This is a genomic window from Methylobacterium terricola (assembly GCF_006151805.1).
Taxonomy (GTDB): domain Bacteria; phylum Pseudomonadota; class Alphaproteobacteria; order Rhizobiales; family Beijerinckiaceae; genus Methylobacterium; species Methylobacterium terricola.
Window position 1 is genome coordinate 162,328 of the sequence record NZ_VDDA01000002.1, and the last position, 55,736, is coordinate 218,063.

The following is a 55,736-nucleotide window of genomic DNA, read 5'->3' on the forward strand; positions in this document are numbered from 1 at the left end:
CATCTCAATGCCCAGGCTGGCGCGGATGGCGTCCGCCGCCTCTTGCTTGGTATGGACACGTCCCTGCATGGGGATCCTGCTCCGGGGCCTGTAGGCGAGGGACCAGACCCACTCGCGGTGCGCGATGGCGTCAGGATGGGTCTTGTGGATCCTGCCGATCCGGCCGCCTGCGATCGAGGCGACGAAATCCGGGCCGCGCTCGGGCCAGGTGTGGCGCCAGACAATCGGGCTGGGCTGGGGATCGGTGGGAGGATGGGTCATTCGGTCGGAGTTGGCGGGAGTGGCATCCAGTGGCTCGGATGCAGGGCTTCATGCTCGAAGTAGGCTCCTGTGCTCTCATAGCCCTGATCTATGTCGCCGATGACGAACCGCGGCTTTTTGTGCAGGTAAATCTCGTCCATGCCGAGCACCCGCGGCAGCATCGGCTTGTACTTACCGAGGACACGCTTGGCATGCTCGTCGAAGACGCGCCGTACAAGCGTCTCATGAACGCCATTGATCTCGGCGGCCATCGTGAACGGATACTTGATCGCATCCTTCTGAAGGTGCTCACGGAAGCGCTTCGTGATCCGGCGCTCGGTGTCAATGTCCGGCAGAACTTCGTATCCGACCTTGCCGCACGAGTTGCACCGGAAGCGCTGCCGCTTGATCTCCAGCCAGACGGGCTGCCCTTGGATGGCGTGGTCGCAATAGCGAACCGCCTTCGTTCCCATCTTACTGAAGCTGAAGAGCAGGCAGCATCCGTAGGGCTCGTGATGGCGGACGCTCTTCGCCCGGACGATGAGCGTCCCGCCCTCCTCGTAACTATCCACGAATGCCAGACGACTGAGACGCAACAGGTCTGTCATTCGCCATCCTCAGCAGCCCTGCCTGCTTTCTGCCGCTCGGAGCGCTTCAGTTCTCGCTCAACTAGCTCGCGGATCCACTTAGCGCGGCGGTTCTTGCCCGCCACCGCATCTATGCGGTCGAGTGTCCCCGCGGTGAAGCGGACCAAGGTCTTGTCGTCGAGTTTGTCTTTCGGCACGGCCAGGGTTGTGACCGATATCGGTTTCGCCGTCAACGCAGCCTCCAATGCGATATCGCTTCTTGACCCCTATCCGATATCGGATTAGGCTGCAATCCGATATCTCATTGGAGGCTTTTGATGAATATTGGCGAAGCGGTTGCTGCCCTGAAGGCAGGCGATTGGGTCAGGCGCGCAGGCTGGAACGGCAAGCGCATGCACATCTACATGGAGGATGCAGAAGATGTTGGCATGCCCCGCCACAACACCAAGACGGACAAGGTGACGATGTCTCCGGGACGGCGACACGAACCCTACCTCGTGCTCTTCACGGCGGCAGGAACGCATCAGCCTGGATGGAATGCGTCTACCCCTGATCTGCTCGCAGAGGACTGGGAAGTCGTGCCGCTGAACGAGCGGCATTGATCAACCCCAAACGACGAGGCGGGCTTCAAGCCCGCCTCTCGTCGATCAACCTCGAATGACGAATGACCCATATAAGATGCACGGCGTCCCATCGGTTGGCGCAGTCTCAATCGGCTGCCATTCGCTCATCATCGTCTCCGCTCATCCAGCCGCTTCGCCGCCCGTCTCGACCAGACCACCGCACCCCAGGTGCAGGATAGGACCAGGGTGGAGGTGAGAGCGAGGTAGGGACCGAGGGTCATGGCAGCAGGCTATCATCTGGGCGTCGCCACGCTAGGGCGTGAAGATCACCACTGAGATGGCGGCAAATAGCTACGCAGGCGCGCCATCGCGACTTGTATGCCTGCTTCGCCATCGGGGTACGGCAATGTCGTAGGGCCTCCGTAAACAAGCGCCTCCGCATCCGAGACATCATCCCATGCGGCGTGGGTAGGGCCGCCGTTGGATGCGAGCGCCCGCACGCGAGCAATCAGACCCTGCATCTCTTCCAGGGATGTCATCCTCTCCTCCCCTCACTCCGCTGTCGCGTCCTGCCAGCCGGTGGCCGCTTCGACCCCTGACGCTAGAAAAACTCAGACGTGTTGCTGAACCTGTATCCTTCCGCGTCGGACCATTCGCAATCGCGCGGGCTCGGGCCCCAGGAAGACGCTGGCGCAGTTCGGGATGTCCAACCACCCTTTTTTGCCTCAACTATGTTGATTAGATCGGCCAGGGTGATCGTGTCGCCGTATTCATTAAGGATCGTGCGATCCTTGAGGTAGTCCTTCCAAGCTGCAAAGCTGGTAAGCCCGTGCTCGGGATACGGCGCGAAGAGAAATTCCCAGCCGCCCGACGACTTGCCGATGTGGAGCTTTTCGCCACCCTCTCCGCAGCACGGGCAAGGCGGCTTAAAATCAACGTAGTAATTTGTGCCCATTATTTACTCCATTGCGCAATGCGGGACCTGCCCGCTAGGGCGAAGACGACTTGTCGGCTTCGGGCGGGCCCAGGTGACGCGGTCCGGCGAAGCCGGATGCGCCCTTAGCCTTCCCCTTCTGAGGATTGAGAGAGGAGGGTGCGGGCGCGACGAAGATCACCAATGCGGACGCTTTGGTATGGCTCGTCATCATGAAACCCCTCAGGTATTTCAGCCGCCTCTTCCGCAAACGGTCTCAGCGCCTCCCTTAGCTCCTTGTTCACCCTCTTCAGATTGTCGATAGTGTCGGGCGCCTCACCTTCGGTGATCGCGCTGGCGGGGCTATCGCCCCCGAGCCCTTGCAGGTCTCGGCCCAGAGGGCGCTCATCGCTGGCGCGCAGGGCTGCGGCGTGAGCTGCCATCGCCTCTTGGAGCGTCAGCCCGGTCCGCTCTCGCCAATCCCGCAGCCACTGGACATCGTAGGCCATCCGGTAGCCCTGTTCTGACACCCCCGGTACGGGGCGGCGAGGCCAGCCCTGCAAGTTTTGCGATGGGTGCTTCCTCATGCGGAGCAAGATCGTATCGCAAGCGTGCCGCCAGATCTGTGCGAGGCTATCACCTTCATCGGGGACGTCGTCTGCCAAGCAGCGAACTCGGCGAACGATCTCATCGGGCTCAAACTCAGCCCACGCTTCGCGCGAGGGATCGAAATCGCTGTGCGATGAAGACGCGCGAGCGGCTTCACCTGAAAGGTGAGAGCCCGTCCCGAAGGGCGCGCCATGTAGTCTATCCTCAATCATAATCCTCTATCCTCTTTCACAGGGAGCAGGAGGGGTGGTTAGGCCCCGAACTTGGCCCTTAGTCGCTCATACTCGGCACGCTGGCGATCCTCGTCTTGCTTGGCGAGTATGTTTGCCGCGGCCTGACGCGCCGATAGCTCGGCATCGGTTTCAGGTCTATAATATGAAATAGATATTTCCGTTACCGCATCGCCGTATTCAAGATGACTGCTAATATCCAGGGTGGCGCTTGCCTGGTACGACTCTGGGATGCTCAGAAGTTCATCTCTAAGCAAATCAATGGCATCGCTCAGCTTGCCATCCAAGCTCCATCTATCTACATCCTTCGTGATGCACTTGTTCTGCCTAACGACTTTCATGCTTCCATCTCCAGTATAATAGCTAAGCATCAGCCATTGCCAAGACCGAGAACCGAGGCACAAAGCCAGTCATCAGCTTCCCGGTCCGGCGATCCACGTTGGTCAAAATACCCATGACATCAGCCGAGAAGGCCTCATCATCAGCCTCAAGCAGATCAGCGAGGCGAAGAGAGCAGCCGTTCTGATGGACGGCGACTAGATCAATCTCCGTCAGCAAGCGATGCACCTCGCCAGAGATCAGCCCATCCGCCTCAGCACGATCTGCGATCCGGGAGATGATAGCGCGATCCTTGGCAGTGGCTTTGAAGTTGACCATTGTCGGATCCGTGTGTGGGTGGAGCGTCACTTGGTAGGGCCGATCGGCCGCTCCCAGCCCATGGCTTCGGCAACCTTGCTTGCGGCTTGGTTCCAGCCATAAACGATGCCGGAGGACCGACTATGCTGTTGCAGATCTTCCCAGCAGACATCGTCATCCGCGAACGAGCCGCCAGCATAGATCAAGCGCAGAATTCCTGTCAGCCGCTTCACCTCGGCGCTCGGCTCTTCCGCCCGCGTTGTGAACTTGGCGTCCGCTGAAGAGCCTAAGCGGTCGGCTACCTCGGCGAGCATATCGCGCGTAACGAACGCACTAGCAAAGCCGCATTCATCGCAAAAGACCACGATTTTTCTAATCTTCTCCACCAAATCATCGCTCATCTTCTAGTCTCCATATCTACCGATAGGTGGAGAGGCCGAAGCCTCGGGTTATGCGAAGCTACGGATGGCTTCCAGGGGCAGGAAACGAGTATCCCACCTTCGTCATCTGCTGCCGATCGTTGTCGAACATGATCCACCGCTCGCCGCCCCACCAGATTGTATCGCCCAACACTGGGAGGCTTTGCTGCGGCTCAGCGTAGACGCACGTCTCATCATGGACACCTGGGCCGCCCGCATTAGTCGATACGACCCAGAGGCGAAGCACTTCCCGCCCGCTCTCTAGGCGCATCGGCAAGATCTCAATCAGCTTACCGCCGCCACTCATGACTTTGGCTCCTCAAGCGCCCACAGCATCGGCCATAGAGCAGCCCAAGCGGCAGCCCAGCGCAGGCCATCATCCGGCCTCGGGTATCGCCATGACCTGTTCAGGCCGACAACGACTCCGACCGCGCTCCAGGCAAGGACGCCAATAGCGATGCGCTCAGTCATCATTGCGTCTCCCCACGGACGATCTGCCCAACTCGCTGTGCGAGCCAGAATTCAGAGCACCTGCCCTCGCCGATCTCGCGCGCTCGGCGCACGAGAGGCAGATAGTTGCCGGTCTCAAGGGCGTGCTGTGCGAGGTCAGGATTGGCAGCGACAGCCTCGCGGGCGACACGCTCGTGCGTGGCTTGGTCGGACAGGTCGCTAGGCTCTCGCCTCGCGCGCATTAAGGCGGCCATGAACCGTTCCCGGTCAACCTTCCTGCGATCCTCGCTCATCACCCCTGCCCTCCCTGGCTGGAGGAGGCGGGAGAACGCCTCCCTTTGCAGCTGAACGAATTTGCAGCCCGCTCCATGGCGGCCCAATGGTGGCCCCACATCTCGCGGCAGAGATCGGCGTCGCATGAGATGTCGACCGCTAGGACGCCCCGGGGCGAGCCGTCAGCCCAGCGGACAGGCTGAAACGGCAGGAGCGTGAAGCGGTGCATGGGCTCGGCGTAGCAGCCGGCGAACTCCATGGCCTTGAGCAGGCGCCCGATCTCAGTGCTGCCGACCTCAAGCACCCACTGCCGCTCTTGGCTATAGGCGTCAGCTCGGCCCGTTAGGCACTCGACCTCGTTCTCGGCGTCGTAGGCGCCTTCGGCCCACATCCAATCTCGGCCGATCCGCTTCAAGGTCTGATGCGCCGCGCTCTCGCGTCCGGTGCCGCGAAGATCGTCCAGCAGCGCGCTCATCACGATCCCCTCCGGGATGCGATGCAGGCGGTAGCGCAGGCGCCCATCAACGATCGGTTGGTGAAGCTGCCGGATGCCCCATATGCTGTCCCGGCAGTACGGGTAGGGCGAGCGCCGGTTGAACAGGCGCTCGAACCGCAAAGGCGGGTACGAACGCAGCCATTGGGGTGAATGGTGGGGTAGAGGCAAGGGCACGCGAAATTTCCCTTATTTTCCCGTGCCGTTAGTATCCCTCCCTCTCCGCCAGGCATCCTGAAAGCTCATTCACTCCGGTAAGTTGCTGTTCCGCAACGGTATCGTACAGCCCGCCTGGTACAAACGGGTGGCGCGGATGCCCCTGCCGATCGCCCCGTCCCTGGAAACATCACAACGGCGTCTACGACGCTTGCAAGGGCGTGCCGGCTCACCTGCGCCCGCTGGTCGGCAAGTGGACCGTGATGGTCAGCCTCGAAACGAGGGACCCCGACGAAGCCCGCCGGCTGCACCCCGAGGCGATCCGCGAAATCGAGGAATGGCTGGCCACGCTCGAGGCTGGCCCGAAGGCGCCGAGCGAGCGGGAGGCCCACGACTTCGCCTCTCCTGTCCGCGACGACGGGGTGGCCCTCCACCGCGACAATCCGAGCCGCACCCCGTGGCGGACCGATCTGTTCGTGCGCCTGTGGCGGAACATCAGGGCTGGCCTCCGGGGCCGGCCGGACCTGATTCATCAGGTGCTCCACGGCGAGTCCGCCGACCGCGGCGAGGACGGGATGGAGGTGCTCTGCTTCGAGCAGGCCGGCCAGCTCATCGAAGCGAAGGGGCTCGTCGTCGGCAAGGAGGGTCACCGCCCCCTCGCCAAGGCGGTCGGGGCGTCACTCCAGCGCGCCAGCCTGACCCTGGAGCGATTCGCGCTCGGCGATGTCGCGGACAAAGCGCCGCCAACAACACGACCCCGCCCTGTCGCTTCAGCGACCGCCCCGAAGGCCTCGCCGTCGAAGGTCGCGTTCGACGAACTCGTGAAAGGCTGGGCCACGTGCACCACGTGGCCGGCCGATACCGTCGCCTCCACGGCGTTGAGGAAGCAAAGGGACGCCTCGTGGTCTGAGCCATGCCTCGGACTCGCACGGCCCACGCCCTACGTGAACCGTCCGAATGCGTCAGGGCACTAGCGGATCACTCGGACACCAGACGAGCACGTCGCCGTTTCTCTCGATGCCGTGCGGCGGCAAGCGGGCCGATCGTCGGACGATCAAATGTCCAGGAACGGTGATCGCCTCGCGCGTCGCAGTCTCGCCGCCGATCAGTCCGAGCAGGATCCGGACTGTCTCTGCCACCATCACGTCGACGGGCTGGGAGAAGCTCGTCAGCGAGAAGCTCGGCCATCGAGCCGCGCCGACGTCGTCAAAGCCCACGATCGACAGGTCGCCCGGAACGTCCAGGCCAAACTCGCTGCGCGCGACCTCAAGCGCCGCGATCGCCATGTGGTCGTTGGCGCAGAAGACCGCGTCAGGCCGCTCGGGCTGGCTGCAAATCTCCCGCATCGCGTCCCAGGCGCCTTGGAACGTGTAGTTGCCGACCGCGCGCGATGAGACCGACAGCCGATTCTGCTGCAGCCACGTCGTGTAACCCGCCTCCCGCTCCTGGTTGGTCGACGAGTTCTCCAAACCCGCAATGTAACCGAAGCGGCGATGGCCGCCGGCGGCGAGGAACTGCGCGATCCGGCGCGACCCGGCGACGTTGTCGCCCGCGACGCTCGACACCGAGTTGACGGCGCTGGTGCGGTTGAAGAGGACGACCGGAATGCCCGCGATGGCGCATTCATCGGCCACCGCCGAGGACAGGCTGGTCGAGCCCAGGACAAGGGCCTCGACCTGAAGCTGGAGCACCTCTTCGAGGACGGGGTCCGCCGAATGGGGGTCAACGGTGAATAACAGGATATTGTAACCCGCGGCCTTCAGGGCACGGGACAGGCTCTCGAGTACTTCTGGGTTAAATTGATTCTGAAGATAGCTGATGACGACGCCGATCGTCCCCGATCTCTGCTTGATGAGTGAGCGCGCGATCAGGTTGGGACGATAGCTCAGTTCCTTGGCAGCCGTGATGATGCGCTTGCGGGTTTCCGGCGCCACGCTCGCGCCCGGTGTAAACGCTCGGGACACGGCAGATTGCGAGACGCCGGCGAGCTTCGCGACGTCGTAGGCCGTCGCCGCCCGGCGAACAGGTAGCGGGTCTGCCCTCGCGCCGGTGTCTGTTTTCTTGACCATGATCGTTTCCGACAACCCACGCCGAGACCGAGACGACACCGGGCGACGATGCCGGGCTCCTTAGCCCATCCGTTGTCGAAATCCCATTTCGGAGCGCGAACCCCGGCACAAAGCATCCCCCACGAAAGTTCCGGCTCCGGTGCGGGCTGGGCGTCGGGGCCGCCTTCCCCGAGACCGAAATCCCGTGCCGGACCCCGACCGCCACCGGATCCGAGCGGGGGGCCAACACGCCTCCGTGACCGATTGCAAACGAATGCATTGACACCCTCGCCGAACCATGTCCTTATCATCGCAACGGTCGAACCGGTAACAATCCGGAAAAAGAGCGATGTGGGGGAAGTGTCTTGCAGTCGAGCAACCTCTCAGGCTTGTCGATCGAAGGCATCGCAAAGTCGTATGGCGCGACTGTCGCCCTCGAGAGGGTTTCGATCCATCTCGCTGCCGGGCAAGTCCACGCTCTGCTCGGTGAGAACGGCGCCGGAAAGTCCACGCTGGTCAAGATACTGAGTGGCGTGGTGCGGCCCGATACAGGGCAAATGTTGTTGGACGGGCAAACCTACATGCCCGGCACGATCCTCGACGCGAGGGCGCGCGGCGTCGCGACCGCGTTCCAGGAACTCAGCCTTCCTTCGAACCTGACCGTCGCGGAATGCCTCCTGATGCCGACCCTCAGGAAGGGGCGCGGCGGTCTCGTCTCCGCCCGGCGGACGGTCGCCGCCGCAGCGGAGATCCTCGCCCGGTACGACCTTCGATCGGTCGCCCCCTCTGCCCTCATCAGTGACCTGTCGCTCGCGGAGCGGCAGCGCGTGGAGATCGTCCGGGCGTTCCATCACGCCGACCGCGTGCTCGTTCTCGACGAGCCGACGGCCGCTCTCTCGGACGTGACCTGGCTCTTCGACCAGATCCGCAGAGCGACCGCGCGGGGCATTGCGATCCTCTACATCTCGCACCGGCTGGCCGAGGTCCGCTCGCTGTGCCCGGTCGCGACGGTCCTGCGCAACGGCCGGTCGGTCGCGACGGTCGACCTGAGGCAGGCCGACGACGACGAGATCTTCGAGCTGATGGTCGGCCATTCCAAGGCCTCGGAGTCGGTGCGCCGTAGCCGGGTGACGGTCGGGGCGCCGGTGCTGGAGGTGCGCGGGCTCACCACGCCGAAGCTTGCCGACGTCTCGTTCACGATCGGCGCCGGCGAGATCCTCGGGGTGTCTGCCCTCGACGGGCAGGGGCAGAGGAGCCTGTTCTACGCGCTGGCCGGCCTCGAGAAGCGGCTCGCTGGCGAGGTTCTGGTCGAGGGGCGACCGAGCCGCCCTGGCAAGCCCGGCGACGCGCTGCGCGACGGTATCGGCCTGTTGCCCGAGGAACGCAAAACCGAGGGTATCCTGGCGAATCTGTCATCCGCCAGCAACATCGTGCTGCCGATCCTCGATCGCATCGGGCGTCGCGGCTTCGTCTGGCCGGCCCTCGAGCGGGCCGCCGCCCTGGAATCGGCGCGCGCCGTGGAGCTCAGCCCGCGCTACGTGAGCTTCCGCATCGGCGACCTGTCCGGTGGCAACCAGCAGAAGGCGCTGCTCGCGCGCACGATGGCGAGCGGCGCCAGAACGCTGCTCCTGTTTGACCCGACCCGCGGCGTCGATGTCGGCACCAAGGAGGCGATCTATGCGGCGATCCAGGCTTTCGCCGATCGTGGCGGCAGCGTGCTGATGTATTCGTCGGAACTGCCCGAGATCGTTCGCCTCGCCGATCGGTGCCTCGTGCTCTATGGCGGGCGTGTTTTCACCGAATTGGCTGGACCCGAGTTGGAGGAGCGGACGATGGTCGCGGCTCTCACCGGATACACGTCCGCTCCCCTGGCGAGGGGAGCGGCGCGATGACCACGCAGGTTGCGTCCCTTCCCCCGAGTGCCGCATCGCCCGATCGGCTCGTGCGCCTGGTCGCGAGCGGCGCCGTGATCGTCACGATCCTCTACCTGATCCTCTACGGGCTCTACGCTCTGTGGGAGCCGAGCGCGCTCACCGCCTATACGTTCGGCAGCCTCGTCAACAATACCGCGCCGCTGGCGATCGCGGCAGCCGGCGAGACCCTGGTCATCCTCGCCCGGGGCTTCGATCTGTCGGTCGCCGGGGTGATCTCGCTGACCAACGTCGTCATGGCGAGCTATCCGGTGGATGGGCCTGGTGGGGCGCTGCTGAGCCTGATGCTGTGCATGGCCGTCGGCGGGATCGTGGGCGCCGTGAACGGCTACCTCGTCGCGGTCCTGCGCCTGCAGACCATCGCGGCGACGCTCGGGACGATGATCATCTGCCAGGGCCTGTCGCTCGTCATCCTGGATGCGCCGGGCGGCGTCGTCAGCGACTTCGTGGCCGACACCCTCACCGACACCCTGTTCGGGTTCGTTCCGGTCTCCGGGCTGATCGTGGCCGCGGTCGTCGGAGCCTGGCTGATGCTGCGCCGAACCGACCTCGGTGTGGCGCTCTACACGATCGGGACCGACGAGGCTGCCGCGGCCCTGTCCGGCGTGCGGGTGGCGCGGACGCGGTTCCTCGCCTTCGTGGCCGCCGGCATGGTCTACGGCATCGCCGGCTTCATGCTGACCGCCCAGACGGTGACCGGCAATCCCAACAGCGGGTCGCCCTTCCTGATGCTCACCTTCGCGGCGGTCGCGCTCGGCGGCACCTCGCTGTCGGGCGGCCGCGGCGGTCTTGTCGGCAGCATCATGGGCGCGGCGCTCCTGATGCTGCTCCAGAAGGTCCTGTTCTCCGGCGGCGTCTCCTCCTTCTACACCGGGATCTTCCAGGGGGCCGTTCTGGTCCTGGCGATCGTCTTCAGTCGGGCGCTGACCCACCTCCTCGAAAGGTCCCGCGCATGACGCCCGCGACGCTCGATCCCGCACTGAGCGCATCCAAGGACGAACGCCGAGTCACGCGGGTCCGCCCGGAACTCGTCACCGTCCTGTCCACCTTCGCCCTCTCCGCCCTGCTGATCGTCGCGTCGCGCTTCGTCAGCCCGGCCCTCGGCTCCTGGGGGCAGGCCGCGACGGTCGTCTCCTTGTCCTCGTTCCTGATCGTGGCGGCGTTCGGCCAGGGCCTCGTCATCCTCGTCGGCGGGCTGGACCTGTCGGTGGCGAGCCTGATCACGCTCAGCGCGGTGCTCTGCACCACCTGGGTCGGTCCCGAGGCGGGCGCGGCCGGCATCCTGCTGATCCCGGCGATCCTCGTCGTCTGCGCGCTGATCGGGGCCGTGAGCGGCCTCGGCATCACGGTGCTCGGCATCCCGCCCTTCATCATGACGATGGCGACCGGCATCATCGTGGCGGCCGGCGCCCTCGGCTACACCAGCGGGACGCCCCGCGGCAGCGCGCCGGCGCCGCTGCTCGCCCTGATGAAGGGCGAGGTCGCAGGCATCCCGCTCCTGCTGATCTTCACCGCCGCGTTCGTGATCGCCGCCGCCGTGCTGCAGCAGGCGACGGGCTTCGGCCGGAGGCTCTACGCCGTCGGCGCCAGTGCCCGGGCCGCCTTCGTGGCGGGCGTCCCTGTCACCCGGACCGTCGTCGCCGCCTACATGCTGAGCGCGACCGCCTCCGGCGTCGCGGGGCTGATGCTGGTCGGCTATTCCGACGGTGCGACCCTGCGCATGGGCGACAGCTACCTCCTGCCGACGATCGCGGCGGTCGTCGTCGGCGGCTCCTCCATCCTCGGCGGGAGCGGAAGCTTCGTCGCGACGGTCGGTGGAGCGGTCCTGCTGACGACGCTCGGCACAGTCATCGCGGCGCTCGGCATCGGGCAGGGCTGGCGGACGGTGATCGAAGGATCGATCATCCTGATCGCCCTGCTCCTCCTGCGCGAGAATACCTTCGCCCGCATCAGGAGCTGGTTCCCTCGCTAGACTGTGTTGCGCTGCCGGAGACAACTCTCCGACTGACATTCTGACGACGGATACGGCGATCATTTCACGAAATTCGGCATCGTCGGATGCGCGAACGGTTCCGCTTGGGCGGCTCAAAAGACAGCATGGAGGAGGAAACGATGGGAACCTGGAAGACGGGCCGCGCGGGCGCGCTCACGACCACGCTCACGACCGCGCTCATGGCCGCCCTGGTCGGAACGGCGGCGCTCGGCGGCCCGGCCGCGGCCGACGAGAAGAAGATCAAGGTCTATCTCTCGCTGAGCTACAGCGGCAACGCCTGGCAGTCGGAGGCCGCCAATGTCGTCAAGGCGCTGGCCGCCACGCCGCCCTACGACAAGCTGGTCGAGCTCAAGGAGGTCATTTCGGGCACCGACCCGCAGGCGCAGATCAGCGCCTACGAGAGCATGATCGATGCCGGCGCGCAGGGCATCATCAGCTTCCCGGTCTCGGCGACCGCGCTGAACCGCGTGGTGAAGCGTGGCTGCAGCAAGGGCGTGAAGTTCTTCATGTACGACGCCACGGTCACCGAGCCGTGCGCCTACAACGTGAGCTACGTCACCGCGGGCTTCGGCGAGAACTCGGCCCAGGCCCTGGTCAACGCGCTCGGCGGCAAGGGCAAGATCTTCCTGAGCCGCGGCGTGCCCGGCAACTCGGTCGACAAGCGCCACACCGACGGCGCCATGTCGGTGTTCAAGAAGTATCCGGGCATCCAGGTCGTCTCGGAATACTACTCGTTCTGGGACGATCGGACGACCCAGCAGGAGACCGGCAAGGCGCTTGCCGCGCATCCCGACGTCGACGGGATCTGGGCGCAGGCCGGCGAGTACGGGGCGATCCAGGCCCTCAAGGACAAGGGCAGCAAGCTCGTCCCGGTGACGGGCGAGAACTCCAACGGCTTCCGGCTGGCGCTGATGGACCCGGCCGCGAAGCAGGCGGGACTGACGGGCGTATCGGCCGGATCGCCCCCGGCGACCGCCGGCTACGCCTTCAAGCTGATGATGGAAGTGCTAACGGCCAAGCGCAAGCTCGAGCCGCAGAACATCGAGTATCCGCTCCCCTGGGTGCCGGCTGATCAGGTCAAGGTCTGCAAGGGCCAGAAATTCGAGGACGGCTGCAACGCCTTCCCGCCGAACGTCGTCCCGAACTCGTTCGTCACCGAGGTGTTCAACCCCGAGCTTCTGCCGGAGCTGTCGCTGCAATCGGCACTCGAGGGCAAGCCGACCCCGGGCGCAACGATCCAGCCGCTCCCCGCCGAGGTCAAGCGGGCGCCCGACTCCCCCGGCATCAACTGCCAGCCGTGCAAGGCGCCGGCGGACGAGTACAAGGTGACGAAGGTTGAGGTGAAGCCCGCGCGGTGAGCGGCCGGCCGGGCGGCGCATCCCGCCCCCGGCCCCCCGCTCCGGCGCGGGGAGGCGAGCCGGCGCCTCACGGAGGACGAGCGCCCTCCCCCGCTGCCGGGCGTGCAGCCACCCCTCGAACAGCGGACGACGAGGTTCGATCGATGAGCAGTGTGAGCACGAGATGGTCGATCATCGACAGCGCGACGGCCGTCCACCGCGTCGAGTGCCAGTCCCTCGCGCAGGACGCCGATGACGGCCCGGCCGACGCGGCCCTGAACGGCCTGGACGACCAAGTCGTCGGCTACGGGCTCGAAGCCCGGCGCGCCTACGACGAGCTGAAGCGCACCATCGGGCAGGTCGCCGGCCTCCTCATCCTCGCCCAGGCCGGCGGTCGGCGAGACGCGTTCGACCTGCCGGCCCTGCGCCGGGCGGAGGCCGTCCAGGAGGAGGCGCTCGACCGGGTCCGCCGGCTGGCGGCGCCCGCGCGCCTCGCCGCGCACCGCCAGCGGATGCTGCGGGCCGCGGAGCTGGCCGGACGGGCGCTGCGGGCGCTCGGCGACGTCGCCATCGTCGCGGGGGAGATCGACCTCACACAGGCCTCGAACGACCTGACCCGCGCCTACGCGGTCCTGCAATCCACCTCCGAAAGCGTGTTCGGCATGACGATGGTGGATTTCCGCCACGCCTGCTGCACCTGCGGCGCCATGAAGCGATAAGAAGGAAAAGACGATGAGCCAATATTCGATCTGGGTTCTCGAATATTCCTACGTGACGAAGTACCATAAGAGCGGCGTGATCTACGGGGCCCACAACCAGGGCTTCGTGAAGCTGCCCTACTGCTACGTGCTCATCAAGGGCAACGGGCATGTCGCAATGGTCGACATCGGCTACAACAACACGGATTACGGCAAGCACCTCGCCGACAAGTTCGGCGTCGAGAACTGGCATTCGCCGCGCGAGGTTCTGGCGGGAGTCGGCGTAAAGCCGGAGGAGATCGATACGGTCTTCATCACTCACGCTCATTTCGACCATTTCGGCAACGTCGAGGACTTCCCGAATGCGAAGTTCTTCATCCAGGAACGCGAGATTGCGAAGTGGACCTGGGCGATGTCGCTGCCGGACCGCCTGCGCTGGATGATGACCGCCGTCGATCCGGGCGACATCATCCGGGGCCTGGACCTGGCGCGGCAGAAGCGTCTCACCTGCGTGAGCGGCGACCTCGCCGACGCGCTTCCGGGGATCGACCTCCACGTCGCGCAGGACAGCCACACCTTCGGCTCGATGTGGGTCACCGTGCGCAACGATGCCGCGTCGCGCACCGCCGACAACTGGGTGCTGGCCGGCGACCTCGTCTACGTCTTCGACAACATCGAGGGATCGGGCGCCAACGTCGACGTCGACACCCTGTACGTGCCGGTCGGCCTCGCCGTCGGCAGCCAGGAGAATCTCGTCATGGCGACCGAGGCGATGATGAAGGAGGTCGATTACGAGGCCCGCCGCGTCATCCCGATCCATGAGGAGCGGCTGAGCCAGCGGTTCCCCTCGCGCCTGATGGAGAACGGGCTTCTCGTCACCGAAATCTGCCTGGCCGACGGCGAGACGTCGAAGGTCGCGTCATAGTCTGCGCCTCGCGCATGCAGGTCGTCGGACGCAGCCCTCTCGCCGCCTGATCCGATTTCCTGGCCGGACGGCCTCCGGAGCGTCAGCCATCGCCGAGGTCTCGCGGCCTCGGCGGATCTGCAGCACACCCAATTCGACGCAGCGAAACGCACGCCTCTGCGATTGCATTCGAATGCAATATCGGTAGGGTGGTCGTGCGGAAAGTGGAGACCCTGATGGAACACTGGATCAAGCGCGGGCAGGACGAGACCGAAGTCGTCGCCGCCGACAAGAAGGTCCGCGACATCGTCGAGGGCATCCTGGCCGACATCGCCGAGCGTGGCGACGCCGCCGTTCGCGATCTCTCGATCAGGTTCGACAAGTGGGAGCGCGACGATTACCGCCTCAGCGACGCCGAGATCGAGGGCTGCCTGTCGCAGCTGAGCAAGCGCGACATCGAGGATATCGAATTCGCGCAGACGCAGGTCCGCAACTTCGCGCAGAAGCAGCGCGAATCGATCCTCGACATCGAGGTCGAGACCCTGCCCGGCGTCGTGCTCGGCCACAAGAACATCCCGCTCGGCTCCGCCGGCTGCTACGTGCCGGGCGGCAAGTACCCGCTGCTGGCCTCGGCCCACATGTCGGTCATCACCGCCAAGGTCGCGGGCGTGCCTCGCGTCATCACGGCGGCGCCGCCGTTCCACGGCAAGCCGGCCCCGGCCATCGTCGCCGCGCAGCACCTCGCGGGCGCCGACGAGATCTACTGCTTCGGCGGCGTGCAGGCGGTCGCCGCGATGGCGCTCGGAACCCAGTCCATCGCCCCGGTCGACATCCTGGTCGGTCCCGGCAATGCCTACGTGGCGGAGGCCAAGCGCCAGCTCTTCGGCCGGGTCGGCATCGACCTGTTCGCCGGCCCGACCGAGACCCTCGTCATCGCCGACGAGAGCGTCGACGGCGAGCTCTGCGCGACCGACTTGCTCGGCCAGGCGGAGCACGGCCCCGATTCGCCGGCAATCCTCCTGACCACCTCCGAGGCGCTCGCCCGCGACACGATGCGGGAAATCGAGCGGCTGCTCGAGATCCTGCCGACCGCCGCGATCGCCCGCCAGGCCTGGGAGACGCACGGCGCGGTCTGCGTCGTCGAGAGCGACGAGGAGATGGTGCGGGTCGCCGACCGGATCGCCTCCGAGCACGTCCAGGTCATGACCCGCGACCCGGACTACTTCCTGGCCAACATGCGCAACTACGGCGCCCTGTTCCTCGGCCCGCGCACCAACGTCGCCTACGGCGACAAGGCGATCGGCACGAACCACACGCTGCCGACCAAGAAGGCGGCGCGCTACACCGGTGGTCTCTGGGTCGGCAAATTCCTGAAGAACTGCACCTACCAGCGCGTGACGACCGACGAGGCCTCGGCGCTGGTGGGCAGCTACTGCTCGCGCCTGTGCGCGCTCGAGGGCTTCGTCGGCCACGGCGAGCAGGCCAACATCCGCGTCCGGCGCTATGGCGGCCGCAACGTGCCCTACGGCGGCGTCGCGGAGTAAGTCGCGCCATGGCCAACATCACCTCGGCCACGGCCAACGCGGACGGCCGGATCGCCGTCGTCGGAACCGGGCTGGTGGGCAGCGGCTGGGCGATCGTGTTCGCCCGCGCCGGCCTCGCCGTCAGCCTCTACGATGCGGTGCCGGGCGCGGCCGAGCGGGCCCGGGCCCTCATCGGCGAGCGCCTGGGCGACCTCGAGGCGGTGGGCCTGGTCGAGGATCCGGCGGCCATCCACGCCCGCGTCGTCGTGGCCGACAGCCTCGCCGACGCGCTCTCCGGCGCGCTCTACGTCCAGGAGAGCGTCCTCGAGCGCGTCGACGTGAAGACCGCGCTGATGAGCGAGATCGACGCCGTCATCGGGCCCGAGACCTGGGTCGGCAGCTCGTCCTCGGGCATCGGCGCCTCGCTGTTCACCGCGCACGTCGCCTGCCGGGCACGCTGCCTCGTCGCCCATCCGCTCAACCCGCCTTATCTGGCGCCGATCGTCGAGCTCGTCCCTGCCCCGTGGACGGCGCCGGAGACGGTGCGGGGCGTGCGCGGCCTGATGGAGCGGGTGGGGCAGTCGCCCGTCGAGATGACCCGCGAAGCGGAGGGCTTCATCCTCAACCGCCTGCAGGGCGTGCTGCTGATGGAGGCCTGGCGGCTCGTCGAGCAGGGTCTCGCGACGGCCGAGGACGTCGACAAGACGGTCTCGCAGGGGCTCGGGCTGCGCTGGGCCTTCATGGGTCCGTTCGAGACCATCGACCTCAACGCGCCGGGCGGCGTCGCCGATTACGCCCGGCGCCTCGGCGGCCTCTACCAGAGCATCGCCGCCTCGACGGATCAGCACCGGACCTGGGACGAGCCGCTGATCGCCACGGTGGAGGCGCAGCGCCGGGCAGTCCTGCCGGCGGCGGAGCTGAGTGCGCGCAGCGCGTGGCGCGACCGCCGCCTGATGGCGCTCGCCCTGCACAAGCGTGAGATGGAAGCGGCTGACATGAAGGAGGAGAGCCGATGAGCACCGTCGCGCTGCCCCGCACGCCTTCGCTCCGCCTCGACGGGCGGCGGGCGCTCGTCACCGGGGCGGGCCGCGGCATCGGCCTCGCGGCCGCCGCCGCGCTGGCTCAGGCCGGCGCCCACGTCACGCTCATGGCCCGGACGGCCAGCGAGATCGAGGCGGCGGCGGCCGCGATTGTCGCCGAGGGTGGGTCTGCCGACGCCCTCGCGCTCGACGTCGCCGATCCGGCGACCATGCGCGATGCGCTCGCCGCCCGGGAGGTCTTCGACATCCTCGTGAACAATGCCGGCACCAATCGGCCAGCCTCGTTCGTCGACGTCACGGTCGAGGATTTCGATGCGGTGCTGGGCCTCAACGTCCGCTCGGCCTTCTTCGTCGCGCAGGCGGTGGCGCGGCGTCTGATCGAGGCCGGCCGGCCGGGCTCGATCATCAACATGTCGTCGCAAATGGGGCATGTCGGCGGGGCGCGCCGGACCGTCTACTGCGCGTCCAAGCACGCGATCGAAGGGCTGACCAAAGCGATGGCGATCGACCTCGCCCCGCATCGCATCCGCGTCAACTCGCTCTGCCCGACCTTCATCGAGACACCGATGACGAAGCCGTTCTTCGAGTCTCCGACGTTCCGCAACGACGTTCTGGCCAAGATCAAGCTCGGGCGTGTCGGTCAGGTCGAGGATCTGATGGGCATGATCGTCCTGCTCGCCGGGGATGCGGCCGCATTGATGACCGGCTCCTCGACGGTCATCGACGGGGGGTGGACCGCCGAGTGAACCGCGCGGGCTGCCGAAACCCGATATGTCTCTTCGGCAGTCTGCCTTTGCTCTCTTCGATTGAATCGATATAGGGCAGCCTGCCGAGAGAGTAGCGGTCGAGTTTCAGATCGCCGGTTGGTCGGTTGGTCTTGATATTCTGGATTTGTCGGGTTTCCCGTTGTCGAGGTGGAGAACGCAGCCCGCGGCACGGCCATTGCGGTACGCCGCGGTCCTGGCGGCGATCCTGCGCAACGCCGCGGGCGAGCGAATGGCGCACCACGTTTCGCTCCTGTCGAAGGGCATCGCCGACTCCCTGCACTGCGTCAGGTCGTCGGGCCATACCGCCCTGTTCAAGGACGAGACCTGACACGCATCTCGGCTTCATGCCTACCGGCCTTTCGGTCCGCTCGAGCCGCGCTCGATGAGCCGGCCGCGCAGGGAGATCGTCTCGTCGGGCAAACCCTTGTCCCGCATGCGCGCCTGCAGGAGATCGAGGCCGCGCCCGATCATCGCGACGACCGGCTGCTCCACCGTGGTCAGGTCGTAGATCGGCCGCGCCGATTGCGGCAGGCCGTCGAACCCCACGACGGCGATGTCCTGCCCGATCCGAACGCCGGCGAGGCGCAGGGCGTCGAGCACGCCCCAGGCCATGATGTCGCTGACGGCGTAGACCGAGTCCGGCCGCTCCGCCGCCGGTAGGGCCGCGATGTGCCGCCCCGCCTCGAAGCCGCCCTCGTAGGTCGACCGGCCGTCGAGGCGCAAGCTCGGCGGATAACCGGCGGATTGCATGAAGGTGGTGAAGCCGGCGTCGCGTTCGCGCGCCGTCGACGAGGCGGCGGAGGTGCGCACCAGCGCAGTCCGGCGCCGGCCGGAGCGCAGCAGCAATTCTCCAAGCTGCACCGAGCCGAAGGCGTTGTCGCAGACGACCGCGCAGGTATCGGCTTGCGCGACGCGGTTGACCATGACCACCGGCACGCCGTTCGCCGTGCACACCGCGCCGACATGCGAGGGCAGGTCGACGGAGCTGATGAGGCAGCCATCGACCTGATACTGCAGCAGGGCATCCGCCATGCTGTTCTCGACCGGCCCCGGTCCGGCATGGATGATCAGGAGCCGCATGCCCCGCTCGCCGATCTGGCGCACCGCCTCGTAGAGCAGCTCGGCATAGAACGGATTGGTGCCCGGCCCGAGGACGACCCCGACGAGGCCGCTCTGGCCCGAGGACAGCGCGCGCGCGGAGGCGTAGGGCGTGTAGCCGAGCTCCTGCGCCACCCGGGCGATCCGTGCCCGCGTCTCCGGCGAGATGCGCTTGTCCCCCTTGAGTGCGCGCGAGATCGTCGACGCCGCCACCCCGGCCGCCTCCGCCACGGTGACGATCGTGGGTCTCTTCTCGCTCATCGACGGCCTCGTTTCATCAGTCAGATATGCGCAAAAATTTGCGCATTGCGTTGCGCTGCAAAACAACAAATCGAGCAGAATTGCGAGAGAAATCGCGCATCCAGCGTTGACGCTCTCCCAGCCTAAGACTAAATCTGGCGAAGAGCTGAGCAAACGTTTGCGCAAAAGTGGGCACTACGACCCGCGGCGGAACGGGCCGGCGACGTCGCAACGAACAGGGAGTCCGCCGGGTGAGCGACAAGCGCCAGATCAAGATGGTCGGATTCATGCAAGCGCAGAACTGCTCGATCGCGCCGGGTTCCTGGCGGCATCCGGGCAGCGCCGCGGACTTCACGACCCCGGAGTATTTCCAGCGCCTGGCCCGGGTCATGGAGGAGGGCAAGTTCCACCTCACCTTCTTCGACGACCGGCTGGCCATGCCGGATATCTACGCCGACGACTACCGGGACGCTGTCGCGAACGGGGTGCGCGTCGTCAAGATGGACCCGTTCTGCATCCTCACGATGATGGCGGCGGTGACCACCCGGCTCGGGGTCGGGGTCACGTATTCCACGACCTACTACGAGCCGTTCCATGTCGCGCGTCTGTTCGGGACCCTCGACCTGATGAGCAAGGGCCGGGCGGCCTGGAACGTCGTGACCTCGCTCAACAATTCCGAAGCGGCGAATTTCGGCCGCACCGAGCACCTGCCGCACGACCTGCGCTACGACCGTGCCGACGAGTTCATGGAGGTCGTGCTCGGCCTCTGGGACAGCTGGGAGGACGGCGCCCTCCTCGTCGACAAGGAGACGGGCCGCTTCGCCGATCCGGCCAAGGTCCATGCCCTGCGCCACGAGGGGCGGTACTTCTCGGCCAAGGGCCCCCTGCCGGTGCCGCGCTCGCCGCAGGGGCATCCGGTCCTGATCCAGGCCGGGCAGAGCGGGCGCGGCCGCTCCTTCGCGGGCCGCTGGGGCGAGCTGATCTTCGTCGTCTACCCGAACCTCGCCGCCGGCCAGAAGCAGTACCGCGACCTCAAGGACGCGGTCGCGGCGGCGGGACGCGATCCCAACAGCGTCAGCGTGTGCCCGGCCTGCTACGTCGTCGTCGGCGACAGCCAGGCCGCCGCGGAGGAGCAGCGCGAGTACCTGCGCGCGCTGGCCAAGCCCGTCGATGCCGTGGTGCTGCTCTCCGAGGCGCTGAACTTCGACTTCGCCTCCAAGGACCCGGATTCCGAGTTCACCGACGAGGACCTGAAGCGGCTGTCCTGGAGCGGCTTTCGCGACCGCGTCGTGGCGCTCAGCGGCAAGCCGAACCCGACCGTGCGCGACTTCGTCCACTTCTCGGGCCGCGGCACGATCGGCGAGTTCCCGATCTTCTGCGGCACGGCGAAGACCGTCGCCGACCAGATGGAGGAGTGGTTCGAAGGCGGCGCCTGCGACGGCTTCGTCCTCGCCGCCACCCACACGCCGGGCGCCTTCGAGGACTTCACCCGCTACGTCGTGCCCGAACTCCAGCGGCGCGGCCTCTACCACAAGGACTATGCCGGCACGACGCTCAGGGAGAATCTCGGGCTCGAGCGTCCCCTTGCCGGCGACTGGCGCAAGGAGGGCCGTCCGTCGTGAATGCACTGCTCAAGCCGAACCGGTTCGAGGGCACGCCCCTCGTCGACCCCGCGGAGTTCCGCCGCTGCATGCGCACCGTGCCCGGCGCCGTCGCGGTCATCACCTGCGGCGAGCCCGGGTCCCGCACCGGGCTCACCGCGACGGCGGTCTGCTCGCTCACCGACGCGCCGCCGACGCTGCTCGCCTGCGTGAACGGCACGGCCAGCGCGCATCCGGTGATCTGCCGGACCGGGCGCTTCGCCGTCAACATCCTGTCCGAGGCGGATCTCGAACTCGCCGGGCGGTTCGCGGGTCGGGCCGGCATCAAGGGCGAGGACCGCTTCGAGGGGCTCGCCTGCACCCAGGCGCCGGGCGGCTCGCCGATCCTCGCCGGCGCCCTGGCGAGCTTCGACTGCGCGCTCGAGGCCGAGCACCGCTACGGCACCCACTCGGTGTTCATCGGCCGCGTCCTCTCGGCCGCGACCGACCCGACGCGGCCTCCCCTCCTCTACCTCGACGGCCGCTTCGGCACCTTCGCCGAGGATGCCGTGCAGGGTGCATCACGATGAGTCCGCCAAGACGGTTTCGGCCTGATCCCGCATCGTTGAAGTCCAGGAGCGCCTCGTGAACGAATTCCGGATGCTCTCGACCAGCGGCATCCTCGGCTACGGCTTCGCCGAGGAATCGCTGAAGATCGGCATGACCTGGGAGCCGCACGTCATCGGCTGCGATGGCGGCAGCACCGATCCCGGTCCGTACTATCTCGGCTCGGGCAAGTCCTTCACGTCGCGCCTGTCGGTGAAGCGCGACCTGCGCCTGATGCTGCTCGCGGCGGTCGCGGCGCGCATCCCCTGCATCATCGGCACCTCGGGGGGCGCCGGCGGCGAGCCCCACCTCCAGGATACGGCCGCCCTGGTGCGCGAGATCGCCCGGGAAGAGGGCCTGTCGTTCAAGATGGCCCTCATCCATTCCGAGCAGCCGAAGGACTGGCTGTTCGACCGCATCGCCGAAGAGAAGGTCCGGCCCCTTGGCAAGATGAAGCCCCTCGACCAGGCCACCGTCGAGCGGGCCGAGCGCATCGTCGGCATGATGGGGCCGGAGCCCTTCGCCCGCGCCCTCGACGAGGGCGCCCAGGTCATCCTCGCCGGCCGCTCGAGCGATCCGGCGCAATGGGCCGCCCCGGCGATGCGGGCCGGCATCCCGCCGGCCCCGGCCTGGTACGCCGGCAAGATGCTGGAATGCGGCGCGGAGCCGACCGTGCCGAAGGAGCCGGACAACATCTTCCTGCGCGTGCGCGACGATCACCTCATCTGTGAGCCGCCGAACCCGATCCGCCGCTCGACCCCGCTCGCCGTGGCGAACTTCGCCCTGCACGAGAATGCGAGCCCGATCCACCACACCGAGCCCGGCGGCCTCCTCGACACCAGCGCCTGCACCTTCGAGGCGGTGAGCGACCGCGCGGTCCGGGTCGGCGGCATGACCTGGACGCCGGCCCCGACCTACACGGTGAAGCTCGAGGGCGTGGAGCGCGTCGGCTACCGGGCGATCACGATCTGCGGCACCCGCGACCCGGTGCTCATCGGGCAGATCGACAGCTACCTGGCGACCCACCGCGACAAGGTCGCCGCCAAGGCCGCCGCCTTCGGCGTGCCGCCGTCGGACTACACGATGGTGGTGCGAACCTACGGCAAGGACGGCGTCATGGCCGCCTGGGAGCCGCAGACGGCGATCACCTCGCACGAGCTCGGCTTCGTGGTCGAGATCGTGGGCAAGACGCAGGACATCGCCAACGCCGTCGTGGCGATGGCCCGCACCTCGATGCTGCACGCCGACTTCCCCGGGCGCCTCTGCAAGGAGGGCAACATGGCCTTCCCGTTCAGCCCGTCCGACATCGAGCTCGGCCCGATGTACCGCTTCAGCGTCTTCCATGTCGTCGCGCCGAACGATCCCTACGAGATGTTCCCGATCGAGTACGAGACGGTGAGAGGATAGCCATGCCGCGCATCCGCGATATCGCCCAGATCTGCAAGAGCAAGAACGCCGGGCCGTTCCTCGTCACGATCGACGTCCTGTTCGAGGACCATGCCGTCTACCGGGAGGTCAAGGCGACGGGGGTGCTCAACGCGGCCCTCTTTGCCCGGCTCTACGGCGTGCCCGAGGAGGACGTGCTGTTCACGCCCTACGACACCGCCGCCGCCTTCAAGGCCACCCTGCCGCGCCTCGTGCCCGCCGGCGACATCGGCGACACCGATGTGTACGGCGCCCAGCAGCACGCGCCCCTGCTCGACGTCGAGATCCCGATCAACCGCCCGGCTCCCTGACGCCGCCCGCCCGGAGGAACGGCGTCCGGGCGGGCGCTCCGCGACGGGCCGGACGTCCCACGCGCCAGCCCGGCTTGCGGCGACACGATCGAACAAAACTCGGGAGGACGATTCATGCAGGCCGGCACCCCGCAGGTCGGGACGGCGGATACCCGCAAGGTCGCGCTGGCGAGCTTCATCGGGTCGACGCTCGAATGGTACGACTTCTTCATCTTCGGAACGGCGGCCGCGCTCGTCTTCAACACGCTGTTCTTCCCGGCCGCCGACCCGACGACCGGGGTGATCGCCTCCTTTGCGACCTTCGCGGTCGGGTTCGTGGCGCGCCCCATCGGCGGCATCGTGTTCGGGCATTACGGCGACCGCCTCGGCCGCAAGGCGATGCTCGTGCTGAGCCTCGGCATGATGGGCGGGGTGACCTTCCTGATCGGTCTCCTGCCGACCTACGCCACGCTGGGGGTGTGGGCGCCGGTCCTGCTCACGGCCCTGCGCTTCCTCCAGGGCTTCGCCGTCGGCGGCGAGTGGGGCGGCGCGACGCTGATGGTGGTCGAGCATGCCAGCCCGAGGAGCCGCGGCTTCTACGGCAGCTGGCCGCAGATGGGGATCCCGGCCGCCCTCCTCCTGTCCTCCGGCGTCATGGCGGCCGTCACCGGGCTCACCAGCACCGAGGATTTCGCCGCCTGGGGCTGGCGGGTGCCGTTCCTGCTCAGCGGCGTCCTGCTCCTCGTCGGCATCGTCATCCGGCACCGCCTCGCCGAGTCGCCGAGCTTCCAGCGCCTGAAGCAGACGGGCGGGCGCGAATCCCTGCCGATCGGCACCGTCCTGTCCCGCAGGAAGCGCCTGACCGCCCTCCTGATCGGCTCGCAGGCGGCGGAGAACACCTCCTTCTACGTCTTCGCGGTCTACTCTCTCGCCTATCTCACTACGGCGCTGGGCGTGCCGCGCCCGGTCGTGCTCAACGCGCTCATGGTCGCGGCGGCCGCCTGCCTCGTCGCGCAGCCGCTCTTCGGCGCCCTGTCCGACCGCATCGGGCGCAAGCGGGTCTTTGCCGGCGGCATGGTGTTCATCGGCCTCTTCATCGTCCCGTTCTTCCTGCTGATCGCATCCCGCGACCCGGTCCTGATCACCGTCGCGATGGTGCTCGGCCTCGTCTTCGGGCAGGCGACGACCCAGGCGGTCCAGCCGAGCCTCTTCGCCGAGCAGTACGAGGCGGCGATCCGCTACAGCGGCGTGTCGGTCGCCTACCAGTTCGCCACCGTGCTCTGGAGCGGCCCGACGCCGATCCTCGCCGCCGCGCTCTGGGCCTGGTCGGGGAGCTGGTGGCCGCTCGCCGGCTACATCGCCGCCGCCGCCCTGGTCTCCGTCCTGTGCATCCGGCCGCTGCGCGAGGCCGCCGGCGCCGAGCTCGGCGCGGCCGCCGCCGAGGCCGGGGAGCGCGACCCCGCCGCGCTCCGGGAGGCGGTGGCGTGAGGTTCCGGGTCGGGGCGGCCACCGTCACGCCGATCGTCGAGATGGTCGACCGCAGCTTCGACATGCTGCGCTTCTTCCCCCTCGCGACCGAGGCCGACATCGCCGCCAACCTCGCCTGGATGGCGCCGCACCACTTCGACCCGCACACCCGGCGCCTCCTCCTCTCGATGCATTCCTGGCTGGTCGAGGTCGGCGGCCGGCGCATCCTCGTCGACGGCTGCGTCGGTAACGACAAGCGGCGCGATGCGCGGCCCGACTGGTGCACCCTGTCGACCGCGTTCCTCGACCGGCTGGCAGAAGCGGGAGCCGCCCCGGAGGCGATCGACTACGTCCTGTGCACCCATCTCCACGCCGACCATGTCGGCTGGAACACGCGGCTCGTCGACGGGCGCTGGGTGCCGACCTTCCCCAATGCGACCTACGTCTTCGGCCGCCGCGAGCATGCCTATTGGCACGCGGAGCACGCGCGGGGTGCGGGCGGCCCGCATCTCCAGGCCTATCGCGACAGCGTGTTGCCGATCCTCGAGGCCGGCCGCGCCCTGATCGTCGACGAGACCCACGTGCTCGAGGGCGTGCTGCACCTGGAGCCCGCACCCGGGCACACGCCGGGCCACGTCGCGGTCTGGCTCCGTTGCGGGCCGGAGACGGCGGCCTTCACCGGCGACGTCGTCCACCACCCCGTCCAGGTGCTCAATCCGGACTGGAACTGCATGGGCTGCCTCGATCCCCCTGCTGCGGCGCGGACGCGGCGGCGCCTCCTCGCCGAGGTGGCGCGGACGAACGGCGTCCTGTTCCCGGGCCATTTCATGGCGCCCCACGCGGTCCGCATCGCGGAGAACGGGGACGGCTTCGCCTTCCGCTTCCTGTGCGAGGACGCAGGCCCCGCCTGAGAGCCCGCCTGCGAGGAACCGCGCCCGACGGGCGCGGGAGACACCAACGACCCTGCGCCGATGCGGCGCTGCGGCGAGGAGGAGACGCCCATGACGAGGTCATCCATCGGATACCGGCTCGACCGGTTGCCGCGCGGCAAGTTCCACACCCGCATGCTGTTCCTCGTCGGAGCCGGCATGTTCTTCGACGGCTTCGACATCTACCTCGCTGCCGGCGTTCTCGGCGCCCTGGTGCGCGAAGGCTTGTCGGACGTCGACCGCAACGCCTGGTTCCTCTCGGCGACCTTCGCCGGCATGACCGTCGGCGCCTGGCTCGCGGGCGTGCTCGGGGACCGCTACGGGCGGCGCTTCACCTACCAGTTCAACCTCGCGGTGTTCGGGATCGCGTCGCTGGCGGCCGCCTTCGCCCCGGACATCGTCTGGCTCACCGCCTTCCGGTTCGTCATGGGGCTCGGCCTCGGGGCCGAGATCGTCGTCGGGTACGGCACCCTGTCGGAGTTCATGCCCCCGGCGATCCGCGGCCGCTACGCGGCCCTGCTTGCGGTCTTCACCAACTCGGCCCTGTTCGTCGCGACCTTCGGCGGTTTCCTGATCATCCCGTATCTCGGCTGGCGCTGGATGTTCGCCATCGCGGGCATCGGCGCCGGCATCGTCTGGCTGATGCGCAAGAACATGCCGGAATCGCCCCGCTGGCTCGAGGCGAAGGGCCGTCACGCCGAGGCCGAGGCGATCACCCGCCGGATCGAGGAGGAGGCCTACGGGCCCGGTGCCGTGCCCGCCGCCCCCGTCCAGCGCATCGCCCCCGCGGCGGCGGTGGACACCCCCCTCTCGACCCTGTTCCGGGGCCAGCTCCTCGTCCGCACGATCACCGGCATCGTCATCAACGTCGTCAACAACCTCATCACCCACGGCTTCATCACCTGGATGCCGACCTTCTTCCTGGCGCAGGGTCTGACGGTGACGCGCTCGCTGGGCTTCACCGCCGTGATGACGCTGGGGGCACCGCTCGGCGCCTTCCTCGGCTGCCTCATGGCCGAGAGCATCGGGCGCAAGCGCGGGATCGTCCTGTTCTCCTTCGTGGCGCTCGTCATCGGCCTTGCCTACCCGCAGGCGTCGGATCCGGTGCTGGTGATGGCCCTCGGCTTCTGCCTCGTCGCCTGCGTGTTCATCCTCGGCGCGCTGAGCATCGCCGCCTACGTGCCCGAGCTGTTCCCGACCGAGATCCGGCTGCGCGGCGTCGGGCTGTGCAGCACGACCGGGCGGCTTGCCAATATCGGCATCCCGTTCCTGATCGCGTTCCTCTACACCAAGGGCGGGATCGGAGCCGTGCTCGGGCTGATCTCCGCCGGGTTGTTCGTGCAGGGCGTCGTCGTCGCCGTCCTCGGGGTCGAGACGAAGGGCATGGCGCTCGAGGCGGTCAGCGCCGAGCCCGACGAGGCTCCGCCCGTCGCCACCGCCGCCCGCAGGCCGGCCTGAGGGCCGACGGGCCGGGCCCGCGCGCGGGCCCGGCTGCCGGATATCGAGGAAGAGACGATCACGATGAACCCGTTCACCTTCCAGACCACCCCGAACGTCCTGTTCGAGCCCGGCGCCGTCCGCAAGCTCGCCCCGGTCGTGTCCGGCCTCGGCGCCTCCCGGGCGATGCTCGTGACCGACCGGGGCGTGCGGGAGGCCGGGCTCACCCGCGACGCGGAGGCCGGCCTCGCCCAGGCCGGCATCGCCCTGACCGTGTTCGAGGACGTCGCCGCCGATCCGCCGTCCCACGTCGTCGAGGCGGCGGTCGCCCGGGCGCGGGAGGCCGGGGTGGAGCTGGTCCTCGCGATCGGCGGCGGCTCGGCGCTGGATACCGCCAAGCTCGTGGCGTACCTCGCCCGGAACGACGAGAGCCTCGATGCCATCTACGGGGTCGGGCTCGCGACGGGCGCGCGGCTGCCGCTCGTCCTCGTCCCGACGACGGCAGGGACCGGATCGGAGGTGACGCCGATCGCCATCGTCACCACCCCCTCGACCGAGAAGAAGGGCGTCGTCTCGCCCCGCCTCCTGCCCGACTGGGCCGTCCTCGACCCCGAGCTGACGCTGGGCCTGCCGCCGGCCGTGACCGCCGCGACCGGCATCGACGCCATGGTGCACGCCATCGAGGCCTATACCAGCCGTCACCGCAAGAACCCCCTGTCCGACCAGCTCGCCCGGCAGGCCCTCGCATTGCTGGCCGGGAGCCTCCGGACGGCATGCCGCAACGGTCGCGATCTGGACGCCCGCGCGAACATGCTCCTTGGCTCGATGCTCGCCGGCATGGCGTTCGCGAACGCGCCGGTCGCGGCGGTCCACGCGCTCGCCTACCCCATCGGCGCGCTCTTCCACGTGCCGCACGGGCTGTCGAACGCCCTCGTGCTCACCGGCGTCGTCCGGTTCAACCTTCCACAGGCCCAGGGCCTCTACGCCGAGCTGGCCCCGATCCTCGACCCGGCCGCAGCCGGTCTTGCCCCGGACGAGGCGGCGACGCGATTTCTCGAGGCGCTCGAGAGCCTGTGCCGGGATTGCGAGCTGCCGGCATCCCTCGCCGAGGTCGGGATCACGGCCGGCGACCTCGATCGATTGGCGGAGGACGCCATGAAGCAGACACGGCTTCTGGTCAATAATCCTCGGGAAGTGACTTATGACGATGCCCGATCGATCTATGAGGGCGCTTTATCATAAAGACAGGGATGGTTTCGTGTGAATGGTGCTGGCTGAATTTCATTGGCGCGCGCGGATTTTCGCTATCCGGCGCAAGCTGCAGTGTCGACAGCTCCTGCTGCGACGCTGACGCGGCTTCGAGCCGCGCAAGGTCGACCCCGCAATGCAGGGTGCCGATCCGAGCTGGCCCATGCGGGCTGTCGCGGCAAGGATGATGCACGGCCTTCCGCCAAGACCTGCCATCGGCGCGAGCGAGGCCGCAACCTCGGCCCATCTGAGGGAAAGGCAGACCGACGACGCCTTCCGCGGGATTATGTGTGTTCGGAAGGCCGTGCTCCGATCTCAGCTTTCTTGTGTCCGTCGAGAAACCTGAAGGGAACACGGCGCCACGTGACCACCGCTAGGATGAAGACAGAAATTGCAGTCCCAGAGGCCGTGGACCATCCCGTGCATGGTATGTGTTCGCCCATGAGTACGAAGCGGGTTGAGGCCCCGAAGCGCAGTGCCGGCTGTCACGGAAGTCTGGACACGCGGTCCAGCGGTCTGACGTAAAGTAGGCGGAAAGCCTTGCATGAAACTCTTGAGTTGATTGAGTTTTTTGGCCTGCTTGGACGGTCCATCCCTCTCCGCCAGGCTTCCTAGAAGCTCGATCATTCCGGTGAGTTGCTGCCCTGAAACGGTGTCGTACGGCCTGGCTGGTGCAAACGGGTGATAGGGATGCCCCTTTCCGATGGCCTGTCCCTGAAACACCACAACGGCGTCTACTCCGCGCGCAAGGACGTGCCGGCCCACCTGCGCCCGCTGGTCGGCAAGTGGACCGTGTTGGTCAGACTCGGGACGAAGGACCCCGCCGAAGCCGCCGGCTGCACTCTGAGGCGACCCGCGAGATCGTGGAATGGCTGGCCGTACTCGAGGCCGCCCCGAGGGCGTTGAGCGAGCGGGAGGCGCACGAACTCGCCCACCGGCCGGGACGACTGGGTTGCCTTCCACCGCGACAATCCAGGCCGCAACCCGTGGCGGACTGAACCGCCCCTCTCCGTCATCCGCATCGCGACTTGCGCGTTCGCCATGTGACCTCGCAAATCGCAGCTCGCCCGATCCCGTCGACGTACCCCCGGTCATCGAGAACGATCCCCGGTTTGCGTGCCCGGAGCCGCACCGGCTCCGGGGCATCCCGTCCGCGGATATGGCTCAGGGGATCGTCCGGACGCAGCCGCCCCGGCGATCGGGGTCCGGGATGACGCCGCGATGCGCCGGGGCGCCGCGGCCCCGTCACGCGAGTGTCACCGAGCGTAGCGGGTGAAGACGAAGTCGCGCTCCTTCACCCGCGCCTCGTGGCAGGCAAAGCAGGTCTGGTGCTGCGCCTCGTCGACGGGCTTGCCGTCGATGAAGCGGCCGAAGCCCCAGCCGCCCGATTGCGGATAGCGCGCCGCGTCCTTGACCATGACCTGCACGGTCGTGGCAGGGCCCGGCACCGTCGCCGACTCGAACTCGGCGGAGGGCGTGCGCGTCCAGGCGAGCTTCACCAGGACGCTGCCGTCCGGGAACGGCAGCGTGCCGGTCCGGTAGGCCTGCACGGCGATGTCGTTGCCGAGCACCGCCCGCAGCTCGTTCAGCGGTGCATCCTCGAGGGCCGGGGCGATCAGGCGCCAGTCCCGGTAGCCGTCCGGGACGGTGACGCCGTAGATCGGCGAGGCCGGCTTCGCGTCGTCGCCGGACGCCCGTGCCGCGGCCAGGGCGAGACCGGCGGCGGCACACAGGAGCAGGACGCTCCGCACGCTGGCACGACGCTCAGAAGCCATCGACATCCACCACCGCCTGCGCGAAGGCCCGCGGCGCCTCCTGGGGAAGGTTGTGCCCGATGCCGCCGGTGATCGTGCGGTGCTCGTAGCGCCCGGAGAACCTCCTGGCATAGGCCGCGGGCTCGGGATGGGGCGCGCCGTTCGCGTCGCCCTCGAGCGTGATCGTCGGGATCGCGATGGTCGGGAAAGCCGCGAGCTTGCGCTCGATCGCGTCGAACCGCGTCTCGCCCTGCGCCAGCCCGAGCCGCCAGCGGTAATTGTGGATCGAGACGGCGACGTGGTCCGGATTGTCGAAGGCCGGGGCCGAGCGGGCGAAGGTGGCGTCGTCGAACCGCCATTGCGGCGAGGCGAGCTCCCAGATCAGCCGGGCGAAGTCGCGGGTGTAGCGGGCGTATCCCTCGCGCCCGCGCTCGGTGGCGAAGTAGAACTGGTACCACCATTGCAGCTCCGCCTTCGGCGGCAGCGGCATCGCGTTGGCCTGCTGGCTGCCGATGAGGTAGCCGCTCACCGAGACGAGGGCCCGGCATCGCGCCGGCCACAGGGCGGCGAGGATGCAGGCGGTGCGGGCGCCCCAATCGTAGCCCGCCACGAGCGTCCGCTCGACGCCGAGCGCGTCGAGGAACGCGACCGCGTCGTGGGCGAGGGCGGCCTGCTGGCCGTTGCGCGGCGTCGCCTCCGAGAGGAAGCGGGTCGCGCCGTATCCTCGGAGATAGGGGATCAGCACCCGGTAGCCCGCTGCCGCGAGCACCGGCGCCACCTCGGCGTAGCTGTGGATGTCGTAGGGCCAGCCGTGGAGGAGCAGGACCGGCTTGCCGTCCGCCGGGCCGGCCTCGACGTAGGCGACCTCGAGGTCGCCGGCCCGGACCCGCTTCAGCGGGCCGAACGCGCCTTGGGCTCCCGATCCCGCCGGGGACGCACCCTGCGCCGCGGCGGCCGGAACGATCCCGGCGACCGTGCCGGCGGCCAGGACGGCACCGAGCCGTCCGAGCAGCTGCCGGCGTTCCAGCGTGACGATCTCGTTCATGGCGATAACCCTCGTGATGATGCAAGCGGTCCGGCCTCAGCACGCCGGACGGGTCGAGGCTCAGGCGACGGTCAGCACGACGTCGATGTTGCCGCGCGTCGCCTTCGAGTACGGGCAGATCTGGTGGGCGGCGGCGACGACCTGCTCGGCCAGGGTGCGATCGAGGTCCGGGACGTCGATCGTCAGCCGGGCGCTGAGGAAGAAGCCGCTGTCGTCCTGGTTCAGCCCGATCTCGGCATCGATGCTCGGCGGCCGGCGCAACGCGATCCCGAGCGTCCGGGCCGCGCGCTCCATCGCCCCCTCGAAGCAGGCCGACCAGCCGGCTGCGAAGAGCTGCTCCGGGTTGGTTCCGTCCCCGGCGCTGCCGGGCCGGGACAGCCGCAGGTCGAGCCTGCCGTCGGGGCTGCGGGCCGTGCCCTCGCGCCCTCCGACCGTGTGGACGTGAGCCGTGTACAGGCGATGTGGCGTGTCGGTCATGGATCGATGCTCCTGGCGGTCCGCAGCGGCCCGTGAGCCGGCAGGCGGTGCGACGCCCGGCTCCTGGCCTTCCCGTCGATCGTTGCCGGCATCGTCGTGTCCCCCGCGGTCCCACCCCCAGTAAGCCGCCGGTTTTTGTACCGAGTATGTGCTAACAGGCCGGTTTTGTAAGCGCATGTACGCTCTTGGAGCCGGGGGCTGGACGGGCTACGAGGCCGGTGATCCGGCGCCTTCGCGCGATCCCGGCACCGAGCGTACCCACCACCTCGATTCGGAGGCGGTCGAGGCGCTGGAGGCGGGGCTGTCCGGCTACGACGGCGCGCTCCTGGTCGTCCGCCACGACGCGGCGTTTCTCAGGGCCTTGCGGATCATGCGGCGCGTCGGCCTCGGCGATCCCGCCGGATGACCTGCGCAAGGGCGCGTTCAGGTGAGCGTGATGACGGCCTCGAGACCGCCGCCCGTGCGGTTGCACAAGGTGAGCTTGCCGCCGAGCGCGGCGGCGAGTTGGTCGGCGATGGCGAGGCCGAGGCCGGTGCCGCCGGTGGCGCGGCTGCGCGACTCCTCCAGCCGCACGAAGGGCAGCAGCACCGCCTCGAGCTTGTCGGCCGGGATGCCGGGCCCCCGGTCCAGGACCGCGATGGCGAGCCGGCCCTCCCTCGCCCGCACGTCGATCTCCGCCCGGCCGGCGTAGCGCAGGGCGTTGTCGATCAGGTTGGCGAGGATGCGCCGCAGCGCCTGCGGGCGCGTCGCCACCGTGACGTCGGCCAGGGCGTTGAGGGTCACCTCCCGGCCGCCATCCTGGTAATCGAAGACGAGGCTCTCGATGAAGGCCCGCAGGTCGAGGCGGACCGTCGGCTCAACGTCGCCATGCACGCTGCGGGCATAGGCGATCCCTTCGCGCACCAGCGCCTCGACCTCGTCGAGATCGGCCAGCAGCCGGTCCTGGTCCGGTCCCTCGGCGCCCGTCTCGACCCGCAGCCGCATCCGGGTGATCGGGGTCTGGAGGTCGTGGGAGATCGCCGCCAGGATGCGCACGCGCTCGTCGAGGTGGCGAGCGATGCGGGCCTGCAGCGCGTTGAAGGCTCGCCCTGCGCGCGCGACCTCGTCCGGCCCGGCTTCCGCGAAGCGGGTCGCCGGCCGGCCGGGCTCCAGCCGGTCGGCGGCCTCGGCGAACCGGGTCAGCGGGCGCACCGCCAGCCGGACGGCGAGCCCGACGCAGGCCGCCAGCGCGAGGAGCTGCACGCCCAGGGCCACCGGCAGCCACGACGCGACCGGTCGCATCGCCGGCCGCACGTCGATGGTCAGCGCCTCGCCGTCGGCGAGCACGACGTGGCCCTGCAGTCGCTCCGTCGGCGCCGGCACCGTGTCGAACCGCACGGGGAAGCGCGGCGCGAGGGCGGTGCGGATCTCGTCCGCGATCATCCGCGCCCGGGGCGGGAGGCCGGGCGTTCCGGCCGCGCCGGGACCGAGCTCGTAGCGATAGGTCGGCCGGTCGAGCAGCGGCAGCCACCCGGCCCTCTCCTCGGCCGGCAGCCGGTCCAGCAGGGCGACCGCGACGGTCACATCGCGCTGGAGCGTCGTCAGCATGACCGCCCGCGCCGACCGATCCCGTTCCAGGAGCATGATCGCGAAGGCGAGCCCCTGCCCGCACAGGAGCCCGGCGAGCAGGATCAGGAAGAGCCGGCTGCCCAGGCTGCCCGGCAGGCGCGGCCTCATTCGTCGCGCGCCTGCGCGGTGACGGTCGGCCATTCCTCGCGCGCCTGCGCGGTGACGGTCGGCCATTCCTCGCGCGCCTGCACGATGACGACCGGCATCGCCAGGACGTAGCCCTCGCTGCGCACCGTCTTGATGTAGGCCGGCTCGCGGGCGTCGTCCCGCAGGCGCTGGCGCAGGCGGCTGACCAGGAGGTCGATCGAGCGGTCGAACAGCTCGGCCTCGCGGCCCTGCGTGAGGTTGAGGAGCTGGTCGCGCGAGAGGACCCGCTGGGGGTGGTCGAGCAGGACGCGCAGCAGCCGGTACTCCGCGCCGCTGAGCGGCACGACCGTCCCGGCCTCGTCGAGCAGGTGGCGGGCGGTGGTGTCGAGCCGCCAGGCCCCGAAGGCGACGAGGCGGCCGGCCTCGGTCACCTGGAGGTTCGGCGGCAGCATCCGGGTCCGCCGCAGGACCGCCTTGATCCGGGCGAGCAGCTCGCGGGCCGAGAACGGCTTCACCAGGTAGTCGTCCGCGCCCATCTCCAGGCCGACGATCCGGTCGGTCTCGTCGCTGCGTGCCGTCAGCATCAGCACCGGCGTCGTCCTGTGCCGGCCCACCCGCAGCTCCCGGCACAGGACGAGGCCGTCATCGCCCGGCATCATGATGTCGAGCACCACGAGGTCGACCCGGTCCGTCTCGAGGAAGGACCGCATCTGACGGCCGTCGGCGGCCAGGCTCACCCGCAGGCCGTTCTTCCTGAGGTAGCCCGAGACCATCTCGCGGATCTCGCGATCGTCGTCGACGACCAGCACGTGATCGATGTGCGCCACGGTGCTTTCCCCCGCTTCCCGTTCGCAATAGCGGGGTCGAGCCCGTCCGACGAGCCTGTCCCGGTCACACACTGTAGCGGATGGACCGCCATCCCAGGGGCAAGATCGCGCGACTGCTACAGGCCGATACACGAAGACGGGTCTCCGCACACAGGCGGGACATGTGGGGCTGATGAGGAAGGGCGCTCGGAACAAGACGGAGCCCGCCCGTGATCCTCGCCATCGCCGCCTATCTCGCGGGCGTGCTGACCCTCCTCAGCCCCTGCCTCGTTCCGGTGCTGCCCTTCGTGCTCGCACGGGTCGACCGGCCCTTCCTGACCGGCACGCTGCCGTTCCTGGCCGGCCTCGGCGCGGCCTTCGTCGCGGCCGCCGGTCTCGCCACCCTCGGGGGCGGTGTCGTGGCCTGGCTCGGCATGGCCGGCCGCGTCCTGGCGTTGGGCGTGCTCGCCGTCTTCGCGCTCACGCTCCTGTCGCCCCGCGCCGCGGCGTGGCTGCACCGGCCCCTCGTGCGCCTCGGCGGGATCCTGGCGCGGCGCGCCGTCGAGCCGGGTGCCCGCCTGTCGAGCGGGATCCCGGGATCGCTCGGCCTCGGCGCCGCCACGGGCCTGCTGTGGACGCCCTGCGCCGGCCCGATCCTCGGCCTCGTCCTCACCGGTGCCGCCCTGAACGGGCCGGGCTGGCAGACGACGGCGTTGCTGGCCGCCTATGCCTTCGGCGCCGCGACGGCCCTGGCCGCCGCCGCCCGCCTGGGCGGCGCGGTGCTCGCCCTGATCCGCCCGCATCTCGGGCTCGGCGAGCGTCTGCGCCAGGTCGCCGGGGCCGCCATGATCGCGGCGCTCGCCGCGGTCGCCCTCGGGGCCGATGCGGACCTGCTGGCGCGCTACCCCGCGGCAGCGACGACCGCCGTTGAGGACGCGATCCTGACGATGCTGCGCGTCGACTCCGCCCGAGCCGCTCCGACCGACGCTCCGGTCGCCGGCGATCTCCCGGTCGAGGGCCGGCTGCCGAGCCTCTCGGGTGCCACGCACTGGCTCAACGGCGAGCCGCAGACGGTCGAGGGCCTGCGGGGCCGAGTCGTGCTGGTCCATGTCTGGACCTCTTCCTGCATCAACTGCATCCGCACGCTTCCCACCCTGCGGGCCTGGGCCGAGCGGTACCGGGCGCAAGGGCTGGCCGTGATCGGCATCCACGCGCCCGAATTCGCCTTCGAACACGACGTCGGCCATGTTGCGGCGGCGATCCGGCGCTTCGCCCTGCCGTATCCGGTGGCGGTCGACAACGCGTTCCAGCTCTGGCGCGGCCTGCGCAACGCGTACTGGCCGGCCTTGTACGTCGTCGATGCGCAGGGACGCATCCGGCATCACCAGTTCGGCGAGGGAGGCACCGCGCAGTCGGAGGCCGCTATCCAGGCCCTCCTGGCCGAAGCCGCCGGAGGGCGTGCCTCCCACGACGGCCCGACGCCGACGCGAGCGGCCGGCATCGAGGCCGCTCCCGATCTCGCGCATCTCGCGTCGAGCGAAACCTATCTCGGCTCGGACAAGGCCACGCATTTCGCGTCGCCGGAAGGAGTGTCGCCCGGGCCACGCCTCTACACCCCCGGTCGGCCGCGGTTGAACGCGTGGTCGCTGGCCGGACACTGGACCATCGAACCCGAATACGCCCGGCTCGATGCACCGGGCGGCAGCCTGACGTACCGCTTCCGGGCGCGCGACCTCCACCTCGTCGTCGGGCCCGGACCCGACGGGTCGCCGATTCCTTTCGACGTATCCCTGGATGGCGAACCACCCGGCGCGGATCACGGCGCCGACATCGGATCGGACGGCGGCGGCGTCATCGCGGCGGCCCGTCTGTACCAGCTCGTTCGCCAATCCGGCCTCGTGCGCGAGCGCACGTTCGCGATCCGCTTTCATCGTCCTGGCGCGCGCGTCTATGCGTTCACTTTTGGCTGAGGGCGTTGGCTGATCGGCGTCAACCCATTCCGCGCGGTAGCCGACGCTGCCCAGGGCGGCTCTGTCAGCGGATCGCAGGCCGATAGCTCGGCTGGGGGCCATAGGGGCTTCGTGAACAAAACCGCTGGGATGGGCGCTTGGCTTCCGGTCGCTGGTCGCCCAGGGCATCGGGGCCCTTCGGCAGTGTCGCGCTCGTACAGCCGACCACCCAGCGGTCACCGAAGACCGCGGCTGCGGACGCTCCCCCGTGGCGGTGGACCTTGGCCAGAGACCAGATCGCTTGGGTCTGACGGGTGGTGCGCGCGTCGCGGCAGGCCGTCAGGCGATCCTCCAACTCCGACACGCTGAGGGGAGCGACCAGGCCGACCATCTGTGGCGCCGTTGATCGACGCCCCGCTCCCTCGGCCCGGCAAGTCGCATCCGGTTCACAGCTAAGCCGGCGCGGTCACGCGGAGATCGTGTCGGACGAATTCCGGCTGATCGCTGCGCAACGCCGAAATCGCCTCGGCTCAGATATGTGACGCCAAAGGCGCCACCGCGCAGGTCGGTGATACGAAGCCCTGTCGACGCGGTGGCACCGCCGCAATCTGCCCTACCGCGCCGGCACGACCGGGCGCCGCACGGCGTGGTCGACCTGGACCAGGACATCGAGGGCCCGCCAGGGCTTCCGGAGGTGGACGACGTCGTCCGACAGGTCCTCGTCCCGCACCGTCGCCCGGCCCGAGGTGACGACGAGGCGGATGCCCGGCCACAGCGTCCGGACCGCCCGCGCCAGGGCGACGCCGTCCAGGGTGCCGGGCAGGTCGACATCCGTGAACACCATCGCGACCTCGCCGCCGCGCTCGCGCAGCAGGGCCACCGCCTCGTCGCCGGTGGCGCAGGTGACGACATCCAGCACCGTCTCCTGCAGGAGCGCGACCGCCTGCTCGCGCACGGACGCGTCGTCCTCCAGCACCAGGACGAGGCGGGTCGGCTCGGCCCGTGCCGTGCGATCGCCGCCATTCGAGGCGTCGCGCGCGATCAGCAGCGCGACGAGCTCGCGCAGACGGTCCGGCAGATGGTCCTCGTCCGGGACCGGGATGGCGTCCAGCAGGCCCTGCGCGATGCCGTGGCCGACGGCGGCCGGTCCGTCCGCCATGCCGCGGTAGAAGTGGCTGGCCTGGCGCATGCACCCTCCTCGCCCGGAGGAGGTCACGCGCCACGCCCCAGGCCCCTGATTAATCCAGATTAAGCCGTTCGGAAGGAGAAGCGCCGGGGGCGGTATTGGTTTCAACGTGGCCGTGTGGAAGTCGGTGGTCCGGACCGCTTCGCAAGCTCCGCGCAACGCAGGTCGACCACGCTCCCGCACTCATGGTGGGAGTTCGAGTCATGGGTGACGCGGCGTTGACGGAGCAGCAGGCAGCCGAGCGCCTGGCGCATCACCTCCTGCGCGAGGCCTATCACGACCTCGCGGCGGTGCTGCTGAGCGCCAATGCCAAGGCGGCCGAGAGCCTGTTCTACGCGGTCGAGACGCGCACCGCGGACGCGCTGCGGACCATCGTCGCCGACCGGGCCGAGGGGGCGGCCTCGACCCGCATCGCCCGCTCGGTCGGGGCCGAGCTCAGCGAGCTGTTCGACGGCGCCCACGGCCGTACCGGGATGCCTGGCCAAGCGGCGCTCCCTGCGCGCACCGGGGCGCCCGCACCGGTGCGGGTGGCCTGAGCGCCGCTACAGGAAGCTCTGCGGGTCGACGTCGATGCCGACCCGGAGATTGCCCCGGACCTTGGGCCCGCGGGCGAGCCAGTCGCGCAGGTAGCTCTGGAGGTCGACCTCGCGCTCGGTCTTGACCAGCAGGCGGAAGCGGTAGCGGCCGCGCACCAGCGCGAGCGGCGCCTCGGCGGGCCCGAGCACCATCACGCCGGGCGGCGGCTCGGCGACGCGGGCGAGCGCCCGGCCGTGGGCTTCCGCCGCCTCGCGGTCGGTGCAGGAGATCACGAGCGCCGCGAGGCGGCCGAAGGGCGGCAGCCCGGCGACCTCGCGGGCCGCCGTCTCCTCGGCATAGAAGCGCTCGGCGTCGCCGGAGATGATCGCGGAAATGACCGGGTGCTCGGGCTGGTAGGTCTGGACCAGCGCCCGCCCGGGCTTCTCGCCGCGGCCGGCGCGGCCGGTGACCTGCTGGAGCAGCTGGAAGGTGCGCTCGGCGGCGCGGGGATCGCCGGAGGTCAGCCCGATATCGGCGTCGAGCACCCCGACCAGGGTCAGGTGCGGGAAGTTGTGGCCCTTGGCGACGAGCTGGGTGCCGACGACGATGTCGCAGCCGCCTTCCGCGACGGTCTGGAGCTCGGCCCGTAAGCGCTCGGCCCCGCCGGGAAAGTCGCTCGACAGCACGATCACCCGCTTGTCCGGGAAGGTGGCGGCGACCTCCTCGGCGATGCGCTCGACGCCCGGGCCGCAGGCGGTCAGGTTGTCGAAAGTGCCGCACTCGGTGCAGGCCTCGGGCCGGCGCTCGGCATGGCCGCAATGGTGGCAGACGAGCGCGCGCCGGAAGCGGTGCTCGACGAGCCAGGTCGAGCAGTTCGGGCATTGGTAGCGGTGGCCGCAGGCGCGGCAGAGCGTCAGCGGCGCGTAGCCGCGGCGGTTGAGGAAGAGAAGCGCCTGCTCGCCCCGCCCGTTGGTCTCGGCGATGGCGGCGACGAGGCTCGGCGACAGGTAGCGCCCGCGCGGCACCTTCTCGGCCCGCATGTCGATGGCGCGGATCTCCGGCAGGCGCCGTCCGCCGAAGCGCTCCGGCATCACCACCCGGCGGTAGCGGCCGCGCTCGGCATTGACCCGGGTCTCGATCGCGGGCGTCGCCGAGGCCAGCACCACGGCGGCGTGTTCGAGCTTGCCGCGCACCACCGCCATGTCGCGGGCGTGGTAGCAGACGCCGTCATCCTGCTTGTAGGCGCCCTCGTGCTCCTCGTCGACGACGATCAGGCCGAGCTTGGCGAACGGCAGGAACAGGGCCGAGCGGGCGCCCACCACCACCTGCACCTCGCCCGACGCCACGCCGGCCCTGATCTTCTCGCGCCGGCGCCCGCCGACCCCGGAATGCCAGGCGGCGGGCCGGACGCCGAAGCGCTTGGCGAAGCGGTCGAGGAACTGCGCCGTCAGCGCGATCTCGGGCATCAGCACGAGCGACTGCACGCCCCGGCGCAGGGCCTCGGCCACGACCTCGAAATAGACCTCCGTCTTGCCGGAGCCCGTCACGCCTTCGAGCAGCGTCACGCCGCCCTCCCCCGCCGGCCCGCCCTCGGCCGGCGCCGCCGTCAGGGTGGCGATGAGCGCGTGGGCCGCCTCGGCCTGGGGTCCCGACAGGGGATCGTGCGGATGGTCGGGATCCGGCGGCTCGGCGACCCGGTCGGGGGCGAGCGCCACGGTCTCGAGCACCCCGTCGTCGATGAGGCCGTCGACCACGCTCGCGCTGACGCCGGCCTCCAGGCTCAGCGCCCGCTTGCCCCGCACCGCGCCGTCGGCCGCCACCGCCACCACCTTGCCGCGGGCCGGGGTCATCCGGCTCGGCGGCATCCCGGTCGCGCGCACGCCGACCTTGGCGGTCTCGGTGCGGCTCTCCTCCGGCAGGCGCAACGCCATGGCGAGCGCCGAGCCCTTCGGCGCCAGGGTGTAGCGGGCGATCCACTCGACGAGGCGGCGGAGCGCCGGGCTGAGGGCCTCGACGCCGATCCGGCCGCTGACGCGCCGCAGGTTGGAGCCGGCGCCGTCGCGCAGGGACCACACCACCCCGACGGTCTCCCGCGGCCCGAGCGGCACCTGCACCACGTCGCCCTCCGCGAGGGTGAGCTCGGGCGGCACGGCGTAGCTGTAGGCCTGGTCGAGGGCGAGGGGGATCAGGACGTCGGCGATCGGGGCGGTCATCGGGCTTGTGAAGGTCGGGCGGCGCTGCCCGCTCATATAGGGACGGTCACGCCGACGCGCCTCCGGACGCCTCCTCGTCCTCGCCGATCCGCCGGCGCACGCCCCACTCGGCCAGCACGGCGTTGAGGTCGTCGAGGACGAAGTGGCGGGCGCTGTCCTGGTCGTAGCCCTCCGCCAGGAGGGAATCGTACTCGGTGAAGACGTGACGGGCATACGACACCAGGCCGAGCCAGGCGGCGGTCTCGGGGGCGGCACCCCGCAGGCCGGTGCTCGCCAGCGCCCGGTCGACGATCGCCTCCGCCTCGAATTCCGGCACCCGGGGGGCGAGCCGGGACAGGGCCGCCTCCACCGCCTCGCGGCGCGTCGGGGGAGCGGACGGACGCGGATCGGGGCGGCGGGTCATCGGCAGTCTCGACGCGGACACGGACGGGGACCCTGCCGGAGCGCGGCGGTCCTGTCACCCCTCCGGTGGGGATGCCCGACACGCGATGTCCCGGGAGCTGCGTTCGATCGTGTGACGTCGGGAAGGGGCCGCGCGACCCGCCCTGGACCGACCGCCGGCTGCGCCGATCGGCGCCGGTGTCCCTCGGGGCCGAAAAATGCAAAGGTGCCGGCGATTGCCCTTTTCCCGGTCTCCCGCGATCCCGCGGGCGGCCCCGAGACCCCGCCATGCGCCTCCTTCTCGCCGCCGCCCTCCTCGCCCTCGCCGCCGGTTCCGCCGCGGCGCAGACCGGGACCCCCGCCCCGGCCGGGGCCGCGACCGCCGGCGTGGCCGCGCCGGACGCGAGCCCCGCCCCCGCCGGCCGGCGCCAGCCGCGCCGGGTCGAGGGGGCGCAGGCCGCGGTCAAGCCGGCGCCCGCCAAGGCCGATGCGGCGGACACCCTCCGCAAGGCGCAGGCCGCCACCGCGGCCCGCGACAAGGCCTGGGATGCCCGGATGAAGCGGACCCTCGGGTCGATCTGCCACGGCTGCTGATCGCCCGGAAAGGCGCGCCGATGATCCGCTTCGAGGGCGCCGCCAAGACCTATCCCGGCCAAGCCAGGCCGGCGCTCGACGCCTTCGACCTGACGGTCGCGGCCGGCACCACCTGCGTGCTGATCGGGCCGTCGGGCTGCGGCAAGTCGACGGCGCTGCAGATGGTCAACCGGCTGGTGGTGCCGAGCGCCGGCCGGGTTTGGATCGAGGGCCGCGACGTCGCCGGGCTCGACCCGATCGCCCTGCGCCGGGGCATCGGCTACGTCCTCCAGGGCGTCGGGCTGTTCCCGCACCGGACCGTGGCCCAGAACGTCGCGACGGTGCCGGGGCTGCTGGGCTGGACCGGCAAGCGGATCCGGGAGCGGGTCGACGCGATGCTCGACCTCGTCGGTCTCGAGCCCGGCGAGTTTCGCGACCGGCGGCCGGATGCGCTCTCGGGTGGCCAGCGCCAGCGGGTCGGCGTCGCCCGGGCGCTCGCCGCCGACCCGCCGGTCCTGCTGATGGACGAGCCGTTCGGCGCCGTCGATCCGGTGGCGCGCGCCCGGCTTCAGGACGAGGTCCGGGGGATCTTGGGGAGGCTGGGGAAGACCGTGCTGATGGTCACCCACGACATCGACGAGGCGGTGCGGATGGGCGACACGATCGCGCTGATGCGCGAGGGCCGCCTGGTCCAGGTCGCCCCGCCCGCCACCCTGCTCGCCGCCCCGGCCGGCGCCTTCGCGGCGGAGTTCGTCGGCGGCGACCGGCTGCTGCGCCGCCTGTCGCTGCTGCCGGCCCGCGACCATGCCGGGCCGGATCCCGCCGGCGCCGCGCCGCGCCTCGCCCCCGATGCCTCGCTCAAGGACGCCCTGGCGCTGATGCTGGCGAGCGGGCACGAGCGGGTGGGACTCGGCGACGGCTCGGTGACGCTGGCGGCCTTGCGCGCCGCCGCGGAGGCCGCGCCCGCGTGAAACTTTATCTGCGGCCCCCGATGGTGTAGGCGCGGCGATCCGTTCCGCCCGTCCGCGGCGCGCGCCTTGCGGGCGTGACGCCGCATCCCAAGGGCCCGTCCCAAGGTCGCCCCCGATGTCCACCCGCCTCGCCGACACCTTCGCCCGCTGCCGCGCGGAGGACCGCGCCGCCCTCGTCACCTACGTGATGGCGGGCGACCCCGATCCGGAGACCTCGCTCCAGGTGCTGCGCGCCCTGCCGGAGGCCGGGGCCGACATCGTCGAGTTCGGCCTGCCCTTCACCGACCCGATGGCGGACGGGCCGGCGATCCAGGCGGCCGGCCTGCGGGCGCTCAAGGGCGGTCAGACCCTCGCCCGCACCCTGGAGCTGGTGGGCCGCTTCCGGGAGGAGAATACCGGCACGCCGGTGATCCTGATGGGCTACTACAACCCGATCTACACTTACGGCGTCGCCCGGTTCCTGGAGGAGGCCAAGGCGATCGGGATCGACGGGCTGATCGTCGTCGACCTGCCGCCCGAGGAGGACGACGAACTCTGCCTGCCGACGATCCAGGCCGGCCTCGCCTTCATCCGTCTCGCCACCCCGACCACCGACGAGGCGCGCCTGCCGGCCGTGCTCGCGAACACCGCGGGCTTCGTCTACTACGTCTCGATCACCGGCATCACCGGCACGGCGACCCCGGATTTCGGCGTGGTCGCCGGCGCGGTCGAGCGCATCCGCCGCCACACCGACCTGCCGGTGGTGGTCGGCTTCGGCGTCAAGACCGGGGAGCACGCCGCCGCCATCGCCCGGGGCGCCGACGGCGTGGTGGTCGGCTCGGCGATCGTCGACGCCCTCGCCCGCTCCCTCGACGGCGAGGGCAAGGCCGGGTCCGGCTCGGTCGCCGCGGTGACGGGGCTGGTGCGCGAGCTCGCCGCCGGCGTGCGCGCCCGCTGACACCCCATATAGAGCCCATACGACAACCGACGGCCGAGGAGCGATCATGGTCGAGGCGATGAACTGGATCTCCGAGGTCGTGCGCCCGAAGATCAAGACGCTGTTCAAGCGCGAGACGCCGGAGAACCTCTGGGTGAAATGCCCGGAGACCGGCCAGATGGTGTTCCACAAGGAGGTGGAGGCCAATGGCTGGGTGATTCCCGGCTCCGAGCACCACCTGCGCATCACCGCGCAGCAGCGCCTGAAGCTGATGTTCGACGAGGGCAAGTGGCTCGACGTGCCGCTGCCCGAGGTGGCGCAAGACCCGCTGAAGTTCCGCGACGAGAAGCGCTACGCCGACCGCCTCAAGGACGCCCGCACCAAGACCGGGATGGCCGACGCGTTCAAGGTCGGGTTCGGCCGCGTCGGCGGCTTGCCGATGACGGTGGCGGTGCAGGATTTCGGCTTCATGGGCGGCACGGTCGGCACGTCGGCCGGCGAGGCCTTCGTGCGCGGCGTCGAGACGGCGATCGAGAAGCAAACGCCCTACGTGCTGTTCGCGGCCTCCGGCGGCATGCGGATGCAAGAGGGAGTGCTGTCCCTGATGCAGATGCCCCGCACCACGGTGGCGGTGCGTCGGCTCAACACCGCCCGCCTGCCCTACATCGTGGTGCTGACGAACCCGACCACCGGCGGCGTCACCGCCTCCTACGCGATGCTCGGCGACGTGCACCTCGCCGAGCCCGGGGCGCTCATCGGCTTTGCCGGCCCGCGGGTGATCGAGCAGACCATCCGCGAGAAGCTGCCCGACGGCTTCCAGCGCGCCGAGTACCTGAAGGATCACGGCATGGTCGACCAAGTGGTCCACCGCCGCGACCTCAAGGGCACGATCGCCCGGCTGTGCGGGCTGCTGATGCAGGTCCCGGTGGGGAGCACGGAGGCGGGGACGCCCGAGGTCCGGACGGAGGCGAAGACCGAGGCCCGGTCGGACGGCAAGTCCGACACCAGGGCCGACGCCAAGCCGGTCCCGGCCTAAGGCGCGCGCGCCGCCCCAACCCGCCCGGCTCCCTCGCCGGGCTGGCCGGGGCATCGCCCGAGATTCCGGCCCGAGACCCCGCTCCCGGATCCCGGCCCTTTGCCGGGCTTGCCGGCCCCGCTCGGCTCTGCTCCCTTCTGACCCACCGGTGACGAGCCCGGACGGAACGCCCCGATGGAATCCTCCGACGCCCTTATGGCGCGCTTCCTGGCGCTGCACCCGCGCACCATCGATCTGTCGCTCGGCCGGATCGAGCGGCTGCTCGCCGCCCTCGGCCATCCGGAACGGCGCCTGCCGCCGGTGATCCATGTCGCGGGCACCAACGGCAAGGGCTCGACCATCGCCACGATGCGGGCGATCCTGGAGGCCGGCGGCCTCTCGGCCCATGTCTACACCTCGCCCCATCTCGTCCGCTTCCACGAGCGCATCCGTATCGGCGCCGTCGGCGGCGGCCGCTTCGTGCCGGAGGAGCGTCTGGCCGAGGCTTTCGCCCGCTGCGAGGCGGTGAATGCCGGGGCGCCGATCACGGTGTTCGAGATCACCACCGCGGCGGCCCTGCTGCTCTTCTCCGAGGCGCCCGCCGACGTGCTGCTGCTCGAGGTGGGCTTGGGCGGGCGGGTCGATGCCACCAACGTCATCGACCGGCCGGCCTGCGCCGTGGTGACGCCGATCGGCCGCGACCATGCCGAATATCTCGGCGACACCGTCGAGGCGGTGGCGGGCGAGAAGGCCGGCATCTTCAAGCGCGGCTGCCCGGCGGTGATCGCCCCGCAGGACTACGCCCAGGCCGACGCGGTGCTCTGCGCCCGGGCCGAGGCGGTCGGGGCCGCCCCGATCCTCGTCGGCAACCAGGATTTCTCCGCCTACGAGGAGCGCGGGCGGCTGGTCTACCAGGACGAGGACGGCCTCCTCGACCTGCCGAGGCCGCGCCTCGCCGGCCGCCACCAGATCGTCAATGCCGGCACGGCGATCGCCGCCCTACGCGCCGCGGGCTTCGGCGATATCGGGACCGAGGCCTTCGAGGCCGGGCTCGGCGCCATCGAGTGGCCGGGCCGGCTGCAGCGCCTGCGCCAGGGGCGGCTCGCCGGGCTCGTCCCGCCCGGCTCGGAGCTCTGGCTCGACGGCGGCCACAACATCGACGGCGGGCGCATCCTCGCCGCCGCGATGGCCGATTTGCAGGAGCGCGGGGACGCGCCGCTCGTCTTGGTCTCCGGCCTGCTCGGCACCAAGGACGCGGAAGGCTTCCTGGCCAACTTCTCGGGCCTCGCCCGCTTCCTGGTGGCGGTGCCGATGCCCGGCCAGATGGCGGCGCGGCCGGCCGAGGAGGTCGCCGGGATCGCCGGCAAGGTGGGCCTCTCCGCCACGACGGCGCCGAGCGTCGAGGCGGCCCTGGTCTCCCTGAGCGACCGGGCCTGGGAGCGCCCGCCCCGGGTGCTGATCTGCGGCTCGCTCTACCTCGCCGGGGCCGTGCTCGCCGCCAACGGCACGCCGCCGGCCTGAGCGCACGGGATTTGCCCGGACTGCCCGAATCTGCGCCGCCGCAGCCTGTGGGATCAGCGGGATCCGTCGCCTCCAGACTTGACATTTCCGCGTCGTCACTCGGGAGGTCCGTGTCGTTGCCGCACCGATGTGGCTGAACTGCTACATCGTGCGCCACCGAAATGGTCTAGCTTCGCCTCGATCGGGGAACCTGCTGGGGACCATCATGAAGAAACTCCTGAGTGCTTTCGCTGCCTTCACCGCGCTGACCGCCGCCGCTTCGGCCGCGGACCTGCCGCGTCGCGTTGCTCCGCCGCCGGTGTTCACGCCGGTGCCGGTCTTCACCTGGACCGGCTTCTACGCCGGTTTCAACGCCGGCTACGGCTTCGGCACCGATGACCGCCGCGGCGGCACCGTCGTCGGCGTCGGCCCGGCCACCGGCCTCGTCGCCGTCCCCACCGTGATCGCGTTCCCGGGCCAGCGCTCGGCCGAAGGCTTCGTCGGCGGCGGCCAGATCGGCTACAACTACCAGTTCACCCCGGGCTCGGGCGTCGTGGTCGGCATCGAGGCCGACGCGCAGTACGTCGATTTCGGCCGTGACCGCAACCGCTTCGCTGCCACCGGCCCGATCGCCGCGCAGCAGGTGTTCAACCCGCTCGGCCTGACCGGTCTCGACTACTTCGGCACCGTCCGTGGTCGCCTCGGCTACGCCTTCGACCGCACCCTCGTGTACGCCACCGGCGGTTTCGCCTACGGCTCGGGCGGCGGTCGCGATTTCGGCCTGCCGAACAGCTCGCGTGACGAGTTCCAGACCGGCTACGCCGTCGGCGGCGGCGTCGAGTACGCTCTGCCCACCGACTCGTTCCTGAACTTCTTCCGTTCGTCGGCCGTGACGATCAAGGTCGAAGGTCTGTACGTGAACCTGGATCGCGGCAACCGCAACAACGGCGTGTTCGCGATCAACAACGCCGGCACCCCGATCGGCCTCGGCTCGCCGGGCGTGGTCGTCGTGAACGCCGCCCAGTTCCGTCGCGAGACCGAGTTCGCGGTCGTCCGCGCCGGCCTGAACTACAAGTTCGGCACCTACTAGTACCTGAATTCCGTCGTCTCGGCGGAGCGGAGCCCGGCCTCACGGCCGGGCTTTCTGCGTTGTGCATCCACTGCATCGCCCGAGGACGTGGTGATCGGCGCTTCGCGAGAACGAGCGGCAGGATCGGCGGGTTCGACAGCGCAGCGACATAGGGCGAGCATGGCGAGGGACCGGCACGAGGCGCGACACCACCGCTCCGGCCTGTCCGGACTCGAGGCGATGTCGCTTGCCTCCGCGCGCACCTTCCCGCGCCACGGGCACGACCAGCTCGGCCTCGGCGTCATCGTGGCGGGGGGCCACCGTTCCTGGAGCGGCCGCGGCCCCGTCGAAGCTCTCGCGGGCGACGTGATCACCGTCAATCCGGGCGAGATCCATGACGGCGCACCGGTCCGGGCCGGGATGCGGGCATGGCGGATGCTCTACGTCGAGCCCCACCTCCTCGACGGGCTTCTATGCGAGACGGTGTCCGGACCCGTCGAGATCACCCGGCCCGCCGTCAGCGACCCGGCCCTCGCCGCCCACCTCGTACGGCTCTTCGCCGATCTGATCGCCCCCACCCCGGACCCCCTGGCGATCGAGGAGACGATGGTGCGGACCCTGACCCACCTCGTCGCGCGTCACGGGAGCCGGCCGGTGCCGCGGCCGGGGCCGCCGCCCTTCGTGACCCGCGCCCTGCATCGGATCGAGGAAGCGCCCGAGCGGCCGACGACCCTCGCGGAACTGGCCGGGCTGTCGGGAGTCGGCCGGTTCCAGCTCCTGCGCGGCTTTGCCCGGGCGGTCGGCACCACGCCGCACGCCTATCTGCTGCAGCATCGTGTCCGGCTGGCCCGCCGGCTTCTCGGGGCGGGGCGCAGCCCGGCGGCGGCGGCGGCGGAATCCGGCTTCGCCGATCAGAGCCATCTGACCCGCGCCTTCGTCCGCCAGTTCGGCGTGACGCCGGCCCGCACGCGCGCTGCCCTCGCCTGAGGCGCAATCGCGTTCAAGACCGCCGTGCGCCCGCGCGCGACACCGTCCCCGGGGGCCGGATGCGACGGCGGGAGGACGCGATGGGGCAGGATCAGACCTACATTCATGGCTATGCGGCGGCGGAGGACCGTCGCCTGCACGACCAGGCGGCGACGCTCGAAGAACTCCTGCACCACGACAGCACGTTCCCGGCCGGAAGCTCCGTGCTGGAGGCGGGCAGCGGGGTCGGGGCCCAGACGCTTCCGCTGCTGCGGCGCAGCCCCGGCATCCGGCTCACCTGCCTGGACCGCTCCGCAGCGTCGCTCGATGCGGCCCGGACGCGCCTGCGCGCCGCCGGCCTGCCCCTCCCCGATTTCCGGCAGGCGGATCTGTGCGCGCTGCCGTTCCCGGACGGTGCCTTCGATCACGCTTTCGTCTGCTTCGTGCTGGAACACCTGCCGGAGCCGGACGCGGCCCTCGCCGAGCTGCGCCGTGTCCTGCGCCCGGGCGGCAGCCTCACGGTGATCGAGGGCGATCACGGCTCGGTTCTCCTCCATCCCGACGACGAGGCCGCCCAGGCGGCGATCGCCTGCCAGGTGGCGCTGCAGCGAACGGCCGGCGGGGATGCCCGGATCGGTCGCCGGCTCGCACCGCTGCTCGTGGGGGCCGGCTTCGTCGCCGTGCGGGTCTCGCCGCGCCCGGTCCATGCCGATGCGGGCCGCCCGGCCCTGGTGGACGGGTTCGTTCGCCGGACCTTCACGGCAATGGTTGCCGGTGTCAGGGACGAGGCCGTGCGGGCGGGACTGACCGACGCGGCGGCGTTCGAGGCCGGATTGCGCGCGCTCCTGCGCACGACGGAAGCGGACGGCACCTTCGGCTACACGTTCTTCAAGGCGACGGCCGTCGCTCCCCCCGCTCAGCGATAATCGTTCGGGTCGAGGCCGTGGCGGGCGATCTTGTCGTAGAGGGTCTTGCGCGGCGTGCCGAGGGCCTCGGCCGCCACCCGCACGTCGCCGCCGGCCATGATCAGCTCGTCGCGGATCAGGCCGCGCTCGTGGCGGTCCATCTGCTCGGCGAGCGTCGCGGGCTTCGCCGGCTCGGCCGCGGCCGGGCCGGTGGGCGAGAGGCCGAGCGCGCAGCGCTCGGCGAAGTGGCCGAGCTCGCGCACGTTGCCGGGCCAGTCGTGCCGGCTCAGGTGCTCGCGCATCGCCGGCGTCACCGGCGGCGGCTCGCGGTTGAAGCGGGCGGCGGCCTTGCGCAGGAAGTGCTCGAACAGCAGCGCCACGTCCTCGCGCCGCTCGCGCAGGGGCGGGATCGCCACCGAGACCACGTTCAGCCGGTAGTAGAGGTCGTCGCGAAAGGTCCCTTGCGCGGCGGCCTGGCCGAGATCGATCTTGGTCGCGGCCACCACCCGCATGTCGACGGGCTGGATCGCGTTGGTGCCGAGCGGTTCGACCACCCTTTCCTGCAGCACCCGCAGGAGCTTGACCTGGATGGTGAGCGCCATGCTCTCGATCTCGTCGAGGAACAGCGTGCCGCCGTCGGCATGCGCGATGCGCCCGACCCGCTTCTTGAGCGCGCCGGTGAAGGCCCCGGCCTCGTGGCCGAACAGCTCGCTCTCGACCACGGTGTCGGGCAGCGCGCCGCAATTCATCGCGACGAAATTGCCCTTGGCCCGGCGGCTCCAGCGGTGGAGCGCGCTCGCCACCACCTCCTTGCCGGAGCCGGTCTCGCCGAGCACCAGCACGTCGACATCGGCCTGCGCCACCTCGCGCACGAACTGACGCAGGCGGGTGATGGCCGGCGAGACGCCGAGGAAGGCCGGATCCTCCGCCACCGCGGCGTCGAGGCGGGCCCGCAACGAGCGGTTCTCCTGCACCAGCGCCCGGCGCTCGAGGGCGCGGCGCACCGAGGCGACCAGCGTCTCGGCCGGATAGGGCTTGGCCAGGAAGTCGTAGGCGCCCGAGCGCATCGCCCGCACCGCCATGGTGATGTCGCCGTGGCCGGTGATCAGGATCACCGGCAATTCGGGATCCGCCTCCTGCAAGGCGGCGAACAGGCCGAGCCCGTCGAGCCCCGGCAGGCGCACGTCGGTGACGACGACGCCGGGGGGATCGGCGAGGATCGCCCGCAGCGCCGTTTCGGCATCGGCATGGGTCTCGACGGTGAAGCCGGCGAGGTCGAGGCTCTGGCCGTTGGCCCGGCGCACCTCCTCCTCGTCGTCGACGAAGACCACGCGGTCGGACGGCCCGGTCATGCGGCGGCTCCCTGCTCTGCCGGCGCCAGCGGCAGCTCGACCCGGAACAGGGCGCCGCCCTCCGGCGACGGCCCGGCCGAGAGCGTGCCGCCGCACTCCTCGACGATGCCGCGGGAGATCGCGAGCCCGAGCCCGAGGCCGTTGGCCTTGGTGGTGAAGAAGGCGTCGAAGACTTGTCCGCCCCCGTCCGGCAGCCCGCCGCCGTTGTCGCCCACCTCCAGCACCGCGCGCTCCCCCATGACCCGCACCGTCACGGCGATGCGGGGATCGTCGGCGCCCGCGACCGCATCGAGGGCGTTCTGCACCAGGTTGACCACGACCTGCTCCAGCCGCGGCCCCTCCCCCAGGACATAAGGCGATGGCTCGGGCAGGGCGAGGGCGAGGTCGATGCCCGCAAGCCGCCCCTCGACCACTTCGAGGCTCGCCCGCACCACGCCCGTGAGCGCCACCGGGTCGCGCCGCCCGGAGGCCTTGCGGGCGAAGCCCTTGAGCTGGCGGGTCAGTCCGGCGATGCGCTCGGTCAGGCGACCGACCGCCGAGAGGTTCTCGGTCGCCTCCGGCAGCCGGCCGCGCTGGATCAGGATGCCGGCATTGTCGGCGTAGGAGCGGATCGCCGCGAGCGGCTGGTTGATCTCGTGCGCCATGCTGGCGGCGAACTGGCCGAGCGCCGCGAGGCGGCCGGCATGGGCGAGCTCGCGCCCGAGGCGCTGGCGGTCGGCCTCGGCCCGCCGGCGCTCGGCGATCTCGGCCTTGAGCTTCTGGTTGGCCTCGGTGAGGGCCTGGGTGCGTGCCCGCACCCGCTCCTCCAGCTCGGTGCGCCGGGCCGCCGCCTCGGCGAGGCTCGCCCGCAGGCGCCGGCGCCGGCCGACGATCTCGGCGACGCCGAGGCAGGCGAGGCCGACCGCGAGGCCGGCGATGACCTGGGCCTGCAGCCGCTCGCGCGCCACCGCGACGCCGATCCGGGTCAGGGTGTGAAGCCGCCAGGTCGTGCCGGGGATCGGCGCGTCGAGCGGGAGCGCCAGGCGCGCCGGCTGGGCGCCGCCGCCGACCCGGACGAGGCCCGACCCGTCCGAGGCCGGGTAGAGCGGCAGGGGCGCGAGGGGGGCCGCGCCGAATTCGAGCCGCTCGCGGATCAGCCGGCGCTCGTCGTCCGGCACCGGGTGCAGGGCGCCGAAGCGCCAGGCCGGCTCGCTCGCCATCAGGACGATGCCGCGGGGATCGGTGACCATCACGGTCTCGCCGCCCTTCTTCCAGGACTCGCGCCAGGCCTCCTCGATCGCGTCGAACTCGACCTTGACCACCACCACCCCGGTCCGGCCGTCCGGCCCGGCGACCCGGCGGCTGAGATAGAGCCCGGGCCGGCCGCTGACCGTGCCGAGCGCGAATTGCCGCCCCGCCCCGTCGGCGAGCGCCTGCTGGAAATACGGCCGGAACGCGTAGGAGATGCCGACGAAGCTCCCCGGCGCGCCGGCATTGCTCGCCGCCACGGCGGTGCCGTCCTGGCGGATGACGTAGATCACCGCCGCCCCCGAGGCGCGGGCGATCTCGGCGAGGCGGTCGTCGACCCGGGCGATCAGCGCCGGATCGGGCGATCGTCCCACCACCGCGGCGATCTCGGGGTCGCTGGCGAGCGCCAGCGGCAGCGAGCCCTGCTTCTGCATCTCGGTGCGGAAGGCCGCGACCTGGAGCGCCAGGGTCGCGTTGGCCGAACGCCGCAGGTCGGCCAGCGCCGCCCGCTCGGCGATGCGCCCGGCGACGAGGGCGGCGGCCAGCACCGCCGCGAGGCTCAGGATCCAGGGCAGGGCCGGCGAGCGCGCGAAGGCGCGCCAGCCGGTCACGGCCGCCCCGCGGGGTGGCGGGCCGGGGTCCGAGGGCTTGCGGATTTCCGCACGGTTTCCCGGTCCGCTTTGCGGCGCGCCGGACGCTTCCACCGGGCCGTCTCCTCATGGGGTTGGAAAAAGCTTTTATTCGTCTGCACTTAACAAAAAATTTCGATTTTTTCCCGGCTGGCACGCCGGTTGCCATTGGGTGTCTGTCCGCGGCCTGCCGGTGCGCGGCAGGCCCGCGAAAAGGTCGATCACCGGTCACGAGATCCATCGCCAAGAGGCCGATCCCGCCTCGCGGCCAAGAGCAAGAGCGTCGCCCCGGTTCCGCCGACGACGCCGTCCCGCAACAAGCCATATAGGGAGAACGTCCGATGGCTACCGTCCCGTCCCCGCTGACCGCGCCGCACGCGCCGCCGGCGCCGAAGCCGATCTACAAGACCCTCTACTTCCAGGTGCTGGTCGCCGTCGCGATCGGCATCACGCTCGGGCATTTCTACCCGCAGCTCGGCGCCGACATGAAGCCGCTCGGCGACGCCTTCATCAAGCTCGTCAAGATGATCATCGCCCCGGTGATCTTCCTCACCGTGGTCTCCGGCATCGCCGGCATGACCAACCTCGAGAAGGTCGGCCGGGTCGGCGGCAAGGCGCTGATCTACTTCCTCACCTTCTCGACCCTGGCGCTGATCGTCGGCCTGATCATTGCGAACCTCGTCCAGCCGGGCGCAGGGATGCACATCGATCCGAAGTCGCTCGATCCCAAGCAGATCGCGATGTACGCCGAGAAGGCGAAGACGCAGACGATCACCGACTTCCTGATGAACATCATCCCGTCGACGGCGGTGGGTGCGTTCTCGGGCGGCGAGATCCTGCAGGTCCTGTTCTTCTCGGTGCTGTTCGGCTTCGGCCTCGCCTTCCTGGGCGAGCGCGGCAAGCCGGTGCTCGACTTCATCAAGATCCTGTCCGAGGCGATCTTCGGCGTCGTCCACATCATCATGAAGGTCGCTCCCATCGGCGCCTTCGGCGCGATGGCCTTCACCATCGGCAAGTACGGCATCGCGTCGCTCGCCAACCTCGCCTACCTCGTCGGCGCGTTCTACCTGACCTCGGCGATCTTCGTCTTCGGCGTGCTCGGCCTGGTCGCCCGCTACAACGGCTTCTCGATCGTCAAGCTGATCCGCTACATCAAGGAGGAGCTGCTCCTGGTGCTCGGCACCTCGTCCTCCGAGTCGGCGCTGCCCTCGCTGCTCGAGAAGATGGAGCGCGCCGGCTGCTCGAAGCCCGTCGTCGGCCTGGTGGTCCCGACCGGCTACTCGTTCAACCTCGACGGCACCAACATCTACATGACCATGGCGGCCCTGTTCATCGCCCAGGCGACGGACACGCCCCTCACCTACGGCGAGCAGGCCCTGCTGCTCCTCGTCGCCATGCTGTCGTCCAAGGGCGCGGCCGGCGTCACCGGCTCGGGCTTCATCACGCTTGCCGCGACCCTCGCGGTGGTCCCCTCCGTGCCGGTCGTCGGCATGGCGCTGATCCTCGGCATCGACCGCTTCATGTCGGAGTGCCGGGCGCTCACCAACTTCATCGGCAACGCGGTCGCCTGCATCGTGGTCGCCCGCTGGGAGGGTGAGGTCGACATGGACCGCCTGAAGGCCGCCCTCGACGGCAACCCGCTGCCGCTCGACGAGACCGGCCCGGTCCCGGCCCTCCAGGCCGCCGAGTGAGCGACGATCCGGGGCCTCGAGGCCCCGGTCAAGAAACGAGGGCGGCCCTGCGCGCGGCGCGGGGCCGCCCGTCTCGTTTTCCGGGTTATCGTCGCGCCGGATCTGCTCACGCGGGGGACGACGATGGCGGGTGACGACTGGCGCGGGATGGACCGCGCGACGCTCAGCAAGGCCTACGACAATTCCGGCGCGGTCGCCGGCAGCAGCGCCTTCATGGCAGCCTTGCGCGAGCGCAGCGCGGCGTTCCGGGAGACCAAGGCCGGCGAGCTCGACTTGCCCTACGGCGAGGGCGCGCGGCAGCGCTACGACCTGTTCCGCTGCGGTCGGGCGGGAGCGCCGCTCCTGGCCTTCATCCATGGCGGCTACTGGCAGCGCAACGACAAGAGCGGCTTCTCGGCGCTCGCCGAGGGCCCGCTGGCCCGCGGCCTCGACGTGGCGATGATCGGCTACACCCTCTGCCCCGAGGCGACGATGACCGCCCTCGCCGCCGAGATCCCGGCGGCTTTGGCGGCCTTGCGGGCGCATGCCGCCCCGCCGCGCCTCGTCGTCTCGGGCTGGTCGGCCGGCGGCCACCTCGCGGCCCTCGCCATGGCCTGCCCGGAGGCCGATGCGGGGCTCAGCGTCTCCGGCATCTTCGATCTCGCACCGATCCGCCGCACGGCGCTCGACGACGCGCTCCACCTCACCGAGGACGAGGTGGCGGCGCTCTCGCCGATCCGGCACCTGCCGCGCAAGGCGGGCCCGCTCATCGTGGCCTACGGGGCGGACGAGCTGCCGGAACTGTGCCGGCAATCGCAGGTCTACCACGCCGCCTGGGCCGGGACCGGCCTTCCCGGCGACCTCCTGCCGCTTCCGGGCAACGACCATTTCACGGTGCTCGACCAGATGATCCGGCCGGACGGGGCGCTGACCGAGGCGGCGTTGCGGCTGGCGGCCGGGTGAGGCTCCCCCCCGCCGGGCTCGCCGTCCTGCGGGCCCTGCCCTAGAGATAGAGGCGCCGCGACGACCGTCCGGGCGCGGGGACGCCCGGGCGGAGCCACCAGGGATCGGGCATGGGCCAGCACCACGACCACGCGCATCACGACCATGACCACCATGATCACGGCCACGGGCATGGTCACCACCACGGTGCCGGCCATTCGCACGGCCCGGGCCACGTTCACGCCCCGGCGAGTTTCGGGCGGGCCTTCGCGGTCGGCATCGCGCTGAACACCGGCTTCGTGCTGATCGAGGGCGTCTACGGGTTCCTCACCGATTCGGTGGCGCTGCTCGCCGATGCCGGCCACAACCTCTCGGACGTGCTCGGCCTCGTCGTCGCCTGGGCGGCGGCGACCCTCGGGCAGCGCCGGCCGACGGCGCGCTTCACCTACGGCCTGCGCTCGTCCTCGATCCTCGCCGCCCTGTTCAACGCGGTGTTCCTGCTGGTCGCGGTCGGCGCCATCGCGCTCGAGGCGGTGCAGCGCTTCAGCGCGCCCGCCCCGGTCCCGGGTCTCACCGTGACGATCGTGGCGCTGATCGGCATCGCGGTGAACGGGATCACCGCCTGGCTGTTCGCGTCGGGCCGCAAGGGCGACCTCAACGTGCGCGGCGCCTACCTGCACATGCTGGCCGATGCCGCGGTGTCGGCCGGCGTCGTGGTGGCGGGCCTCGTCATCCTGTGGACCGGCTGGACCTGGGTCGATCCGGTGACCAGCCTCGTCATCGTGGCGGTGATCGTCGCCGGCACCTGGGGTCTCCTGCGCGACAGCCTCGTGCTCTCCCTCGATGCCGTGCCCCCGGGCATCGACCCGGCCGAGGTGCGGGCCTGCCTCGCCGAGCGGCCGGGCGTCGCCGAGATCCACGACCTCCACGTCTGGCCGATGAGCACCACCGAGACGGCCCTCACCGCCCATCTGGTGATGCCGGAGGGGCATCCCGGCAACGCCTTCCTCAACGATTGCGCGGCCGTGCTGCGCCGCCGCTTCGGCATCGCCCACGTGACGCTCCAGGTGGAGCTGGCCGGCGGACCGGCCTGCGCGCTCGCGCCGGATCACGTGGTCTAAGCAGATTTCGCAAGCGCGGCGGCCGGTTTTGCGACGACAATCTGCGACGAGAACGAGACTCCCGGCGGACCAGCGTCGGCAGGCCAATGCCGATCCGCCGGGAGTGCCCTACCCCGCCTTGCGCACCGGCTGGCGCGCCAGCACCGCGTCGGCGGCGCGGCCCGTCAGCTCGGCCCGGTGGTCGAACCGGGTGGTGAAGGTGCCGATGCCGGCGGTGGCCGAGCGCAATTCGACGATGAGGTCGGTCATCTCGGCCTCGGGGATCAGCGCCTCGACCACGTCCCAGCCGGACCAGCCGGGCCGGGCGTCGAAGCCGAGGATCTGGCCGCGGCGGGCGGTGACGAGGCCGGTCGCCTTGGCGGTGGCGCCGCTCGGCACCGCCATCGACACCGCCAGGACCGGTTCGAGCAGCACCGGCCCGGCCTTCGCCAGCGCCTCCTCCAGGGCCAGCCGCGTCGCGGCCTGGAAGGCGGCATCCGACGAATCGACCGCGTGGGCGGCGCCGTCCTTGAGCGTCACCGCGATGTCGACGACGGGAAAGCCGAGCGGCCCCCTGGTGGTGAAGGCCCGGGCGCCGGCCTCGACCGAGGCGATGTATTGGCGCGGCACCGCGCCGCCCACCACCTCGTCCTCGAACGAGAACCCCTCGCCCCGGGGCAGCGGCCGCACGGCGAGCGCCACGTCGGCGAACTGGCCGTGGCCGCCAGTCTGCTTCTTGTGCCGCGCCC

Annotated in this window: 55 protein-coding genes and 2 pseudogenes (2 of these 57 only partly in view); 35 read left to right on the top strand and 22 right to left on the bottom strand. The window is 70.1% G+C overall.

Annotation, left to right across the window (positions count from 1 at the left end; genetic code table 11):
• The 3 genes in view from FF100_RS05040 to FF100_RS05050 are tightly spaced (each overlapping or abutting the next) and all read right to left on the bottom strand, a layout consistent with a single transcriptional unit that may run on beyond the window.
• Positions 1-261, bottom strand: partial view of a hypothetical protein gene (locus FF100_RS05040; protein ID WP_139034483.1) — the 5' portion only. Its footprint begins 147 nt before the window's first position; only the first 261 of its 408 coding nucleotides appear in the window; the start codon lies at positions 259-261; its stop codon lies off the left edge, out of view.
• Positions 258-848: a helix-turn-helix domain-containing protein gene (locus FF100_RS05045; protein ID WP_139034484.1), complete on the bottom strand. Its 591-nt coding sequence runs from the start codon at positions 846-848 to the stop codon at positions 258-260. The genes FF100_RS05040 and FF100_RS05045 overlap by 4 nt, the downstream gene beginning before the upstream one ends.
• Positions 845-1,060 (bottom strand): hypothetical protein, encoded by a 216-nt coding sequence (locus FF100_RS05050; RefSeq protein WP_139034485.1) that lies wholly within the window; start codon positions 1,058-1,060, stop codon positions 845-847. Before FF100_RS05050 ends, FF100_RS05045 begins: the two co-directional genes overlap by 4 nt.
• Before the next feature lie 84 nt (positions 1,061-1,144).
• Here FF100_RS05050 and FF100_RS05055 point away from each other — a divergent pair, with 84 nt between their 5' ends.
• Positions 1,145-1,429 carry a DUF2829 domain-containing protein gene (locus tag FF100_RS05055; protein ID WP_139034486.1) on the top strand — a complete coding sequence of 95 codons (285 nt, stop codon included), beginning with the start codon at positions 1,145-1,147 and terminating at the stop codon, positions 1,427-1,429.
• Positions 1,430-1,991: 562 nt separating this feature from the next.
• On the opposite strand, the gene FF100_RS05060 is transcribed toward FF100_RS05055, so the two are convergent.
• From FF100_RS05060 to FF100_RS05085, 6 genes are all read right to left on the bottom strand, one after another.
• Positions 1,992-2,345, bottom strand: a complete 354-nt coding sequence (locus tag FF100_RS05060) for a hypothetical protein (RefSeq protein WP_139034487.1) — start codon at positions 2,343-2,345, stop codon at positions 1,992-1,994.
• 104 nt (positions 2,346-2,449) lie between these two features.
• Positions 2,450-2,812, bottom strand: a complete 363-nt coding sequence (locus FF100_RS05065) for a hypothetical protein (protein WP_139034488.1) — start codon at positions 2,810-2,812, stop codon at positions 2,450-2,452.
• Positions 2,813-3,162: 350 nt separating this feature from the next.
• On the bottom strand, positions 3,163-3,429 hold the full coding sequence (locus FF100_RS05070; RefSeq protein WP_139034489.1) for a hypothetical protein: 267 nt from the start codon (positions 3,427-3,429) through the stop codon (positions 3,163-3,165).
• A 76-nt stretch (positions 3,430-3,505) separates the two neighbouring features.
• The gene (locus FF100_RS05075) at positions 3,506-3,799 is read right to left on the bottom strand and encodes a DUF6874 family protein (protein ID WP_139034490.1); all 294 of its coding nucleotides are present in this window, start codon (positions 3,797-3,799) and stop codon (positions 3,506-3,508) included.
• A 26-nt stretch (positions 3,800-3,825) separates the two neighbouring features.
• A complete protein-coding gene (locus tag FF100_RS05080) occupies positions 3,826-4,179 on the bottom strand; it encodes a hypothetical protein (RefSeq protein ID WP_139034491.1) in 354 nt (117 codons plus the stop codon).
• Positions 4,180-4,939: 760 nt separating this feature from the next.
• The gene (locus tag FF100_RS05085; RefSeq protein WP_139034492.1) at positions 4,940-5,395 is read right to left on the bottom strand and encodes a hypothetical protein; all 456 of its coding nucleotides are present in this window, start codon (positions 5,393-5,395) and stop codon (positions 4,940-4,942) included.
• A 377-nt stretch (positions 5,396-5,772) separates the two neighbouring features.
• Here FF100_RS05085 and FF100_RS05090 point away from each other — a divergent pair.
• Positions 5,773-6,543 (top strand): annotated as a pseudogene (locus FF100_RS05090) (DUF6538 domain-containing protein); the annotation flags it as partial.
• Here FF100_RS05090 and FF100_RS05095 read toward each other — a convergent pair.
• Positions 6,532-7,638 carry a LacI family DNA-binding transcriptional regulator gene (locus tag FF100_RS05095; protein WP_139034494.1) on the bottom strand — a complete coding sequence of 369 codons (1,107 nt, stop codon included), beginning with the start codon at positions 7,636-7,638 and terminating at the stop codon, positions 6,532-6,534. The pseudogene FF100_RS05090 and the gene FF100_RS05095 sit on opposite strands and share 12 nt — an antisense overlap.
• 344 nt (positions 7,639-7,982) lie before the next feature.
• Here FF100_RS05095 and FF100_RS05100 point away from each other — a divergent pair, with 344 nt between their 5' ends.
• The 10 genes from FF100_RS05100 (at position 7,983) to FF100_RS36910 (ending at position 18,138) form a co-directional block, all read left to right on the top strand.
• On the top strand, positions 7,983-9,509 hold the full coding sequence (locus FF100_RS05100) for a sugar ABC transporter ATP-binding protein (RefSeq protein ID WP_139034495.1): 1,527 nt from the start codon (positions 7,983-7,985) through the stop codon (positions 9,507-9,509).
• Positions 9,506-10,504: an ABC transporter permease gene (locus FF100_RS05105; protein ID WP_139034496.1), complete on the top strand. Its 999-nt coding sequence runs from the start codon at positions 9,506-9,508 to the stop codon at positions 10,502-10,504. The genes FF100_RS05100 and FF100_RS05105 overlap by 4 nt, the downstream gene beginning before the upstream one ends.
• Positions 10,501-11,520 (top strand): ABC transporter permease, encoded by a 1,020-nt coding sequence (locus FF100_RS05110; protein WP_139034497.1) that lies wholly within the window; start codon positions 10,501-10,503, stop codon positions 11,518-11,520. The genes FF100_RS05105 and FF100_RS05110 overlap by 4 nt, the downstream gene beginning before the upstream one ends.
• A gap of 140 nt (positions 11,521-11,660) precedes the next feature.
• Complete coding sequence (locus FF100_RS05115; RefSeq protein WP_246101926.1) at positions 11,661-12,899, top strand: sugar ABC transporter substrate-binding protein; 1,239 nt, start codon at positions 11,661-11,663, stop codon at positions 12,897-12,899.
• A 143-nt stretch (positions 12,900-13,042) separates the two neighbouring features.
• A complete protein-coding gene (locus FF100_RS05120; RefSeq protein ID WP_139034498.1) occupies positions 13,043-13,597 on the top strand; it encodes a hypothetical protein in 555 nt (184 codons plus the stop codon).
• 13 nt (positions 13,598-13,610) lie between these two features.
• Entirely contained in the window at positions 13,611-14,501 is an 891-nt protein-coding gene (locus FF100_RS05125; protein WP_139034499.1) for an N-acyl homoserine lactonase family protein, read from the top strand.
• Positions 14,502-14,716: 215 nt separating this feature from the next.
• A complete protein-coding gene (hisD, locus tag FF100_RS05130; protein ID WP_139034500.1) occupies positions 14,717-16,024 on the top strand; it encodes a histidinol dehydrogenase in 1,308 nt (435 codons plus the stop codon).
• A gap of 8 nt (positions 16,025-16,032) precedes the next feature.
• Positions 16,033-17,019: a 3-hydroxyacyl-CoA dehydrogenase gene (locus tag FF100_RS05135; protein WP_139034501.1), complete on the top strand. Its 987-nt coding sequence runs from the start codon at positions 16,033-16,035 to the stop codon at positions 17,017-17,019.
• Entirely contained in the window at positions 17,016-17,789 is a 774-nt protein-coding gene (locus FF100_RS05140) for an SDR family NAD(P)-dependent oxidoreductase (protein WP_139034502.1), read from the top strand. Before FF100_RS05135 ends, FF100_RS05140 begins: the two co-directional genes overlap by 4 nt.
• A 196-nt stretch (positions 17,790-17,985) precedes the next feature.
• Entirely contained in the window at positions 17,986-18,138 is a 153-nt protein-coding gene (locus FF100_RS36910; protein ID WP_171070056.1) for a hypothetical protein, read from the top strand.
• Between the two features lie 20 nt (positions 18,139-18,158).
• Here FF100_RS36910 and FF100_RS05145 read toward each other — a convergent pair whose 3' ends face one another.
• Positions 18,159-19,169 carry a LacI family DNA-binding transcriptional regulator gene (locus FF100_RS05145; RefSeq protein ID WP_139034503.1) on the bottom strand — a complete coding sequence of 337 codons (1,011 nt, stop codon included), beginning with the start codon at positions 19,167-19,169 and terminating at the stop codon, positions 18,159-18,161.
• A gap of 254 nt (positions 19,170-19,423) precedes the next feature.
• On the opposite strand from FF100_RS05145, the gene FF100_RS05150 reads away from it, so the two are divergent.
• The 9 genes from FF100_RS05150 to FF100_RS38590 all read left to right on the top strand — a co-directional run bounded on the left by FF100_RS05150 (position 19,424) and on the right by FF100_RS38590 (position 29,036).
• Positions 19,424-20,770 (top strand): LLM class flavin-dependent oxidoreductase, encoded by a 1,347-nt coding sequence (locus FF100_RS05150; RefSeq protein ID WP_139034892.1) that lies wholly within the window; start codon positions 19,424-19,426, stop codon positions 20,768-20,770.
• The gene (locus FF100_RS05155; RefSeq protein ID WP_205824773.1) at positions 20,767-21,318 is read left to right on the top strand and encodes a flavin reductase family protein; all 552 of its coding nucleotides are present in this window, start codon (positions 20,767-20,769) and stop codon (positions 21,316-21,318) included. The genes FF100_RS05150 and FF100_RS05155 overlap by 4 nt, the downstream gene beginning before the upstream one ends.
• 55 nt (positions 21,319-21,373) lie before the next feature.
• On the top strand, positions 21,374-22,741 hold the full coding sequence (locus FF100_RS05160; RefSeq protein WP_205824775.1) for an acyclic terpene utilization AtuA family protein: 1,368 nt from the start codon (positions 21,374-21,376) through the stop codon (positions 22,739-22,741).
• A 2-nt stretch (positions 22,742-22,743) separates the two neighbouring features.
• Positions 22,744-23,070, top strand: coding sequence for a DUF4387 domain-containing protein (locus tag FF100_RS05165; protein ID WP_139034504.1), 327 nt, complete (start codon positions 22,744-22,746; stop codon positions 23,068-23,070).
• A 114-nt stretch (positions 23,071-23,184) separates the two neighbouring features.
• The gene (locus tag FF100_RS05170; RefSeq protein WP_139034505.1) at positions 23,185-24,537 is read left to right on the top strand and encodes an MFS transporter; all 1,353 of its coding nucleotides are present in this window, start codon (positions 23,185-23,187) and stop codon (positions 24,535-24,537) included.
• Positions 24,534-25,427, top strand: a complete 894-nt coding sequence (locus FF100_RS05175) for an MBL fold metallo-hydrolase (RefSeq protein WP_205824777.1) — start codon at positions 24,534-24,536, stop codon at positions 25,425-25,427. The genes FF100_RS05170 and FF100_RS05175 overlap by 4 nt, the downstream gene beginning before the upstream one ends.
• Positions 25,428-25,517: 90 nt before the next feature.
• Entirely contained in the window at positions 25,518-26,903 is a 1,386-nt protein-coding gene (locus FF100_RS05180; protein ID WP_139034506.1) for an MFS transporter, read from the top strand.
• A 63-nt stretch (positions 26,904-26,966) separates the two neighbouring features.
• Positions 26,967-28,124, top strand: coding sequence for an iron-containing alcohol dehydrogenase (locus tag FF100_RS05185; protein ID WP_139034507.1), 1,158 nt, complete (start codon positions 26,967-26,969; stop codon positions 28,122-28,124).
• 696 nt (positions 28,125-28,820) lie between these two features.
• On the top strand, positions 28,821-29,036 hold the full coding sequence (locus tag FF100_RS38590) for a DUF6538 domain-containing protein (protein ID WP_425463280.1): 216 nt from the start codon (positions 28,821-28,823) through the stop codon (positions 29,034-29,036).
• Positions 29,037-29,386: 350 nt separating this feature from the next.
• Here FF100_RS38590 and FF100_RS05190 read toward each other — a convergent pair whose 3' ends face one another.
• The 3 genes from FF100_RS05190 to FF100_RS05200 are packed head-to-tail and all read right to left on the bottom strand — an operon-like array spanning position 29,387 to position 31,406.
• The gene (locus FF100_RS05190) at positions 29,387-29,911 is read right to left on the bottom strand and encodes a cytochrome P460 family protein (RefSeq protein ID WP_139034508.1); all 525 of its coding nucleotides are present in this window, start codon (positions 29,909-29,911) and stop codon (positions 29,387-29,389) included.
• A complete protein-coding gene (locus FF100_RS05195) occupies positions 29,895-30,929 on the bottom strand; it encodes an alpha/beta fold hydrolase (protein ID WP_139034509.1) in 1,035 nt (344 codons plus the stop codon). The genes FF100_RS05190 and FF100_RS05195 overlap by 17 nt, the downstream gene beginning before the upstream one ends.
• Before the next feature lie 60 nt (positions 30,930-30,989).
• Positions 30,990-31,406: an organic hydroperoxide resistance protein gene (locus FF100_RS05200; protein WP_139034510.1), complete on the bottom strand. Its 417-nt coding sequence runs from the start codon at positions 31,404-31,406 to the stop codon at positions 30,990-30,992.
• A gap of 175 nt (positions 31,407-31,581) precedes the next feature.
• On the opposite strand from FF100_RS05200, the gene FF100_RS05205 reads away from it, so the two are divergent.
• Positions 31,582-31,812: a P-loop NTPase family protein gene (locus FF100_RS05205; protein ID WP_139034511.1), complete on the top strand. Its 231-nt coding sequence runs from the start codon at positions 31,582-31,584 to the stop codon at positions 31,810-31,812.
• A gap of 17 nt (positions 31,813-31,829) precedes the next feature.
• Here the strand turns inward: FF100_RS05205 and FF100_RS05210 are convergent, their stop codons facing one another.
• Both FF100_RS05210 and FF100_RS05215 read right to left on the bottom strand, forming a co-directional pair.
• On the bottom strand, positions 31,830-33,122 hold the full coding sequence (locus FF100_RS05210; RefSeq protein ID WP_246101927.1) for a sensor histidine kinase: 1,293 nt from the start codon (positions 33,120-33,122) through the stop codon (positions 31,830-31,832).
• Between the two features lie 68 nt (positions 33,123-33,190).
• A pseudogene (locus FF100_RS05215) lies at positions 33,191-33,928 on the bottom strand (response regulator); the annotation flags it as partial.
• Between the two features lie 209 nt (positions 33,929-34,137).
• Here FF100_RS05215 and FF100_RS05220 point away from each other — a divergent pair.
• Positions 34,138-35,877 (top strand): redoxin domain-containing protein, encoded by a 1,740-nt coding sequence (locus tag FF100_RS05220; RefSeq protein ID WP_139034514.1) that lies wholly within the window; start codon positions 34,138-34,140, stop codon positions 35,875-35,877.
• Positions 35,878-36,469: 592 nt separating this feature from the next.
• Here FF100_RS05220 and FF100_RS05225 read toward each other — a convergent pair.
• Positions 36,470-37,045, bottom strand: coding sequence for a response regulator (locus tag FF100_RS05225; protein WP_139034515.1), 576 nt, complete (start codon positions 37,043-37,045; stop codon positions 36,470-36,472).
• A gap of 200 nt (positions 37,046-37,245) precedes the next feature.
• Between FF100_RS05225 and FF100_RS05230 the strand changes: the two genes are divergently transcribed.
• Entirely contained in the window at positions 37,246-37,578 is a 333-nt protein-coding gene (locus FF100_RS05230; RefSeq protein WP_139034516.1) for a hypothetical protein, read from the top strand.
• Positions 37,579-37,584: 6 nt separating this feature from the next.
• Here the strand turns inward: FF100_RS05230 and FF100_RS05235 are convergent, their stop codons facing one another.
• On the bottom strand, positions 37,585-39,771 hold the full coding sequence (locus FF100_RS05235; protein ID WP_139034517.1) for a primosomal protein N': 2,187 nt from the start codon (positions 39,769-39,771) through the stop codon (positions 37,585-37,587).
• Positions 39,772-39,817: 46 nt separating this feature from the next.
• On the bottom strand, positions 39,818-40,174 hold the full coding sequence (locus FF100_RS05240) for a DUF2293 domain-containing protein (RefSeq protein ID WP_171070057.1): 357 nt from the start codon (positions 40,172-40,174) through the stop codon (positions 39,818-39,820).
• A gap of 266 nt (positions 40,175-40,440) precedes the next feature.
• On the opposite strand from FF100_RS05240, the gene FF100_RS05245 reads away from it, so the two are divergent.
• From FF100_RS05245 to FF100_RS05280, 8 genes are all read left to right on the top strand, one after another.
• Positions 40,441-40,746: a hypothetical protein gene (locus FF100_RS05245; protein WP_139034518.1), complete on the top strand. Its 306-nt coding sequence runs from the start codon at positions 40,441-40,443 to the stop codon at positions 40,744-40,746.
• Positions 40,747-40,766: 20 nt separating this feature from the next.
• The gene (locus FF100_RS05250) at positions 40,767-41,696 is read left to right on the top strand and encodes an ABC transporter ATP-binding protein (RefSeq protein ID WP_139034519.1); all 930 of its coding nucleotides are present in this window, start codon (positions 40,767-40,769) and stop codon (positions 41,694-41,696) included.
• A gap of 115 nt (positions 41,697-41,811) precedes the next feature.
• A complete protein-coding gene (trpA, locus tag FF100_RS05255) occupies positions 41,812-42,633 on the top strand; it encodes a tryptophan synthase subunit alpha (RefSeq protein ID WP_139034520.1) in 822 nt (273 codons plus the stop codon).
• Between the two features lie 46 nt (positions 42,634-42,679).
• Positions 42,680-43,648 (top strand): acetyl-CoA carboxylase, carboxyltransferase subunit beta, encoded by a 969-nt coding sequence (accD, locus tag FF100_RS05260; protein WP_139034521.1) that lies wholly within the window; start codon positions 42,680-42,682, stop codon positions 43,646-43,648.
• Between the two features lie 174 nt (positions 43,649-43,822).
• Positions 43,823-45,148, top strand: coding sequence for a bifunctional folylpolyglutamate synthase/dihydrofolate synthase (locus FF100_RS05265; protein WP_139034522.1), 1,326 nt, complete (start codon positions 43,823-43,825; stop codon positions 45,146-45,148).
• 205 nt (positions 45,149-45,353) lie between these two features.
• Positions 45,354-46,217 carry an outer membrane protein gene (locus tag FF100_RS05270; RefSeq protein ID WP_139034523.1) on the top strand — a complete coding sequence of 288 codons (864 nt, stop codon included), beginning with the start codon at positions 45,354-45,356 and terminating at the stop codon, positions 46,215-46,217.
• A gap of 219 nt (positions 46,218-46,436) precedes the next feature.
• A complete protein-coding gene (locus tag FF100_RS05275; protein WP_246101928.1) occupies positions 46,437-47,183 on the top strand; it encodes an AraC family transcriptional regulator in 747 nt (248 codons plus the stop codon).
• Between the two features lie 80 nt (positions 47,184-47,263).
• Entirely contained in the window at positions 47,264-48,088 is an 825-nt protein-coding gene (locus tag FF100_RS05280) for a methyltransferase domain-containing protein (RefSeq protein WP_139034525.1), read from the top strand.
• Here FF100_RS05280 and FF100_RS05285 read toward each other — a convergent pair.
• Together FF100_RS05285 and FF100_RS05290 are read right to left on the bottom strand one after the other, a co-directional pair.
• Positions 48,079-49,419, bottom strand: a complete 1,341-nt coding sequence (locus FF100_RS05285; protein ID WP_139034526.1) for a sigma-54-dependent transcriptional regulator — start codon at positions 49,417-49,419, stop codon at positions 48,079-48,081. The two genes, FF100_RS05280 and FF100_RS05285, sit on opposite strands and share 10 nt — an antisense overlap.
• Positions 49,416-51,257, bottom strand: coding sequence for a sensor histidine kinase (locus FF100_RS05290; RefSeq protein WP_139034527.1), 1,842 nt, complete (start codon positions 51,255-51,257; stop codon positions 49,416-49,418). The genes FF100_RS05285 and FF100_RS05290 overlap by 4 nt, the downstream gene beginning before the upstream one ends.
• Positions 51,258-51,616: 359 nt before the next feature.
• On the opposite strand from FF100_RS05290, the gene FF100_RS05295 reads away from it, so the two are divergent.
• From FF100_RS05295 to FF100_RS05305, 3 genes are all read left to right on the top strand, one after another.
• A complete protein-coding gene (locus FF100_RS05295) occupies positions 51,617-52,966 on the top strand; it encodes a dicarboxylate/amino acid:cation symporter (RefSeq protein WP_139034528.1) in 1,350 nt (449 codons plus the stop codon).
• A 123-nt stretch (positions 52,967-53,089) separates the two neighbouring features.
• Entirely contained in the window at positions 53,090-53,908 is an 819-nt protein-coding gene (locus tag FF100_RS05300) for an alpha/beta hydrolase (RefSeq protein ID WP_139034529.1), read from the top strand.
• 110 nt (positions 53,909-54,018) lie between these two features.
• Entirely contained in the window at positions 54,019-55,008 is a 990-nt protein-coding gene (locus FF100_RS05305; RefSeq protein WP_139034530.1) for a cation diffusion facilitator family transporter, read from the top strand.
• A gap of 108 nt (positions 55,009-55,116) precedes the next feature.
• On the opposite strand, the gene FF100_RS05310 is transcribed toward FF100_RS05305, so the two are convergent.
• Positions 55,117-55,736, bottom strand: partial view of an elongation factor G gene (locus FF100_RS05310; protein WP_139034531.1) — the 3' portion only. 1,408 nt of this gene lie beyond the right edge of the window; 620 of the gene's 2,028 nt are visible here — the last part of the coding sequence; the start codon falls outside the window, past its right edge — the gene reads right to left on this strand; it ends in the stop codon at positions 55,117-55,119.

Excerpts from the sequence above, each read along its gene's own strand:
- FF100_RS05060 (WP_139034487.1), bottom strand. The coding sequence starts at position 2,345 with ATGGGCACAAATTACTACGTTGATTTTAAGCCGCCTTGCCCGTGCTGC.
- FF100_RS05150 (WP_139034892.1), top strand. The coding sequence starts at position 19,424 with ATGGTCGGATTCATGCAAGCGCAGAACTGCTCGATCGCGCCGGGTTCC.
- FF100_RS05170 (WP_139034505.1), top strand. The coding sequence starts at position 23,185 with ATGCAGGCCGGCACCCCGCAGGTCGGGACGGCGGATACCCGCAAGGTC.
- FF100_RS05295 (WP_139034528.1), top strand. The coding sequence starts at position 51,617 with ATGGCTACCGTCCCGTCCCCGCTGACCGCGCCGCACGCGCCGCCGGCG.
- FF100_RS05265 (WP_139034522.1), top strand. The coding sequence starts at position 43,823 with ATGGAATCCTCCGACGCCCTTATGGCGCGCTTCCTGGCGCTGCACCCG.
- FF100_RS05240 (WP_171070057.1), bottom strand. The coding sequence starts at position 40,174 with ATGACCCGCCGCCCCGATCCGCGTCCGTCCGCTCCCCCGACGCGCCGC.
- FF100_RS05105 (WP_139034496.1), top strand. The coding sequence starts at position 9,506 with ATGACCACGCAGGTTGCGTCCCTTCCCCCGAGTGCCGCATCGCCCGAT.
- FF100_RS05285 (WP_139034526.1), bottom strand. The coding sequence starts at position 49,419 with ATGACCGGGCCGTCCGACCGCGTGGTCTTCGTCGACGACGAGGAGGAG.
- FF100_RS05205 (WP_139034511.1), top strand. The coding sequence starts at position 31,582 with ATGTACGCTCTTGGAGCCGGGGGCTGGACGGGCTACGAGGCCGGTGAT.
- FF100_RS05270 (WP_139034523.1), top strand. The coding sequence starts at position 45,354 with ATGAAGAAACTCCTGAGTGCTTTCGCTGCCTTCACCGCGCTGACCGCC.
- FF100_RS05230 (WP_139034516.1), top strand. The coding sequence starts at position 37,246 with ATGGGTGACGCGGCGTTGACGGAGCAGCAGGCAGCCGAGCGCCTGGCG.
- FF100_RS05135 (WP_139034501.1), top strand. The coding sequence starts at position 16,033 with ATGGCCAACATCACCTCGGCCACGGCCAACGCGGACGGCCGGATCGCC.
- trpA (WP_139034520.1), top strand. The coding sequence starts at position 41,812 with ATGTCCACCCGCCTCGCCGACACCTTCGCCCGCTGCCGCGCGGAGGAC.
- FF100_RS05045 (WP_139034484.1), bottom strand. The coding sequence starts at position 848 with ATGACAGACCTGTTGCGTCTCAGTCGTCTGGCATTCGTGGATAGTTAC.
- FF100_RS05190 (WP_139034508.1), bottom strand. The coding sequence starts at position 29,911 with ATGTCGATGGCTTCTGAGCGTCGTGCCAGCGTGCGGAGCGTCCTGCTC.
- FF100_RS05195 (WP_139034509.1), bottom strand. The coding sequence starts at position 30,929 with ATGAACGAGATCGTCACGCTGGAACGCCGGCAGCTGCTCGGACGGCTC.
- FF100_RS05280 (WP_139034525.1), top strand. The coding sequence starts at position 47,264 with ATGGGGCAGGATCAGACCTACATTCATGGCTATGCGGCGGCGGAGGAC.
- FF100_RS05275 (WP_246101928.1), top strand. The coding sequence starts at position 46,437 with ATGTCGCTTGCCTCCGCGCGCACCTTCCCGCGCCACGGGCACGACCAG.
- FF100_RS05305 (WP_139034530.1), top strand. The coding sequence starts at position 54,019 with ATGGGCCAGCACCACGACCACGCGCATCACGACCATGACCACCATGAT.
- hisD (WP_139034500.1), top strand. The coding sequence starts at position 14,717 with ATGGAACACTGGATCAAGCGCGGGCAGGACGAGACCGAAGTCGTCGCC.
- FF100_RS38590 (WP_425463280.1), top strand. The coding sequence starts at position 28,821 with ATGCCCCTTTCCGATGGCCTGTCCCTGAAACACCACAACGGCGTCTAC.
- FF100_RS05210 (WP_246101927.1), bottom strand. The coding sequence starts at position 33,122 with ATGAGGCCGCGCCTGCCGGGCAGCCTGGGCAGCCGGCTCTTCCTGATC.
- FF100_RS05180 (WP_139034506.1), top strand. The coding sequence starts at position 25,518 with ATGACGAGGTCATCCATCGGATACCGGCTCGACCGGTTGCCGCGCGGC.
- FF100_RS05125 (WP_139034499.1), top strand. The coding sequence starts at position 13,611 with ATGAGCCAATATTCGATCTGGGTTCTCGAATATTCCTACGTGACGAAG.
- FF100_RS05250 (WP_139034519.1), top strand. The coding sequence starts at position 40,767 with ATGATCCGCTTCGAGGGCGCCGCCAAGACCTATCCCGGCCAAGCCAGG.
- FF100_RS05165 (WP_139034504.1), top strand. The coding sequence starts at position 22,744 with ATGCCGCGCATCCGCGATATCGCCCAGATCTGCAAGAGCAAGAACGCC.
- FF100_RS05140 (WP_139034502.1), top strand. The coding sequence starts at position 17,016 with ATGAGCACCGTCGCGCTGCCCCGCACGCCTTCGCTCCGCCTCGACGGG.
- FF100_RS05110 (WP_139034497.1), top strand. The coding sequence starts at position 10,501 with ATGACGCCCGCGACGCTCGATCCCGCACTGAGCGCATCCAAGGACGAA.
- FF100_RS05200 (WP_139034510.1), bottom strand. The coding sequence starts at position 31,406 with ATGACCGACACGCCACATCGCCTGTACACGGCTCACGTCCACACGGTC.
- FF100_RS05145 (WP_139034503.1), bottom strand. The coding sequence starts at position 19,169 with ATGAGCGAGAAGAGACCCACGATCGTCACCGTGGCGGAGGCGGCCGGG.
- FF100_RS05300 (WP_139034529.1), top strand. The coding sequence starts at position 53,090 with ATGGCGGGTGACGACTGGCGCGGGATGGACCGCGCGACGCTCAGCAAG.
- FF100_RS05075 (WP_139034490.1), bottom strand. The coding sequence starts at position 3,799 with ATGGTCAACTTCAAAGCCACTGCCAAGGATCGCGCTATCATCTCCCGG.
- FF100_RS05225 (WP_139034515.1), bottom strand. The coding sequence starts at position 37,045 with ATGCGCCAGGCCAGCCACTTCTACCGCGGCATGGCGGACGGACCGGCC.
- FF100_RS05120 (WP_139034498.1), top strand. The coding sequence starts at position 13,043 with ATGAGCAGTGTGAGCACGAGATGGTCGATCATCGACAGCGCGACGGCC.
- FF100_RS05185 (WP_139034507.1), top strand. The coding sequence starts at position 26,967 with ATGAACCCGTTCACCTTCCAGACCACCCCGAACGTCCTGTTCGAGCCC.
- FF100_RS05055 (WP_139034486.1), top strand. The coding sequence starts at position 1,145 with ATGAATATTGGCGAAGCGGTTGCTGCCCTGAAGGCAGGCGATTGGGTC.
- FF100_RS05245 (WP_139034518.1), top strand. The coding sequence starts at position 40,441 with ATGCGCCTCCTTCTCGCCGCCGCCCTCCTCGCCCTCGCCGCCGGTTCC.
- accD (WP_139034521.1), top strand. The coding sequence starts at position 42,680 with ATGGTCGAGGCGATGAACTGGATCTCCGAGGTCGTGCGCCCGAAGATC.
- FF100_RS05095 (WP_139034494.1), bottom strand. The coding sequence starts at position 7,638 with ATGGTCAAGAAAACAGACACCGGCGCGAGGGCAGACCCGCTACCTGTT.
- FF100_RS05065 (WP_139034488.1), bottom strand. The coding sequence starts at position 2,812 with ATGGCCTACGATGTCCAGTGGCTGCGGGATTGGCGAGAGCGGACCGGG.
- FF100_RS05235 (WP_139034517.1), bottom strand. The coding sequence starts at position 39,771 with ATGACCGCCCCGATCGCCGACGTCCTGATCCCCCTCGCCCTCGACCAG.
- FF100_RS05080 (WP_139034491.1), bottom strand. The coding sequence starts at position 4,179 with ATGAGCGATGATTTGGTGGAGAAGATTAGAAAAATCGTGGTCTTTTGC.
- FF100_RS05085 (WP_139034492.1), bottom strand. The coding sequence starts at position 5,395 with ATGAGCGCGCTGCTGGACGATCTTCGCGGCACCGGACGCGAGAGCGCG.
- FF100_RS05115 (WP_246101926.1), top strand. The coding sequence starts at position 11,661 with ATGGGAACCTGGAAGACGGGCCGCGCGGGCGCGCTCACGACCACGCTC.